The organism is Polaribacter sp. Asnod6-C07, assembly GCF_045063625.1.
In the GTDB taxonomy this organism is placed as follows: domain Bacteria; phylum Bacteroidota; class Bacteroidia; order Flavobacteriales; family Flavobacteriaceae; genus Polaribacter; species Polaribacter vadi_A.
On sequence record NZ_JBEFOF010000005.1, the window covers coordinates 2,479,475 to 2,537,145 of the forward strand.

Sequence of the window (57,671 nt, forward strand, 5' to 3'; positions counted from 1 at the left end):
TGCTTATGATATTTGGGGAGATACTGTAAATGTTGCTAGTAGAATGGAAAGTTCTGGAGCTATAAATAAGGTAAATATTAGTGAGTCTACTTACAATTTACTAAAAGATAACAAAGCTTTTTCGTTTGAATTTAGAGGAGCAATTGAGGCTAAAGGAAAAGGAAAAGTAAATATGTATTTTGTAGAAAAACTTAGTTAAAAGCATTTTTTCTGATAATTTCTAATTCATTAAAACTAAAAATATTATTGCTGTATAAATTGTAAAATTCTTCAGAAAGTGGTGTGTTAAATAAGATTAAATCATCTGTATTTACTGTTATTTTTATACCTTTTTCAAATAGTTTTTTAATAGGATGATTTTTTAAACTAGCAACAGCACCTAGAGCAATATTACTTTGCGGACAAATATTTAATCTGATGTTTCTTTCTAAAATTAAATCCATTGTTTTTTCAGAATTTGCAGCAGTAATTCCATGTTGTATTTCATTAGGATTTAAAAGATTAATAGTTTCTTCTATAGATTTGTAATCAGAAAATTCACCAATATGAGTTTTGGTTTTTAGCTTATTTTTACTGGCAATTTCAAACAGTTCTTTAAAAGAATTTAAATTTTGATTTGCTTCTTGTCCGTAAATATCAATACCATTAAAAACCCCACTTTCTATACAACGATTTCCATAAGAATACACCTTTTTTAAATCTAAGTCTTTGTTGATACCTATATCTGGTTTAAAATCAATTAAAGTTTTGTATTTCTCTTTAATCCTTTTTACTTCTATAATTAATTCATCAATAGAATCATTAAAAAAACGAGCTAAACCAACATCTACACTTGCTTCTAAAAGAGTAATATTGTCTGCAATGCTACTTTCTATAGAAATTTCCATAAAATTAATAACATCCTTTTTGGTAAGCATTATTTGGTTTAAATTTCCGTAGATAAATTTTATCATCCCAGAAAGTCCATCATAATTATTAGGGAAAATAATCTTACTATTTGGGTATTTTTCTTTTATTATACTTTGTAAGCCACCTAAATGAAAATGAGTGTGAACATCTGCTTTAGGTGTTTTTAAAAAGTCTTTTTTAGAAAGATTCATGAGTGTAAATATGGAAAATAAGTTAAAAGTATATCAGACTTTTTATTTTAGTATTATCCAAAAAAACAACCATGTTCATCTTTTTTAATTATTTGGATGCATTCTCCTACATGTGTAGATTCAGGAAAAGGTTGATATGTATGCCATTTTCCATTGCCTCTCATCCAATATAAAAACCATTTCTTTTTAGATTTATAATACCTGATTTTAGCAAATTAAATTTGTTCTTTCTTCTGTGGATTATCCCATTCAGGTCTTATTTCAAAAAGAAAGACAACTTTACCATCATAAGAATATCCAACATCTACTTGAGCACGAATTTCAGGGTTTTCTGGACGTAAAGATTCTACATAATTTTTAATGGTAGCCTCATTTATATCAATGGTTTTATTTGTCATTTTGTTTTAAAAATATAGATTATTTAAAGAAAAAATTACATCTGAGCAATTGCAGCTTCTGCACATCGTTCACCATCCATAGCTGCAGAAACAATACCTCCTGCATAACCACCACCTTCTCCACAAGGAAATAAACCTTCTATTTCTGTATGCTCCAAATTCTCTTTTCTGGGGATGTTTACTGGAGATGAAGTTCTAGATTCTACACCAATAATATTTGCTTCGTTTGTGTGATAACCATGCATTTTTTGCCCAAAAGCAGCAAATCCTTTTCTTAATCTACCACCAATAATTTTTGGTAATAAAGAATGTAAAGGAGCCGATTTTAACCCTGGTTGATAAGAACAATCATTTAAATCTGTAGATAGTTTTCCATCAACAAAATCGCCCAATCTTTGTGCAGGTGCAGTTTGAGATCTTCCACCAGCAAAAAAGGCAATTTTTTCTAAATCTTTTTGAAACTCCAATCCTTTTAAAGCGCCAAATTTTTCATATTTTTTAAAATCTCTATCAATGTCTAGTTCAACAACAATTCCAGAATTTGCAAATTTGTTATTTCTTTTGCTTGGAGACATTCCGTTTACAACAACTTCTCCATTTGCAGTAGCAGCTGGAACTATAAATCCTCCTGGGCACATGCAAAAAGAATACACACCTCTGTTATTAACTTGGTGCACTAAACTGTAAGCTGCAGCAGGTAACAATTCATCTCTAGATCCTGTGCAACTATATTGAATTTGATCTATAATTTCTTGTGGATGTTCTACACGAACTCCCATTGCAAAAGATTTTGCTTTTAAGGCAATTTCTTTTTTATGTAATAATTCATAAATATCTCTGGCAGAATGACCTGTTGCTAAAATAACAGAATTTACTGCCATTTCATTTCCGTTTTGTAATTGAATGGCTTGTAGTTTATTGTTTTTTACAACAAAATCTGTAACTCTAGTTTCAAAATGAACTTCTCCACCAAATTTTATAATATTCTCACGAATATTTTGGATGATTTTAGGTAGTTTATTAGTGCCAATATGTGGGTGTGCATCAACCAAGATTTGATCTGTTGCTCCGTGAAAAACTAAGTTTTCAAAAATACGTCTTACATCACCACGTTTTAAACTTCTTGTATATAGTTTTCCATCAGAATAAGTACCTGCACCACCTTCACCAAAACAATAGTTAGAGTCTTCATTTACAAAATGTTCTTGATTAATGGCTCTTAAATCTCGCCTTCTATCTTGTACGTTTTTACCACGTTCTAAAACAATTGGTTTGTAGCCTAATTCTATACAACGTAAAGCAGCGTACATACCTGCAGGACCAAAACCTACAATATGTATTTCTTTTGCATTAGAAACATCTTTATATTCAAATAAATAATCAGATTTTTCAGGTGTATTTTCGTTAATGTAAACTGCAATTTTATAATTAAAAATGATGTCTTTTTTACGAGCATCAATAGATTTACGTAGAACTTTAATAGCAGTTATTTCAGATTTATCAATAGAAAGTTGTTTAGATGCTTTGTATTTAAGAATGTTATCTTTTCGTTCTTCTATTAAATTTACACGTAACTGTATTTCTTTTATCATTTAAAAACTAAAATTATAGTACTTCTAATTTATCTAATATTAATTTATATTCTACCAAACTTTCTTTACAAACAGGTATAATATTATTTAATTTTTCTTTTATAACTTCTGGACTTTCTTGATCTTTAGCTAGTAATTCTAAGTTAGCAACTTCTTCTAAGCAGCTTATGCCCATTAAACCAAAAGAGGACTTTAGGAAATGGCAAATGCTTCTTACATCTTCATAATTTACATCTAAAAGACTTGCTTCTAAAGTTTCTATTCTTGGTGTTGTGTCTGATAAATAAACACCAATTAATTGTATGAGCATGTCTTTATCGTTCGCAAAAAAGCTTTTAATAGAAGATAAGTCAACCACATTACTAGTTAAAATCTTTTCAATTTCCATAATTATTCTTATTTTAGGGGATTAGTGTAAGATTTTGTAAAGATAAATAAAATTGATAAGAATTGTTTTATTTGTTTTTGTTAGATTTGTTAAGCAAGAATTAATAGTATTAATTTTTTAAACATCCCCCATGTTATGACCAAAAAAAAGAAAATTGTTTTAGCTGAAGATAATTCTGTTTTATCTCTCCTTTTAAAATTCCGTTTAGAAAAAGACGGCCATCACCTTTTGATTGCCAAAAACGGTAAAGAAGCTATTGAGTTAATTGAAAATGATGATCCTGATATTATTTTAACAGATGTTATGATGGATTATTTTAGTGGCTTAGAAATAATAAGTCATGTAAGAAATCAATTAAAAAGTAAAGTACCAATTTTAGTATTTTCTTCTTCTGGGCAAGAAGAAATGGTTTTAAAAGCTTTTAATTTAGGGGCTAATGATTTTATGAGTAAACCACTAAGCCCTAATGAATTGTCTATTAGAGTAAGAAGAATGTTACTTTAATTAATAACTAGTAATTTAAAAATATTATGGTAATCCCACTTATTGAAAGTGTAATTTGGGCTATAGTTGTAATGCTGGTTGTTATAATTGTAATTCTTATTGTTTATCTTAAAATATTTAGAAAAAATATTAGAATTATAGATAAAAAAGAAAAGAATTATAGAGTAACTGTAGAAGAAAATTTAATACAATTTTTATACTCAGAACAAGACAGTATTTTTTTAAGTGACACTCAGAAAAAAATTATAAAAAAATTTAAAAAAGGAGCTAACAGCAGAAGAAAAAGAAAAATTATTGGAGATACTTTCTTTATTTTAAGTCAAGAAATTTCTGGTAATATGATTTTAACCATGCACAAATTGTATGAAGAAATAGGTTTATTAAAATATACAATAAAAAAATTAAGAAGCGAAAAGTGGAATATAATTGCTATTGGTATAAGAGATTCTAGACGTTTTAAAATTGAGAAATTTAAAGATATTATTATTGATTTTATCAACCATCCTAAAGAAGAAGTTAGAAGGGAAGCACATTTATATTTCTTAGAATTGTTTGGTTATGATGGTTTAACTTTTTTAGATGATTTAAAAGTACCACTTTCTGAATGGGATCAAATTCAATTATTAGGAGAAATCCAAAAAATCGAAAATCATTTAATTATTGATGTTTCAAAATGGTTAATTTCTGATAATGATTTTGTTATCATATTTATATTAAATGTTGTAAAAATGTTTAATAGATTAGAAACTAAAGAAATTTTGCTAAGTCTATTACATCATGGTAATATAGAAGTGCGTTTAAAAGCAATAGAAACTTTAATTCATTTTGAAGTTGCAGAGTCTAAATATATTTTAAAAAGTAAGTTTAAAGAATTAACCTTATCAGAAAAAAAGGCAACGTTTAAACTGTTAAATAAAGTTGCAACTACAGAAGATGTTCCTTTTATATTGAGTAATGTTAAAAATGAAAATTTTGAAATAAAGCACGCAGCATTATTAATCTTAAAAAGGATAGATGTGGTTGCTTACAATAAATTAGAAAAAGTATCTGAAGAAGATGAAGATTACACTAAAATTGTTAATTTTTTAGATGTTAGCTATGGATTTTGATCAAATTTTAAGGTCTATTTTACTTACGTTTCACTATTTCTTTTTAGTGTTTACAATTCTTATTGTTGGTGGTTATATTATTTTGGCTGTTTTTTCATCAAAAGAAACTGTAGATTATTTAAAGAAAAATAGTTTTATACACTACAAAGATTTAATAAAATCGCCATTAGCACCTACAATATCTATTATAGCACCAGCTTACAATGAGAGTTTAAATATTGTAGAAAATGTAAGGTCTTTATTATCTACACACTATGTAAATTACGATGTTATTATTGTAAATGATGGTAGTAAAGACGATAGTCTAGAGAAACTAATAAAAGCATACGACTTAGAAAAGGTGGAGTATTTAATCAATAAAAAAGTGCCTACCCAAGATTTAAGAGAAGGTGTTTTTAAATCTAAAAACCCTGCATTCGATAAGTTAATTGTTGTTGATAAACAAAATGGAGGAAAAGCAGATGCATTAAATTGCGGAATTAACATTAGCGAAAGTAAATATTTAGCTTGTATAGATGTAGATTGTTTATTGTTAGAAGATTCTTTACAAAGAATGGTTAAGCCTTTTCTAGAACATACAGATAGAAAAGTAATTGCTTCTGGTGGTGTTATTAGAATTGCAAATTCTTGTAAAATTGAAGACGGAAAATTAGTAGATATTAATTTTCCTGATAAATGGATAGAAAGAGTACAAATTCTAGAGTATTTAAGAGCTTTTTTATTAGGAAGAATGGCTTGGGCAAGACTAAATGGTTTACTTGTTATTTCTGGTGCTTTTGGTTTGTTTGATCGAGAAATTGCAATTGAAGTTGGGGGGTATGATACCAAAACTGTTGGTGAAGACATGGAGATTATTGTAAGAATGAGAGCTTACATGGAAGAGCGTAAATTAAAATATAAAGTAGCTTATATCCCAGATCCTCTGTGTTGGACAGAAGCACCTGATGATAGAAAAATTTTAATATCGCAAAGAAATAGATGGACAAGAGGTACCATAGAAACTCTAAAAATGCATAAATATTTAGCCTTAAATTATAAATACAAATTACTTGGGTTATTAAGTGTACCTTATTGGTTTGTATTCGAAAGAATGGCACCTATTGTAGAAGTTACAGGTATACTTTACTTTTTGTTTTTAGTATGCTATCAACCTTTAAGATGGAGTTTTGTTGTTGGCCTTTTTTTATTAGCTTATTTGTTTTCGTTACTTTTTTCTTTTGTAGCAATTTTTACAGAAGAATTTACATATCATCAATACAAAAAGAAAGGTGTTGGTTTAAAATTAGTACTTACCATTATTCTAGAGCCATTTATATTGCATCCATTAGTTCTTTATGCTGCAATGAGAGGTAACTATGATTATTATTTTAATAAGAAAAAGAAATGGGGAGTTATGGTACGAAAAGGACTATCTAAATCTTAATTAACATTTTAATCTCCCCCATAAAAAATGATAACAAAAAAACTAAATAAAAAAAACAGAAAGTACATAATAACTTGTTTCTCATTGTTGCTAACCTTTTGGTTAATAAGTTTATTTGAGTATACATCTATATTTTTTAGTGGTAAAGAAACTCCAGGGATTTTTAACTTTTTAGTTTTTAAGTTCTTTAATCATTTTTATACAGTAATTTTTATTTACTTAATATTTTTACCATTTTACTATCTTTTTTCTAGAAAAAAAACAAGAAAAGGGCTACTTATTATACGAATTTTATTTGTGTTAATTATTTTTATAGAACTAGCTTTAACAAAATATAGTCTTACAACACTTTTAAATTTAGGTGCAGATTTATTGGGTTATTCTTTAGATGATATTTATTTAACAGTAAGCTCTTCAGGGAGTTCTTCTATTTTATTTTTTATAACTTTTTTAATTTTTCCTGCAGTTTTTCTATCGAGTTGTTTCTTTTTAAGAAAAGCAGAATTTTTTAAATATTGCAGTAGAATTTTTTTAACAGCAGCCTTAATTGTTTTAATATTAAAGTTTGTTTTACCAGGTTTCTCTAACTCAATTTATCAGAATAAAATATACTTTTTTGTTGTTGATGTTTTAAAATATCAAAAAGGAAAAATAGATGTAAAATCTATTAAATTAGAAGGTAATAAAGAGTACCCTTTTTTAAAACCATCAGAAAAAATAGCAGATGTATTAAGTCCTTTTTTTAATGTTTCTGCAGAAAAACCAAATATAGTAATAATTCAAGTAGAAGGTTTAGGGGCAGAGTTTGTAGGTGATAGTTATTACAGTGGTTTTACTCCTTATTTAAATAGCTTAATTTCAGAATCGCTTTATTGGCCTAACTTTTTAAGTAACGCTGGTAGAACTTTTGGTGCTTTGCCATCTTTAATGGCATCTTTACCTTTTGGTGAAAAAGGTTTTTTAGAAATTGAAGAAATACCTACACATTTATCATTGTTTAGTGTTTTAAAACAAAATGATTATTCAACTTCATTTTTTGCAGGAGATCAATCTAGTTTTGATAAAAAGATTAATTTTTTAGAACATAATGGAGTAGAAAATATAATAGATGAAAATAAGTATGATGAAACTTACCCTAAATCTGTAAATTCTAGTAATGGTTTTTCTTGGGGATATTCAGATTATGAAATATTTAAAAAAACGTTGTCTGTTTTAGATGATATACCAAGCCCAAGGTTAGATTTAATAGCAACACAATCCATTCACGATCCATTTACTTTTCCTGTAAAACAGAAATATTTATTAAAAATTGATAGTATTCTTAAAACAAACAAATCTCTTAAAGCAACAAAAAAACAAATACGAAGTAATAAAGATATTTTTGCAAGCATATTATACTCAGATGCAAGTGTAAAAATGTTTATAGAATCTTATAAAAAAAGACCAGATTTTAAGAATACCATTTTTATAATTACAGGTGATCACAGATTAATACCAATTGCTCAAAAAGATAAATTATGCAGATTTAATGTCCCTTTTTTTATCTACAGTCCTTTATTAAAAAAACCGACAACAATGAAAGCAGTAAACTCTCATTACGATTTAGCACCAAGTTTACTTTCTTTTTTATCTAATAGTTACGATTTAGATTTGCCAAAAGAAACAGCTTGGCTTGGTGATGGTATAGATACTTCAAAAACATTTAGAAACATTCATAAAATACCTTTAATGCGTTATAAAGGTAGTTTAAGTGATTATGTTTATAAAGATTATCTCTTATCAGATGGTAAGTTATATAAAATAAAAGAAGATTTCAACATTTATCAAATAGATGATAAAACTGTTTTAAATGATGCAACAAAATCATTTAATGAGTTTAAAAATTTAAATGCTTATGTAACTAAAAATAATAAAATATATCCAGAAAATGAGAATACTAAAATAAAAGGTATTTATATTTTTACACCAGAAGAACTAACAAAAATAGAAGAATTAACAAATGGTTTAACTGTAGATGAAATGTTTATGGCTGCAAGACAAAAGGCTTTTAATAATGAAAGAGAAACAGCGAGACTAATTTGTAATTATATCTTAAAAAAAGTACCAAATTATGTAGATGTTAGAATTTTAAAAGGTAGAACTCTAGCTTGGGATGGCCAATATGAAGCTTCTGAAAAAGAATTATTAAATGCTTTAAAAAGATCTCCTTATTATGATGATATTTATTTGGCACTTTTAGATATGTATTGGTGGTCTTCTCAAAACGAAAAATCTATAGTAATTGTAGATAAAGCCATTAAAAATAAAATTAAAAATGATGATGTGGCTTTTAAAATGGCAAGAGCTTATGCAACTATGAAAAATACTGATAAAGCAACAACAATTATAGACAGTATTCTAAAAAAGCAGCCAAAAAATAAAGTTTATTTAAAATTAAAAAAATCATTATAATGATAAAAAAAGAGAAAATTAAAATTTTATTCTTAATGATAATGTTGTTTTGTGCGAATCAATTATCTGCACAAAAAAAAATATTTAGTGGTAACCCAGACACTGCTTTTAAAGTAGCTAGAGATTTAGCTTTTAATGGTAAACGTGCTCAAGCACAAGATTCTTTGCGATTTATTTTAACCAAACATCCTAATTATTTAGATGTTAGATCTTTATTGGCAAGTACCTATTCTTGGGATGGTAAATACGCAAAAGCAAAAAAAGAGTTTGAGTATATTTTAAACAAAGATAAAGAACGAAAAAATGATTGGATAGCTTATATTAAAAATGAACAGTATTCAGAAAAGTATTTTAGTTCTTTAAAAATAATAGAAAATGCTCTTAAACTTTTTCCTGATGATGCAGATTTAATGCAGTTAAAAGCAAGATCAGAGTTTAATAGAAATAATAAAGAGGAAGCCTATAGAATTATAGAAAGTGCTGTAGAAATTCATCCAAATAATGCTGAATTATTAGAGTATAAAAAATCTTTAGAAGCAGAATTAAGGTTTAATACAATTAGTGTTAGCTTGTCTACAGATTTTTACGATGCTAATAAAGACAATGGAAGAGCTAATATGTATTATTCTTCTTTGTCATATTCAAGACAAACAAAATACGGAAGTGTTATAGCTCGTTTTAATTATGCAAACCGTTTTGAAACCGATAATTATCAATTTGAGGTTGATATGTATCCAAGAATTATAAATGGTTTGTATGCTTATGTTAATGCAGGTTATTCTAGCAGTCCTTTAAATCCTGCACAACGTTATGGGTTTGAATTATATAAATCTTTACCTAAAAGTTTAGAAGCTTCTTTAGGTTTTAGATGGTTAAAATTCTCTACAGAAACTACGATTTATACAGGTTCTTTAGGTTGGTATACAGGAAATAGTTATTTAGGTTTAAGAGGTTATGTAACTCCTGGAGATCCAGGTACAAGTACTTCTGGAAGAATAATTTATAGAAAATTTAGAAAAGACGCAGATAATTATTTTAATCTAGAAATTGGTTTTGGAGCTTCACCAGCTTTAGATCGTTTTGCGCCAGGTTTTACTGGAGATGAAATTTTTAATTTAGATTCGCAAGCCTTAGTTTTGGGTTATTTCTTTTCTACTAAAAACAAGAAAAATCTATTAGGCTTTACTGCAAGTATGTTTAGAGAAGAAAAACCTTTTGCTAAAGGAGAATTCTTTGTGTATCCTTCTTTTGGGGCATCATATTCAATAAGATTTAAGTAAAGTATATAAACGCAAATTTCGCTAACTTCAAATAAATTAATACAGAAATTAGCGAAATTTGAAACTGTTTATTATTTAATCAAAATAAGAAAAAGTATCTCCGTCTTTAATGTTTAAAAGCGATTCGTAAATCATTTTAATTACATTTTCAACATCATCTCTGTGTACCATTTCTACTGTGGTGTGCATGTATCTTAAAGGTAAAGAAATTAAAGCAGAAGCAACACCACCATTGCTGTATGCAAATGCATCTGTATCTGTACCAGTTGCTCTAGATAATGCAGAACGTTGAAAAGGAATATCTTTAGCTTCTGCAGTATCAATAATTAAATCGCGTAATTTTTGTTGTACAGCTGGTGCATAAGCTATGACTGGTCCTTTACCCAATTCCATTAAACCTGCTTTTTTAGGCTCAATCATTGGTGTAGTAGTATCATGAGTAACATCAGTAACAATAGCAACATTTGGTTTAATAGTTTGTGTAATCATTTCTGCTCCACGTAAACCAATTTCTTCTTGTACAGAATTGGTTACATATAAACCAAAAGGTAATTCTTTACCATTTTCTTTTAATAAACGAGCTACTTCAGCAATCATAAAACCACCCATTCTATTATCTAAAGCTCTACAAACAAACTTATCTCCATTTAAAATATGGAATTCATCTGGGTAAGTAATTACACAACCTACGTGAATACCTAAAGCTAAAACTTCTTCTTTGGTAGCACAACCAGTATCAATAGTAATATTATCTGGTTTTGGAGCTTGTTCATTGCTTTTATCTCTAGTATGTATGGCTGGCCAACCAAAAACACCTTTTACAATTCCGTTTTTTGTATGAATATTTACAATTTTACTTGGCGCAATTTGATGATCTGAACCTCCATTTCTAATCACATAAATTAATCCATTATCAGAAATGTAATTTACATACCAAGAAATTTCATCTGCATGCCCTTCTATAACAACTTTGTATTTTGCATCAGGATTTATAACACCAACTGCAGATCCATAAGTGTCTGTAATAAAAGTATCTACATAAGGTTTTAAATAATCCATCCAAATTTTCTGGCCTTCCCACTCATAACCAGTTGGAGCTGCATTATTTAAGTATTTTTCTAAAAACTCTAATGATTTTTCGTTTAAAATTGATTTTTCTGACATAATATCTTTTCTGTTTTGTGTAAAAATAAAACGAATTTTTATGAATATCATTTAAAAAAGGATAAAAAAACGGATCAAAAGTCCTTATTTTTACATTTGTCACAAATCAGAAAACATAATAAAACCAACAAAAATGAAGCTAGTAATTGAAAATTTAACCAAAACCTATAAAAACGGAGTAAAGGCAATTGATAATTTAAGTATAGAAATTGGTACAGGAATGTTTGGTTTGTTAGGTCCAAATGGTGCTGGTAAATCTTCTTTAATGAGAACAATTGCAACTTTACAGAGTCCAGATTCTGGTTCTATAACTTTTGGTGATATTAATGTTTTAGATGATAATATGTCTTTGAGAAAAGTATTGGGATATTTGCCTCAATCTTTTGGAGTTTATCCTAAAATGTCTGCACAAGAATTGTTAGAATATTTTGCAACCTTAAAAGGGATTTCTAAAAAATCAGATCAACAAAAACTGATTAAAGAAGTTTTAGAAATTACTAATTTATATGAAGTAAGACATAAATATGTGGCAGGTTATTCTGGAGGAATGAAACAGCGTTTTGGAATTGCACAATTGCTTTTAAATAACCCTAAATTAATTATTGTTGATGAACCAACTGCTGGATTAGATCCTGCAGAAAGACATCGTTTTTTAAATGTTTTAAGAGAAGTGGGGACAAATTGTACGGTTATTTTTTCGACTCATATTGTAGAAGATGTTAAGGAATTGTGCAATGAAATGGCCATTTTAAATGGAGGAAAAATCTTAAAGCACACAACTCCACAAGAAGCTACTAAAGAAATTGAAGGTAAAATCTGGAAAAAAATAATCAACAGAGATGATTTAGAAGAAAATGAAAAAATGTTCAATATTTTATCATCTAATTACAATCAAGATAATACCTTAAACATAAGAGTATTTTCTCCAGAAAAACCTAGTGAAGATTTTGTAGAGGTTACACCGCAATTAGATGATGTGTATTTTATTGCTTTAAAACAAGATGAACCAGTTTTAATTTAAATAATGATTGTTGGATTGTTGGATCTATAGATATTTAGAATCCAAAAATCCAATCCTCTAACTTTCTAAAAATCTTACTGTCAAATCATCTAACAATCTAAAATTATGTTTTCTACAATATTCAAACAAGAATTAAATTATTGGTTTAAAAGACCTGTGTTTTATATATATCTAACAATTTTTGTAATGATTGCTTTTTTAATTTCTGCAAGTTCTGCAGGAATTTGGGATAATATTACAGGTACAGTTGGCTCATCAAGAATTGTAAATTCGCCCATAAACATTATTGGTAATTTTAGTCTTTTTACCACTTTTATGTACTTTTTATTCCCTTCTATAATTGGGGTTTCTATTTACAGAGATTTTAAAAGTGAAATGCATACCATTTTGTTTTCATACCCTTTTACAAAGGCAAATTATTTATTTGCAAAATTTTTAAGTGGTATTGTAGTAGTTTCAATTATTCTTTTTGCAATAGCTTTAGGTATGATGATTGGTTTTCGTTTTCCTGGAACCAATTCAGATATTGTTGACGATTTAAATTTAACAAGTTATTTAAACGCTTATTTGGTGTATATTTTACCTAATATGTTGTTTTTTGGAGCAGTAGTTTTTGCTGTGGTTACTTTTTCTAGAAGTGTGGGTGCAGGTTTTATTACTGTAATTATTTTAATGTTTTTTCAAGGTGCAATGGGTGCAATTTTTTCTGAACCAGAGCAAGAAGAACTTTTAGCTTTATTAGATCCTTTTGGGTTTTCCGCTTTAAATAAATACACAAAATATTGGACAATGTCCGAGCAAAATGAACTGCAAGTCCCTTTCGAAAAGTTTATAATTTACAACAGATTGTTATGGTTATTCATTTCTTCTTTAGTTTTTGGCTTGGTATTTAAGTATTTTAAATTTAGTCAAAATGCAATTACAATATCATTTAGAAAAGTAAAAGCTGAACGCGTTATAAAAAGAAATTTTAGCGGAATTACAAGAATAAATTTGCCTAAAGTAACTTACAATTATTCCTTTTTGCAGAATTTAAAAACAATGTGGAGGTTGTCTAATATCGACTTTAAATACATTTTTAAAAGTTTGCCTTTTATATGTATTTTAATAGTTGGTGTTATTATTTTAGTAGCTACATTATTTGTTTCTAGCGAAATTTTTGGAACAGATACATTGCCTGTAACTTGGCAAATGTTGGCAGGTGGTAACATCTTTACCTTTTTTGTACTAAATGTATGTACCTTTTTATATGCAGGTATGTTAGTGCAAAGAGCAAACACTGCAAAAATAAATCATTTGGTAGATAGTACACCTGTGCCAAATTGGACATTGCTTTTTTCTAAGTTAATTGCGCTTTTAAAAATGCAACTTGTGTTGTTGGCAGTAATTATGGTTGCTGGTATATTATTTCAGGTTTATAGAGGTTATTATAATTTTGAAATCGGGTTGTATCTGCAAGAATTATTTGGTTTAAAATTCTTGAATTATTTAGTTTGGGCTTTGTTATCTATTTTTATTCAGACATTGGTTAAAAATCAATATTTAGGCTTTTTTATTGTGTTGATTATTGCTGTAGGAACTCCGCTTTTATCATTTATAGGTATTGAATTAGATGTTTTTAAATACAACCAAGGTCCAGGTTTTAGTTATTCTGATATGAATGGTTATGGCTCAAGTTTATCAAGATATTTATGGTATAAATTTTATTGGATTTTAGGAGGATCTGTGCTTGTTATTTTAAGTATTGTAATGTGGGTAAGAGGAATACCAAGTTCGTTTTCAGAAAGAATTTACTTTGCAAAAGAACGCTTTAAGTTGCCATTAAAAATTGCGTTAGGTGTAATTTTAATATCCTTTTTTACTTTAGGATTTTCTATTTTTCAAGAAACAAAATCAGACAACGAAAATTCATCAACCAAACAAGCAGAATTAGATGCTGTTGAATGGGAAAAAATGTATAAAAAATACGAAGATTATAAACAGCCTAGAATTGTTGCTGTTAAAGCAGATGTAGATATTTATCCGAAGAAAAGAACGTATAAAGCCAAAGCTGTTTTTACAATGGTAAACAAAACAGATAAATCTATTGATAGTATTTTATTGAATCATAATTCTTTAGAAAACACTTTTGAGTTTAATAAGCCAAACAATTTAGTTTTAGAAGACACTGTTTTTAATTTTGATATTTATCAGTTGGATAAAAAATTAAACCCTGGTGATTCTTTACAATTAACAGTCAATGTAAAAAGTGCAGAAAACACAATGTTTCAGCGTAATTCGCCTATAAGAGAAAACGGAACATTTATAAATAATAAATCAATTTTTCCTTCCTTAGGATATTCTTCACAAGGAGAATTAAGAGACAATAAAACACGTAAAAAGTACGATTTACCACCAAATAATTTACAAGTACATCCTTTAGATTCAAGTGCTTTAGGAGATACTTATATTTCAAAAGATTCTGATTGGATCGATTTTGAAGCCACAGTTTCTACTTCTAAAGATCAAATTGCGATTGCTCCTGGATATTTGCAAAGAGAATGGCTAGAAGATGATCGTAAATATTATCATTATAAAATGGATAGTAAAATCTTGAACTTTTATGCTTTTAATTCAGCTAGATATGAAGTGAAAAAGGAAATGTATAAAGGCATTAGTTTAGAAATTTATTATCACAAACCACACACATATAATCTAGTTAGAATGATGAAAGGTTTAAAAGCATCTATAGATTATAATGAAAAATATTTTAGTCCTTATCAACATAAACAAGCCAGAATTGTCGAATTTCCTAGAACAGCAGGTACTTTTGCGCAATCTTTTGCAAATACAATCCCGTTTTCTGAAGGCTTTGGATTTATTGCTGATGTAGATGATGAAAACGAAAATGGTGTAGATTATCCTTTTGCAGTAACTGTTCACGAAGTTGCACATCAATGGTGGGCACATCAAGTAATTGGTGCAGATGTTTTGGGTGCTACAATGTTATCAGAAAGTCTGTCTGAATATGTTTCTTTAAAAGTTTTAGAACACGAAAATGGAAAAACCAAAATGCGTACTTTTTTAAAGGAAGCTTTAGATGGTTATTTAATGCAAAGAACTTTCGAAACCAAAAGAGAAAAACCTTTAATGTATAATGATGGACAAGGTTATATCCATTACCAAAAAGGATCAATGGTTTTTTATGCTTTAAGCGATTATATAGGTGAGTCAACATTGAATGGAGCTTTAAAAAAATACGTTGAAAAAGTTCAATTTCAAGAGCCTCCTTATACAACATCTATAGAAATGTTAGATTATATTAAAGAGGCTACTCCAGATTCTTTACAATATGTAATTAAAGATATGTTCGAAACAATTACGTTATATAAAAATCGAATTTTAGAGGTTACATCTACAGAATTAGAAAACGGTAAATATCAAGTAGATATTGAGTTTGAAGTTGTAAAATATAGAAATGATGAAAAAGGGAAAAAGTTCTATGGAGAAAATGTAGGAGATACCTTAACTTTTACTCCAAAAGATAAAAAGAAGCCAATTTTATCAGTAAAACTAGAAGATTATATTGATATTGGAATTTTTGGCGAAAAAGAAATTGATGGTGTAAATAAAGAAGTAGAACTATATTTACAGAAACATAAAATAACGCAAATCAATAATAAAATTTCAATTATTGTTGATAAAAAACCAGTTGAAATAGGTGTAGATCCTTACAATAAATTAATTGATACACAGTCTACAGACAACAGACAGAAGTTGTAGTTTTTAAGTTTTAAAGATTAAATTTGATTAAGATAAATTCTGAAATTGAAATATATATTTAAAATAGTATTTAGATTTATCCTTTTTTGCTTTTTAACAGCAATTACTCAAATAGGAGGAATTGTTTATTTATTAAGCTTATTTTTTTCTAAAAAATGGAACAGAGATTTTAAGTTTAAAACTCTAATTGTATTTGTCGTTTTTTACTTTTTTAGCACTTTTTTAATTGTTCCGTTTTTGGCTCCATTTTTTGGTCGTGAAAAGGTAAAGCATTCAGAAAGTATTAAGCCAACAAGTTATTTTACTGATTTATTAAACCGAAATTATGTAAATCCTAAATTGAATCAGCTTTTAAAAAACACAGAAAACGAGTTAAAAGGTACAAATATTAAGATTCATTATTTAGATGCAAATTTTCCTTTTATAAATAAATTCCCTTTGTTGCCACATTTAAGTCATAATGATGGGAATAAAATAGATTTAAGTCTTATTTACGAAACAAAAGAAGGGTTAATTTCAAGTAAACAAAAATCTATGAGTGGTTATGGAGTTTTTGAAAATCCAAAATCAAGCGAGTACAATCAAGTTGATAAATGTCTTTCAATTGGTTATTTTCAATATGATTTTCCAAAATATTTAACATTGGGTACAGTCAATGAAGATCTAGTTTTCTCTAAAAATGGGACAAAAAAACTTATTGAAAAACTTTTAAAAAATCGAAGTTTAGAAAAAATGTTTATTGAACCTCATTTAAAAGACAGAATGAATTTAAAGGATAAAAAAATTAGATATCATGGATGTAGAGCTGTCAGACACGATGATCACATTCATATTCAAATTAAATAATTATAAATCATAAAAGTAAATATTCTTCTTTTGTAATAACTTACTTTAATATTTTGATTTTTATAAAATTGTTTTAATTCTTTTAAGATTATTTATTTAAAATATTCAAATTCTTAAATAAAAAATAGAAATGATAAGTTTGTTGCTTTTTTTATCAAAAGAAAATAAATAGTATTTTTACAAAAGCTTAATCCCATATTCATATTATAAATTGAAAAAATCTTTTATTCAAAAACGGTTCAATAAATTATTGAAAGAAAAAGAAGAAAATAGAGTGGTCTGTAATGAAGAGGTTTATACAGTTGGTGTAATTGCTTCTGATGAGGTTACAAAATGGTTGAAAATTCAAGATGATATAGAACGAATTTTAGATTTAGGTAATGTAAGAACTTATAATTTTAGACCCTTCACTAGAAAAAATGTTCCTTCATTTAAATTTTTTACAGAAAAAGATTTTAATTGGAAAGGAGAAGTAAAAAACAAAACTTTTAAATCTTTTATAGAAGAACCACACGATTTGTTAATTGGGTATTTTAATAAAAATAATCTGTATTTAGAAAATGCAGTTTTACGTTCTAATGCAAAATTTAAAGTTGGTTTTGCAAACGTAAATCCGAGTTTATATGATATGGAAATTGCAGAAATACCAACTAAAGTAGACAGTTTTTTATCAGAATTAAAAAAATATTTAATAGTGTTAAATAAGCTCAAAAATTAAACTACAAATTAAAACTTGTGTTATCTTTATTAGAAACACTTTTTTTCATTACAAATTCAATTTGAAAATTGTAATTTTACCGCTTTAAAAATTAAAGAATGCAAAAATTTATTGGTACAGGTGTTGCTTTAGTCACGCCATTTAATAATGACTTATCTGTAGATGTAGAAGCACTAATAAACTTAGTGAATTTTAATATCGAAAACGGCACTAATTATTTAGTAATTAATGGTACAACAGCAGAAAGTGCAACAATTACCAAAGAAGAAAAACAACTTATAATAGATGTTATAATAAAAGCAAATAATAAGCGTGTGCCTTTAGTTTTAGGTGTAGGTGGTAACAATACTTTAGAGGTTGTTAAAGAGTTGAAAACTAGAGATTTTACTGGTATAGATGGTATTTTATCAGTAGCACCTTACTATAGTAAACCAACTCAAGAAGGTTTTTATCAGCATTATAAAGCGCTTTCAGAAGCTACAGAATTACCAATAATTTTATACAATGTACCAGGTAGAACAGCTAAAAACATGGAGCCAGCAACAACTTTACGTTTGGCAAAAGACTTTAGTAATATTGTAGCTGTAAAAGAAGCAGGTAACAACCAACAACAATACAATGCATTATTAAAAGATAAACCAGAAGATTTTTTAATTATTTCTGGTGATGATGATTTGGCTTTAGGTGTAACTTTAGCTGGTGGATCTGGTGTAATTTCTGTAATTGGACAAGCTTATCCAGCAGAATTTTCTAAAATGATACAATTAGGTTTAGAAGGTAAAAATAAAGAAGCTTATAAAATCCATTTTAAAATGATGGATGTTGTAGATTATATTTTTGAAGAAAACAACCCTGCAGGTATAAAAACGGTTTTACAAGAATTAAATATTTGTAAAAATGATGTGCGTTTGCCATTAGTAAAAGCTAGTGAACAGTTACATACTAAAATATTAAACTACGTAAAAGCCTTTTAAGTAAACACTTAATCTTAACAAACTTTTAGTATCAATTTATTAATATTTTAAGTCTTTTTTGCTGATAATTGCAAGACACAATTTAGTGCATCAAAAATTGTTTTAATTAAAATTATTTTTTTTAAGATTTTGATGAATCTTACTTGCATTTAATTGTTAAGCTGAACTGCTAATACTGAGACTTGTTTTAGTATTTCAGGAGCAAGAAGGAAAGAATTATTTCATAAAAAATAAATTCTTTTATTATCCATAATTAATTAGTAATTTTGCCGGATGCAAAAATTTAAAAATTTAGCGTATTTAGTAGTGTTTAGTGTAATGTTATTCTCTTGTGGAGAGTATCAAAAAGTACTAAATAAAGGGAGTGTAGAAGATCAGTATCAGATGGCTGTAAAAATGTACGAAACCAAAAAATATGCAAAATCTTTGCGTTTATTTGAAAAAATAACGCCAGCATATAGAGGTAAACCTCAAATGGAACGTGTACAATATATGGTAGCTCAGTCTAATTTTAACGAAAAAAATTATAGTCTTGCTGGTTATTATTTTGATCGTTTTACAAAAAACTACCCAAAAAGTTCTAAAAATGAAGAAGCTTCTTTTCTATCCGCTTTAAGTTACAAATTAGCTTCGCCAGTTTTTAGCAAAGACCCTACAGATACCAATAAAGCATTAGAAGCTTTTCAAAGTTTTATAAATGCATATCCTAATTCTGATAAGATTGATGAGGCAAATCAACATTATAAAGATTTAAGATATAAGTTACAGAAAAAATATTTTGAAATTGCTAAAACGTATTATACAACAGCAGAATACGATTCTAGAAATTATAAAGCAGCAATACAGGCTTTCGATAATCTTTTATCAGATTATTTAGGTTCTGAATTTAAAGAAGAAGCTTTATATTATAGATTAAAATGTGCACACGATTATGTACTTAAAAGTACAGACAGAAGAAAAGAAAGCAGAATTAAAGATGCTATAGATGCTTACGAAAAGTTAGAAAGAAACTTTCCAGAATCTCAATTTATGGAAGAATCTAATAAAATGTTAGCAACACTTAAAAAAGAAGAAAAAAGAATCGATGGCATTATTGCTCAGATTAAAGATTTACAAAAAGAGAATACCAAAGAGAAATAATATATATTATGGATTATAAAGATACAGAAGCTGCATTAAGTACTATTACTTATAACAAAGATATAATCGAAGCTCCTACTGAAAATATTTACGAAGCAATTTCAATTATTGCTAAAAGAGCAAATCAAATTAATGCTGATTTAAAGAAAGAATTAGTAGATAAATTAGATGAGTTTGCTACTTATAATGATAGTTTAGAAGAAGTTTTTGAAAATAAAGAACAAATTGAAGTTTCTAAATTTTACGAGCGTTTACCAAAACCAACTGCTATTGCTGTTGATGAATGGTTAAAAGGTAAAGTATATCACAGAACTCCAGAAACAGAATAAAAATGTCTGTTTTAAGTGGTAAGAAAATTCTTTTAGGCATTACTGCTGGAATTGCTGCTTATAAAACGGCTTCTTTAGTTCGTTTATTTATAAAATTAGGCGCAGATGTTAAAGTTATAATGACACCTGCGTCTAAAGATTTTATAACACCTCTCACACTTTCTACACTTTCTAAAAATCCTGTTCATTCTACTTTTTATAATAAAGAAGAAGAAAATGAATTATGGAACAATCACGTAGATTTAGGTTTGTGGGCAGACTATTTTTTAATAGCACCTGCAACTGCAAATACAATGTCTAAAATGGCAAATGGTACTTGCAATAATTTATTGTTAGCTACATATTTATCAGCAAAATGCCCAGTATATTTTGCACCTGCAATGGATTTGGATATGTACATTCATCCATCCACCAAAAAAAGTTTAGACAAATTAAAAAGTTTTGGTAATATTATAATTCCTGCAACTTCTGGAGAACTAGCAAGTGGTTTAGTTGGTGAAGGAAGAATGGCAGAACCACAAGATATTGTTACTTTTATTGAGAATGATATTTTAGACAAACTGCCTTTAAAAGGTAAAAAAATAGTAATTACAGCAGGCCCAACTTATGAGGCTATAGATCCTGTTCGTTTTATTGGGAATCATTCATCAGGTAAAATGGGATTTGCTATTGCAAAATCGGCCGCAAATTTAGGTGCAGAAGTGTTTTTAATTTCTGGGCCAAGTCATCAAAAAGTGAAACATTCATCAATAAAAAGAATAGATGTAGTTTCTGCAGAAGATATGTATAAGGCAGCACATCAATATTTTAATGATGTAGATGTTGCTATTTTATCTGCTGCTGTTGCAGATTATAAACCAAAAAATGTTGCTAATCAGAAAATAAAAAAGAAGGAATCTTCGTTAACAATTGAGTTAGCACCCACAAAAGATATTTTAGCTTCTTTAGGCGAAATTAAAAAACATCAGCTTTTGGTTGGTTTTGCCCTTGAAACAAATAATGAAATTGAGAATGCAAAAGGCAAACTAAAACGTAAGAATTTAGATTTAATTGTTTTAAATTCTTTGCAAGATAAAGGAGCAGGTTTTGCCACTAACACAAATAAAATTACTATTATTGATAAAAATTTGAATGAAAAACCATTTGAATTAAAGTCGAAAATAGAAGTAGCTGAAGATATAATGAACGAAATTGTCTTAAGAATTAAAACTCTAAATTAAAGATATCTCTTGTTTTTATATAAATAATCTAAAAAAGAACTATTGTATATGATGCGTAAAATTATTTTTCTTTTTGCTTTGTTCTTAATAACATCAAACATGAATTCTCAAGAGTTAAATTGTTTGGTAAACATAAACTACGATCAAATTTCTGGCTCTAACAGACAAGTATTTGAAACTTTACAAAAATCTTTAACAGAGTTTGTGAATCAAACAAAGTGGACAAACAGAGTTGTACAAACTGAAGAAAAAGTAGATTGTGCAATGAATATTATAGTTACAGAAAGAAATAACAATAATTACACAGCTACTCTACAAATACAATCTTCAAGACCAGTTTACGGTTCAAGCTATGCAAGCCCTTTATTAAATTTAAAAGACAACGATTTTACGTTTAGGTACAATGAATACGATCCTTTAATTTACAATAGAAATTCTTTTGATAGTAATTTAGTATCTACTATTGTATTTTATGTATACACAATTTTAGGGGTTGATGCAGATTCATTTTCTAAATACGGAGGTCAAACTGAATTAGAAGAGGCACAAAATGTTATGTTGCAAGCACAACAAAGTGGTTTATCTGCTTGGCAAAATGTGGTAGGTAAACAAAATCGTTTTTTGTTGATTGATAATTTATTAGCACCAAAATTAAAAGCCTATAGAGATGTAATGTACGATTACCACATTAAAGGTTTAGACAATTTTGGAACAAACAAAGAATACGCAAAACAGACCATAGAAGATAGTGCTTTTAAAATGGAAAATCTGTATAACAAAACTGTTGGTAATTATTTAATTCGAGTATTTTTTGATGCCAAAGCAGACGAGTTAGTAAACATTTATTCTGATGGTCCTAGAACTAGAAATGCCATTAAATTATCGACAACCTTAAAAAGAATTTCTCCTAACAATAATTCTAAGTGGAGAAATATTGAATAACTATATTTCTTTAATTCTGGGTATTAGAATTTTCTAATAAATAGTAAACTTTAAGGTATTTTATCAAAATTTTATAAAAATAGAAAATGCATGCAAGCACACATGGAGCAATAGGTATTGCTATTATAACAGCAACTTATATAATTACTAAAAGCGAAAAGAAAACTTTTATTATTGGTGGAATTCTTGCTTTTGCTTCTCATTATGTTTTAGACTTCATAGGTGAATTTCCCTATAGAACTATCCAGGAAATGCTATTCATAGAATTTGCTGTTTATCTTTGGTCTCTAGTATTAATGTATTTCTTAGGGATAAAATATCTAAAATTTTCAGTTTTTGGTTTTTTTATGGCCAACCTCATGGATTATATTGATAAGAAAATGTATTTATCTATTTTTCTACCCAAAGAATACCCTTTTACGTATTACTTCCATTCTAAAAATCAAGTGCTAATTCCAATAAGTTATCAAAAAACGATTATAGCTGCAATCGTTTCTGTAATACTAATAGGTATTTGTTTTCTAATATTAAGAAATAATAAGATGAGGCTTAAGTCTTAATTTTTGTTTAGTTTATCTCTACAAGAGAGAGATTATTTATCAACTTCCCTTTTTGTTTAACTCTTCAAAATCAAAAAAGTCTTTTACATCCACTTCTAAAATAGTTGCTATTTTTAACAACGTATCTATTTTAATATTGCTTTTTCCGTTTTCTAAATTATGATAAGCAATTTGACTTGTACTTAATCTGCAGCCCATATAATATTGAGAGTATTCTTTTTTTAAGCGAGCAAATTTTATTTTCTTTCTAATAGCAATTAATTTTTCTTCCATTTTTGTTTCTAATTTAATAAGATAAACCGAATTGTGCAATCTCTATAGAAGGTAAATTCTTTTTCTCCCCATATATGGGGAGAAACCTCCCTATAAATGGGGATTTGATAAACTTATAATTTATAATTTTTTTGATATTGACAAAATAGTTTTTCTGTTTTAAATTTACAGTATCATTGCTATGTTAGACCTTCTTAAATGTTCTGATTAAAACTTTGATTTTCTAAAATATATTATATTTTGAATTGATTTTATAATTATTTTAAGGAGTGAATTTTATTTCACTCTTTTTTTGTTTATCAATAAATAAGTACATATTTACAAATATTGATTATTTAGAAACGCATTGGTCAGAAAAATAAGTAATTAATTTTATAACTAAAGTTTCTGATATCACCACAATTTTAAAATTAAGCTCAGAAACTTTTAAAAAATGGGAAAAAGATAAAACTATTCATAAGGTAGAAATTCTAAAACAAATTACTTTATACTACCAAATAGCTACAAAGAAGGTAGAATTATTACTTTTTTTTTAATAACCTACAAGCCCCAAATAAACTAACCAAATTTTTACAATGATTATTAGAAAAAACTAGTTTAGTATTCTTTAAAATTTCACTAATTTTATTGTTTAAAATTAAGAGAACTTGCTCACACAACTTTCCATAAATAACTACGCTTTAATCAGTCAATTAGCTATTAATTTTTCTTCTGGTTTATCTATAATTACTGGAGAAACTGGTGCAGGAAAATCCATTTTGTTGGGTGCTTTAGGTTTGGTTTTGGGTAATAGAGCTGATTTACACTCTTTAAAAGACACTTCTAAAAAATGTGTTGTAGAAGCCAGGTTAGATATTGCGAATTATAATTTAAACGATTTTTTTAATGAAGTAGATTTAGATTACGAATCTGAAACTATTATTAGAAGAGAAATTTTGCCTTCAGGTAAATCTCGTGCTTTTGTAAATGATACACCTGTTCGTTTATCCGTTTTAAACGAATTAAGAACAAAGTTAATAGATGTGCATTCGCAACATCAAACTTTGCAATTATCAGACAACAGTTTTCAGTTTTCTATTTTAGATGCTTTAGCAAAAAACAAAGAGAAAATTGCTTCTTACAAAAGAGGTTATGCAAAACTTAATCAGCTAAAAAAAGAACTACAAGAATTAGAAGCTGTTCAAAAAGAAGCAAATCAGCAATACGAATACAATTTGCATTTGTTTAATGAATTAGAAGAAGCCAATTTAAAAGTTGATGAACAAGAAGAATTAGAAGAAAAATTAGAGAAGTTAAATAATATTGAAGATATAAAATTAAATTTATCAGAAGCTTTAGAAATTTCTGTAAATGAAGAAATTGGTATTCAAAACTTATTAAATACGCTAGAAAATCGCTTGTTAAAAATCGCTTCTTTTTCTAAAGATTATCAAGAATTATCAGAAAGAGTAACATCAGTAAAAATAGAAATTGATGATGTTGTTGCAGAATTAGAAAATGCCAATGAAAACGTCGATTTTAATCCGAATGAAATAGAAGAATTAAACGATCGTTTACAATTGATTTACAATTTGCAGAAAAAGCATACAGTTTCTACAAATAAAGAATTAATTAAAGTTTTAGAAGATTTATCAGAAAAAGTAAGTCAAGTAGAAAATGCTGAAGAAACCATCAATAACAAACAAAAAGAGATTGATGACGTTGCTGTTAAATTAGATAAATTAGCGGGTTTAATTACAAAAAGTAGAGTTGCTTCAATACCTAAATTAACCAAAGAATTGCAATTTTTACTATCGGAATTAGGTATGGAAAACGCAAGATTTTCTATTAAGATTAACCCAACTAAAAACTATTTTTCTAACGGAAAAGACGAATTAGAATTTTTATTTTCTGCTAATAAAGGAGGTAGTTTTGGCGAACTTAAAAAAGTAGCTTCTGGTGGAGAGTTATCAAGAATAATGTTATCTGTAAAGAAAGTTTTATCAGAAAACACACAATTACCAACCATTATTTTCGATGAAATAGATACAGGAGTTTCAGGTGAAGTCTCAAACAAAATTGCAGCTATTATGCAGCAAATGGGCAAACACATGCAAGTAATTGCAATAACACATTTACCACAAATAGCATCGCAAGGAAAAAACCATTATAAGGTATTTAAAAAAGAAGTAAAAGGTGTTACAACTACCAATTTAAAGCAATTAACTACTGAAGAAAGAATTAAAGAAATTGCAGAAATGTTAAGTGGTAAAGATATTTCTGATTCTGCCTTAACACACGCAAAAGAACTTTTAAGTTTATAAAAATTCTTAACGAATTTTTTGAACAACTTATGTTTTAATAAAAGCAAGTAATAGATATATTTGCACAATTAAATTAACAAATCTAAATCGCTTCTTCTTATTACAATTTAAAAATTATTAAAAAACGAAGAAGCCTATAACTAGTATTATGTACAACTTATTAAAAGGAAAAAAAGGAATTATATTTGGCGCTTTAAATGAGCAATCTATTGCTTGGAAAGTTGCAGAAAGAGCTCATGAAGAAGGTGCAGAATTTGTATTAACAAACGCACCAATTGCTTTAAGAATGGGGCAATTAAATGCGCTTGCAGAAAAAACAGGTTCTCAAGTAATTGCTGCAGACGCAACTTCTTTAGAAGATATAACAGCTTTAGTAGAACAATCTATGGAAATTTTAGGAGGTAAAATCGACTTTGTTTTACACTCAATAGGTATGTCTGTAAACGTTAGAAAAAAAATACATTATACAGATTCAAATTACGATTTTACAGCAAAAGGTTGGGACATTTCTGCACTTTCTTTTCATAAAGTAATGAATGTTTTATACAACAAAAATACAATGTCTGAGTGGGGATCTATTGTAGCATTAACCTATATGGCTGCACAAAGAGTTTTTCCAGATTATAATGATATGGCAGACAACAAAGCTTATTTAGAGAGTATTGCACGTAGTTTTGGTTACTTTTTTGGTAGAGATCATAAAGTACGTGTAAACACAATTTCTCAATCGCCAACACCAACTACAGCTGGTAGTGGAGTAAAAGGTTTTGATGGTTTTATAGAATACGCAGAAAAAATGAGTCCTTTAGGTAATGCATCTGCTTTAGAATGTGCAGATTATACAATTTCTATGTTCTCAGATTTAACTAAAAAAGTAACAATGCAGAACTTATTTCACGATGGTGGATTCTCTAATATGGGAGTAAGTGATCCTGTTATGGAAAAGTTTGAGTAATATTTTTAGAAGCTATTTCCAGCTTTACGTTATATCTTTTTTTGAAAAAACAAAAAAAGGATGCCACTTCAATCTGGGCTAAGCTTGTTTGCCAACTTTTAGAAAAACATAAAATGCAAATCTATTTAGGTTTGCATTTTATGTTTTTTTACATTTACAATATCGTTGTAAAATATTTTAATTTTGCGACACTGAAACCTAAAAAATTTGCATTTTTTTTTCTCTATAATCGTACCCGTTTATAACCGTCCAAAAGAAATAGACGAGTTATTAGAAAGTTTAACACAACAAACGTATTCAGAAGCTTTTGAGGTTTTAATAATAGAAGATGGTTCATCAGAAAAAAGTGATCAAATTGTAGAGAAGTACAAATCAAAAATAAATTTAAAATACTTTTTTAAAGAAAACAGTGGAGCAGGAGCAAGCCGAAATTTCGGAATGCAAAAAGCTTCAGGTAATTATTTTATCATCTTAGATTCAGATGTTATTGTACCAAAACAATATTTATCAGAAGTAGCAAAAAAGCTACAAACCAATTATACAGATGCTTTTGGAGGTCCAGATGCAGCACATAAAAATTTTACAGTTTTACAAAAAGCCATTAATTATTCCATGACTGCTGTTTTAACTACTGGAGGAATTCGTGGTAAGAAAAAAGCTGTAGGTAAATTTCAGCCAAGGAGTTTTAATTTTGGTTTATCAAAAAAGGCATTTGAAAAAACGCAAGGTTTTTCTAAAATGAAAAACGGAGAAGATATAGATTTAACCTTCAAACTATGGAAAAATAATTTAGAAACTCAATTGATTGCAACCGCTTTTGTATATCACAAACGCAGAAGTACAATACCACAATTTTTTAAACAAACTTTTGGTTTCGGAACTGCAAGACCAATTTTAAATCAGAAATATCCATCAACAGCAAAAATAACCTATTGGTTTCCTAGCATATTTATTATTGGTTTTACTCTAAGTATTTTATTGGCATTTTTTGGTTATTTAACTTTATTCAGTTGTTATTATCTCTATTTTTTAGCATTATTTTTCGATTCACTTTTTAAAAATGGATTATCAGTTGCTGTGTTAAGTATCATAACTTCTCTTACTCAGTTTTTAGGATATGGTTTTGGTTTTTTGCAAAGTCAGTTTATGCGTAAATAAATTAAAAATATTCTATTAATTTATATTATAAAAACTGTGTTTTTCTTTTACAATAAAGGAATGAATAATATCTTTGGTTATTAAATTGAATATGAACAAAATATATAATAATGATGAAGTGGACTAATTTTATAACTTCGATTGTTCATAATCATAATGCTTCTTGTAACAAATAAAATTCATATAATAGTAGATTAGATTTTTCCCAACAAAAAAAATATGACAAAAGAATTCAATGAGCCTGATGATTATTTATTTATAGAAAAGGCTGATAATATAGATATTAGAGATGAAATTAAAAAGTATTTAATTCATTGGAGCTGGTTCTTAATTGGTCTTTGTTTGGCTTTCCTTTTGGGCTTTTTATATTTAAAATATACCCCAAAGCAATATAGTGCATCAGCTTATATCATGATCAAGGACAATCTAAAAAGTGGTATTTCTGAAGAGTTTAAAGCGGTTTCTGACTTAGGAATTGTTGGGAATAGTTCTACAAATAACCCAGAAAATGAGATTTTTATTATTAAATCGAGAAAGATTGTCGGTAAAATGGTAGACTCATTAAACTTAAATATTAGTTATTTTAAAAATGCAGATATAAGTAATGGTGAATCTTATAAAAATAGTGCCATAAAGCTAGAATTTGTAAATAAAAATAAAGGAGCTTTACATTATTCGAAAGACACATCTTTTACAGTAAGTGTATTACCAAATAATGAGTTAGTATTAAAAAACATAGATGGAGATACTTTAAAGCATTCTAGATTCAAAGAGATTATACGAAGTAAAGAATTAGGAAATTTTAAAATTATAAAAAATGAAAATTCAATTTTAACTAATAATGTTTTAGTTGTTATTAAATCTCGTAAAAGTGTAATTAGCTCATATGCCTCAAAAATTATGATTACTCCTATGAGTGACTTTTCTAGTATTCTACATTTACAAGTTGTGGATCATAATAAATTTAAAGCAGAAAACATATTAGATGAATTAATAAAGCAATATAATCATGATGCAATAATTGACAAAAATATTATTTCAAGAAAAACGTTAGCCTTCCTTGAAGCAAGATTAGAAAAGCTAGGTGGCAGATTGGCTTTAATTCAAGATAGTTTAAAAACTTATAAGATTGAAAATGGTATTTCTGGTAACCCAATAGAAAATCAAATTGTATTAGAAACTATCACAGAAAATATAGGGACTAAAGATAAATTAATTACACAGTTAAGTATAATTAATTGGGCTGAGGATCAACTTAACAATTTATTGGTTAAAAATGAAATTCTTCCTGTTAATCTTGGTTTTGATGATCAAAATATTTCTAATAGTATAGGTGAAATTAATAAGTTGCTTCTACAAAGAAAAAAAATATTAAGGTTTTCTGGAGAAAAAAATCCGATTATCCTTGAATTAAACAATCGAATAAAAGGATTAAAACAAAACTTAAGGTCTAATTTGAAAAATTTAAAAAAATCAGTGGAAATTAGATTAAACAATACAAATATTCAAAACAGAAAAAATCAATCTAAAGTTGCTAGTATTCCTGAAATAGAGAGAGGGATAGTAGATACACATAGGCAAAAGCTAATCTATTCGGAATTATATTCTTATCTTCTAAAGAAAAAAGAAGAAACAGCCATATCTTTAGCAATTACAGTTCCAAATGCTAAAATTATTGACGTAGCATTTAGTTCAGGAACTCCAGTATCACCTAATAATAAAAATATATATTTATTATCATTGGGAGCAGGACTACTTATACCATTTATCTTAATTTATATAAGAAGTAGTCTAGATAACAAAATACACAATAGAAAAGATATAGAGGCTAATTTAAATATTCCATATTTAGGAGATATTCCCCACACAGAAGTTATTGAAAAGATAATTGTTAAAAATGAAACAAGAACCAGTTCAGCTGAAGCTTTTAGAATATTAAGGACAAATTTAAATTTTATTTTACCAAAATCTAATACTGACACTATGGGTAAAGTTATATTTGTAACTTCAACTATTAGTGGAGAAGGGAAATCATTTGTTTCATTAAACTTAGCGGCATCTTTAGCCTTAACAAATAAGAAAGTTTTATTAATCGGTTTAGATTTAAGAGCTCCTAAAATCACAGAATATCTTGATGTTAAAGACCATAAAGGAGTAACTAATTATATTTTAGATGAAAAAATTAATCTAGATGATATTAAGTTTAATGTTCCGCAGATTAAAAATGTAGATTTTATAGCATCTGGGGTAATCCCTCCAAATCCTTCTGAATTATTATTAAATCCACGAGTGGAAGAAATTCTTAGTACTGTTAAAAATGATTATGACTATATAATTGCAGACACGGCTCCAGTAAGCTTGGTTACTGACACCATGTTAATTGCTGAAATGGCGGATGTTGTTTTATATGTTGCTAGGGCAAATTATATTGATAGGAAAATGTTAATAGTTCCACAAACATTATATAAAGAAAAAAAACTACCTAATATGGCAATTGTTTTAAATGATACTGATACAAATAAAGGTTATGGCTATGGGTATGGTTATGTTGAGCAAGATAAAAAAACTTGGTATAAGAGATTTTTAGGATTATAAAATTAAAAAAGCTCCCAATTTCTAGAGAGCTTTTTATTTAAAAAATATTTGACTGTTATTTTTCTGGATTTAATATTCCTAAAATATAACCATTTGTTAAATATTTTTTTGCTACAATTTTAATATCTTCTTTAGTTAATGCGTTTACTCTTTCTTCAAAAGTAGTGGCTTCTGAAATATCATTTTTCATATAATCGATGTTTTTAATTAAGTTTAACCAATATCTATTTCTCTTTATATTTTCTTTATGATCTAAAATTTGCGCTTTTTTGGTTTTCATTAGATCTTCTTCAGAAGGACCATTTTTAGCCATGTCTGCAACTTGCGCAATAGCAATACTTTTTAGTTTATCTACATTTTCTGGAGCACAAGGAAAAGATATCGAAAAATTATATTTACCATATGGTAATTTTGAAATACTACCACTAGTTCTAGAAGAATATACACCACCTTCTTCTTCACGTAATTTTTCTGTTAGCTTTATACCAACAATTTCACCTAAACTTTTAAAAGCTAAAGCTTCTTTTGGATTATAGGTTGTTTCTCCTTGATAAGTTATTCTTACATTACTTTTGGGGTCTTTTCCTTTTTCTACGATTTTGGTATGAGAACCTTTTAGAGGTCTAAAATCATTTACTTTATAAGTCTCTTTAGAATCTTTACCAGGTAAACTTGCAATATATTTCATTGCATATTCTGCTAATTTGCGTTCATCGATATTACCAACAAAATAGAAATTAAAATCTCCTGCATCAGCAAAACGCTCTTTGTATTTTGCATAAGCTAAATCGTAATCTGCTGCATCGTATTTTTCTTCAGAAGGAAAACCAGTATATCTAGTATTGCCTTTGTTCATAAAATCTGACATTTCTTTTTGGAAAAAGAAATTTGGACTCGCTAATAAATTACCTAAAAAACTCTTGTTTTTGTTAATAGAAGATTTAAATGCTTTATCATCTTTATTTAAAGAAGTAAAATATAAGTGAACTAATTGAAAAAGTTCTTCCAAATTTTTAGGTGAAGCAGAACCATTAAATCCTTCGCTTAAACCACTAATATAAGGCCTAGCATTAGCAATTTTACCAGACATCATTTTTCTTAAATCAGACTTTGAATAACCATTTACACCAGCATCAGTTAACGCAGCATTTGCAAAAGATGTTGCTTTTAATTCCTCATCAGTGTATAAAGAAGTACCCCCATAACTATAGGCTGTAAATAAAATTTCATCATTTTTAAAATCTGTTTTTTTGTAAGTTACCTTTGCTCCATTTTCTAAAATAAATGTTTTAGTACCTATTTTATCGTCTTTAGTAGCGCCTACAATTTTACCCATTGTTGGTGCATCAGTAATTAAAGAAGCTGCAACTTCTTTATCTTCATAAGGTTTTAACTCTTTAGTTTTTACATTATTTAAAGCGTCTAAAACTTGTTGCTCAGTTACAATTTGTTTAGGACCAGTAATAATGATTACTCTATTATCATCGTGAATAAAATTTTTGATAACTTCATTTACTTCATTAAGCTGTATTGTAGGTAATAATTTTTTGTTCATATCAAAAGTCCAAGCAATACCTGGAATAGGGCTTTTATCTAAAAAGTGATTTACATAAGCACCTACAATTCTTCCTGATTCATTTTTATCTCGATCATTATATGATTTCTCTAAACGAGATAAAACATTTTTTTTGGCTCTTTCTAATTCTCCTTTTGTAAAACCAAAACGTTTTGCACGCTCACTTTCTTCTAATAAAGCTTCAAGACCTTTTAATTGACCTTCTGAACTTGTGTTTGCAACAGATTGATATGCTTCTCTGTTTCTTGCATAAGTACCTCCATGATAACTGAAACCAAAAATAAAAGGAGGGTTTTCTCCATTTCTTAACTCATCTAAGCGATTATTTAACATTTGAGAAAATAAAGATTCTACTATCGATTTTCTAAAAGCTACAATAGTTTCTGTTGGTTTAGTATCCTCATAATCCTTATACATTAATTGTACTCTAGAAAAGGGAGATTCTTTATCAGATTCTATAGATATAAATGTTTCTTCGTGATTTTTTACAGAGAAAGATTCTCTTTTTCTTGGGTTTTCTGAAATTTGAATATCACTAAAATATTTTTGAATTTTATTTTCTAGTTGAGCAACATCTACATCACCAACAGCAATAACTGCCATTAAATCTGGTCTGTACCAGTCTTTTTGAAAACGTCTGATACTTTCGTAAGAAAAGTTTTTAATGCTTTCTTCAGTTCCAATTGGTAACCTGTCTGCATATTTAGAGCCGTACATTAATTTTGGTAAATATTTTTCCATCATTCTACTATCTGCACCACGTCTAGATCTATACTCTTCTAGAACTACACCACGTTCATCATCAATATCTTTATCTTCTAATAGTGCGCTTCCAGCCCAATCTCTTATAATTTGAAACCCTTTGTCTAGTTTGGCTTCATCATCACTAGGTATAGGTAAAATGTATACAGTTTGGTCAAAACCTGTGTATGCATTTAAATCTGCTCCAAATTTTACTCCAATAGATTGTAAATAATCTATTAATTCATTCTTTTTAAAGTTTTTTGTTCCATTAAAATTCATGTGCTCCATAAAATGGGCTACACCTAATTGATCTTTATCTTCTAAAATAGAACCAGCATTAATTGCTAAACGAAGTTCTACTTTATTAGCTGGTTTGCCATTGTTTTTAATGTAATAAGTTAATCCGTTAGAAAGTTTACCAATTTTAACACTTTCATCAATAGGTATTTTTTTTTCTAATTTTTGTGTGTATAAAAATGTTGTAAAAACAGATAATAATAAAGTAAATAGTACTCTTTTCATAGAAGTTTATGGGTTTTAAATTTGTTATTGAAGCTAATATAAAGACTTAAAATTAATTAAACTAAGTTTTTAGTTCAATTTTAAGAGAATTAATTTTTATTTATCTTTATCTTAACTTTTGGTTAGGTTTTAAACTAAAATTGATTAGAAATTAAATAATGGAAAGAAGAAAGTTTATAAAAAAAGCATCAGTAACTGGTTTAAGTTTGGTTACAATGTCATCATCATTAATCAGTAAAGCAAATTCTAATAAAGTAAAGAAAGGTATTTTACCTAATAAAATATCAACTAAACCTTTGGTAATTGCAACTTGGAGAACTCCTTTGGCTGTAAATACTGCAGCTACACTTTTAGAAAAAGGAAGTTCTGCTATAGATGCTGTTGAGCAAGGTTGTAGAATTGAAGAAGCAGATGTAAAAAATCAGTCTGTAGGTAAAGGAGGTTTGCCAGATAGAGATGGTAATGTAACTTTAGATGCTTGTATTATGGATGATAAAGGAAATTACGGAGCAGTTTTAGGTGTTAAAAATATAACTCATGTAATTTCTGTAGCAAGAAAAGTAATGGAAGATACACCACATGTAATGTTAGTTGGTGAAGGTGCAGAACAATTTGCAGTTAATAAAGGTTTTAAAAGAGAAAATTTACTAACAGAATCTAGCAAAAAAGCTTGGGAAGAATGGAAAGTGAAATCTGAATACAAACCGATTATCAATATAGAAAATCACGATACAATTGGTATGTTAGCTATTGATAAAAAAGGAAATATTTCTGGTGCTTGTACCACAAGTGGATTGGCTTATAAAATGGCAGGTAGAGTAGGAGATTCTCCTATTATTGGAGGTGGACTTTTTGTTGATAATGAAATTGGAGGTGCAGCTGCAACAGGTTTAGGAGAAGAAGTTTTAAAAACCGTGGGTAGTTTTTTAATTGTAGAATTAATGCGTCAAGGAAAATCGCCACAAGAAGCTTGTGAAGAAGCTATTGCTAGAATTGTTAGTAAACCCAATAGTAATTATAAAAATTTTCAGGTGGGTTATATTGCTGTAAATAAACAAGGAAAAACTGGTGCGTATTCAATTCACGAATGGTTTAGCTATAACCTTTATCAAAAAAATGAGAATAAAAATATTAAATCTGATTTTTATAATAAAGATTAATTTTTGGTAGTACTTTAATATTTTGTCATTTAGATTGTAATACCTTTTTTAATATTTGATGCTTATTTAGGGAATTGAAACTAATATTAAATTTTATATAAAAAAAGAAACCCAAAACTGATTTAGTTTTGGGTTTTAAAAATTATCTAAAGGCTTTACCTTTTATTTTTTTTGTTTTGCTTGTTGCTCTTGAGCTTGTTTCATAGCATCATCAATACGTTGTCTGAATTTACTTTTCTTCTTTTCAGGACGTTTTTTATTTTCTTCAATTTGTGCGTGAATTTTATCTTCATCTATCACATAATTCTTAATTACTAACATAATTGTAATTGTTAATAAGTTAGAAATAAAGTAATATAAACTTAATGAACTTGCATAATTGTTAAAGAAAAATAACATCATAATAGGAGAGAAGTAAATCATATACTTCATCATCTTACTCATATCTGGCATACCTTCTTGTGTAGGTGCTTGCATATTTGCTTGTTGACTTTGGTTCATTTTCATATAAAAGAAAATAGCTACTGAAGCCAAAATTGGGAATAAACTTACATGATCTCCATAAAAAGGAACAGAAAACGGAAGTTTAAAAATAATATCATAAGAAGATAAATCTGGTGCCCACAAAAAGCTTTCTTGTCTTAAAGCTAAGTTTGTAGGAAAAAATTTAAATAAAGCAAAGAATACTGGCATTTGTAATAATGCAGGAATACAACCAGAAAGCATACTAACACCTGCTTTACGTTGTATTGCCATTGTTTCTTGCTGACGCTTCATAGCATTTTCTTTCCCTGGATATTTTTCGTTCAATGCAGTTAATTCAGGTCTAATTACCTTCATTTTTGCACTTGATAAATATGATTTATAAACTAAAGGAGACATTATAATTCTTACAACAATCGTCATTAAAATGATAATTAATCCGTAGTTTGATAAAAAGCCTTGTAAGAAATTAAATACAGGATAGAAAACGGTTCTATTTAAGAAACCAAAAATTCCCCAACCTAAATCTGCAGTTTCATCCAAATCAGTTCCTTCATAAGATTTTAATAAATTATAATCACTTGGTCCGTAAAACCATTTCATATTATAATTTAACTCTCCACCAGCTAAAGCTAATGGTGTTTTTAATGCAAAACTTTTAGTAAAAACAGTATCAATTTCTTCATTTTCTACTAAGTCTTTAGATGTTACAGTTGCATTTTCAAAAGGTGTATCTGTTAATAAATTAGATGTAAAAAAGTGCTGTTTATAAGCAACCCAATCTACATCATTAATAACTTCAGTATTACCAGCACTTACATTATCTACATCTTCTTCAGATTTATAATATAAATTAGAATACATAGTATTCTCTGTTTTTATACTTTTTTCGTGTCTATACCCTTTTAAAGACCAATCTAAATTAATAGGATTAGAAGAGTTAATTACCGAACTTAAACCTTGAGAACGAATAGAAAAATCAACCATATATTTTTTAGGTTTTATTTCATATCTATATTCTAAAAACTGAGAATCAGAAACTTTAAGTTTCATCGATAAAACTGAGTTTTCTCCGTTTTTAGTTAAAGTCGGTTCAAAAAATAAATCTTTAGTATTTAAAATTCTGTTGTCTGTTGTTCCAAAATTGATGTTAAATGACGAGTTATTATCATTAATCATATATAAAGGAAGAGAATCGTGCGTTTTATAATTCTTAATTAAGGCTTTTACAATCTGTCCACCTTTATTATCAATAGTTAATTTTACAAGACTATTTTCAATTTCTGTTGTACCTTCTGTACCATTAATTGCACTTTGAGCAAAAGCACCTAATTTATTCGTTAAGGCAACTTGTTTTAAAGAATCGTTAGCAAAACTTGGTGATGCAGTTTTGGTTGTTGTTGGTGTATTAACTGTAGTTTCTTCTACATCTGGTGTAGATTTTTGCTCAATATCTTCTGGTTTGTTGGTGTTTAAATACCAAAGCATTATTGCACCAAGAAGAATCATTCCTATAAAAGAATTATAATCGAATTTTTTTTGTTCCATATGTAAATTAATGTCAATTTGTCATTAACTCAAGAAAAACTCTTGAGAAAATCGCGACAAATGTAGTTAAAAAGCAGATTTTAGGTTGATTTTTATGCTTTAAATTATATACTTATTAGTAGTTCAATTAGTATTCCGAAATTATGATTTAGATTGTTTTAAAGCAGCTTTAATAAAATCTACAAATAAAGGATGAGGTTTTAGAACCGTACTTTTATATTCTGGATGATATTGAACCCCAACAAACCAAGGATGATTGGTAACTTCAACAACTTCTACTAAGCCCGTTTTTGGGTTAATACCAGTTGCTTTCATTCCTTTTAATTCAATTTGATCTTTATAGTCGTTATTAAATTCATAACGATGTCTATGACGTTCACTAATTTTTTCTGTTTGATATGCATTGTAAGCCTTAGATCCTTCTAAAAGATTACAGTCCCAAGCACCTAAACGCATTGTACCACCTTTTTCAGTTACATCTTCTTGGCTTTCCATTAAATTAATAACAGGGTTTTTACAATTCTTTTTCATTTCTGTAGAAAAAGCATCAACTAAACCTAAAACATTTTTAGAAAACTCAATCACTGCCATTTGCATTCCTAAACAAATTCCGAAAAAAGGAATATTATTTTCTCTTGCATATTGTACAGCTTTAATTTTACCATCAATTCCACGATCTCCAAAACCAGGAGCAACTAAAACTCCGTTTACTCCTTTTAATAATTCTTCGTAATTTTCTATGGTTAAGCTTTCTGAATGTATCCAACGAACTTTTACTTTTGTTTCGTTAGATGAACCTGCATGAATAAATGCTTCTGTAATTGATTTATAAGAATCTTGTAACTCAATATATTTACCAATTAAAGCAATTTCTACTTCAGAAGTTGGGTTTTTGTGCTTTTGTAAAAAGTTGTTCCAAGTTTCTAATTTAGGTTCTTTTTTAGATTCTAAATGTAATTTCTTTAAAACTACAGTATCTAAACCTTCTTCTAACATTAAGTTAGGAACATCGTAAATAGTTTCTGCATCTATAGATTGTATAACATCTTCTTTTTTAACATTACAAAATAATGCTAGTTTTCTTTTGATGTCATCAGAAATATCGTGCTCAGTTCTACACACTAAAATATCTGGGCTAACCCCACTTTGCATTAACATTTTAACAGAGTGTTGTGTAGGTTTTGTTTTTAACTCACCTGCAGCTGCAAGATAAGGCACTAAAGTTAAGTGAATAACTATGGCGTTTTCTTCTCCCTTTTCCCATAACATTTGTCTAACAGACTCAACATAAGGTAAAGATTCTATATCACCTACAGTTCCACCAATTTCTGTAATTACAATATCGTAATCGCCAGTTTCTCCTAAAAGTTGGATTCTGTGTTTAATTTCATCAGTAATATGAGGAATAACTTGTACTGTTTTTCCTAAAAAGTCTCCTTTTCTTTCTTTGTTGATGACAGATTGATAGATTCTACCAGTAGTTACGTTATTAGCCTGACTTGTAGGTATATTTAAATATCGCTCATAATGACCTAGATCTAAATCGGTTTCAGCTCCATCATCAGTTACATAACATTCTCCATGTTCGTACGGATTTAATGTTCCTGGGTCTATATTAATATAAGGGTCTAATTTTTGGATAGTTACAGAAAAGCCTCTTTCTTGCAATAATTTAGCTAATGAAGCTGCAATAATTCCTTTTCCTAGTGAAGATGTTACGCCTCCTGTTACAAAAACGTATTTAGTATTGTGCATGGTTACTTTAGGTTTGTACAAAAGTAGTAACTCTAAATATTATCAACAATAAAAAAGATAAAAACATTCTAAAAATGCCTATTTTTGTAGTTCTGAAAAATATTTTAATTTTTTTTCAAATACTATTTGTCAAAAATAAAAACAGTTGTATATTTGCACACGCTTTTAGCAAGATAAAAATTGATAAGCAAAAAAAATAATAAAGAAGACTTTTAAAAATACATATAATGCCGAAAAGAACGTATCAACCATCAAAGAGAAAGAGAAGAAACAAACATGGTTTCATGGAGAGAATGGCTTCTGCTAATGGTAGAAAGGTATTAGCTCGTAGAAGAGCAAAAGGAAGAAAGAAAATTTCTGTTTCATCTGAAACTAGACATAAAAAATAAATGATTAACAATTGTTAATATATAAGGTGTTACTTTTTTAAGTAACACCTTTTTTTATACCCAAGCACTACTTATTTTTGTAAAACTAATAAACACAATTACTTACAATGCCAAAAAGAGAAGACCTTAAATCCATTTTAATTATTGGTTCAGGCCCAATTGTTATTGGTCAGGCCTGTGAATTCGATTATTCAGGATCACAATCTTTACGTTCATTAAGAGAAGATGGTATAGAAACTATCTTAATTAACTCAAACCCAGCAACAATTATGACAGACCCTTCTATGGCTGATCATGTATATTTGTTGCCACTTACAACAAAATCAATTATTCAAATTTTAAAAGAGCATCCGCAAATTGATGCAGTTTTACCAACAATGGGTGGTCAAACAGCATTAAATTTATGTATTGAGGCAGATGATAAAGGAATTTGGGAAGATTTTAATGTAAAATTAATAGGGGTTGATATTGATGCAATTAATGTTACTGAAGATAGAGAGCAGTTTCGAGAATTAATGATAAAAATTGGTGTGCCAATGGCACCTCAAGAAACTGCAACATCATTCTTAAAAGGTAAAGAAATAGCACAAGAGTTTGGTTTTCCGTTAGTAATTCGTTCTTCTTATACTTTAGGAGGTGCAGGTGCATCTATTGTTTATGACTCTAAAGATTTCGACGAATTATTAAGTAGAGGTTTAGAAGCATCACCAATTCATGAGGTGATGATTGATAAAGCAATGATGGGTTGGAAAGAGTACGAATTAGAATTATTGAGAGATAAAAATGATAACGTAGTTATTATTTGTTCTATAGAAAATATGGATCCTATGGGTATTCATACAGGAGATTCTATTACAGTGGCTCCTGCAATGACACTTTCTGATAAAACTTATCAAAAAATGCGTGATATGGCTATACATATGATGCGTTCTATTGGAGATTTTGAAGGTGGTTGTAATGTGCAATTTGCAGTTTCTCCTGATGAAAAAGAAGATATTATTGCTATTGAAATTAATCCACGTGTATCTCGTTCATCAGCTTTAGCTAGTAAAGCAACAGGTTATCCAATTGCAAAAGTAGCTACAAAATTAGCTATTGGTTATTCTCTAGATGAATTAGAAAACGGAATTACAAAATCTACATCTGCTTTATTTGAGCCTACTTTAGATTATGTAATTGTAAAAATACCTCGTTGGAATTTTGATAAATTTGAAGGTTCAGACAGAACTTTAGGTTTACAAATGAAAGCTGTTGGAGAAGTAATGGGTATTGGTCGTTCTTTTCAAGAGGCACTACACAAAGCAACTCAATCTTTAGAAATTAAAAGAAACGGATTAGGTGCAGATGGTAAAGGTTATACAGATTACAATCAAATTATAGATAAATTAACCAATGCAAGTTGGGACCGTGTTTTTGCAATCTATGATGCAATTGCAATGGGAATTCCATTATCAAAAATATATGCTATCACAAAAATTGATATGTGGTATCTAAAGCAATATGAAGAGTTGTTTCAATTACAGAAAGAAATCTCTAAATATTCTATAGATACTATTAATAGAGATTTATTATTAGAAGCTAAACAAAAAGGTTATGGAGATAGACAAATAGCACATATGCTAGATTGTTTGGAGAGCGAAGTTTATAACAAAAGAGACGAATTAAAAGTACAGCGTGTTTTTAAATTAGTAGATACTTGTGCTGCTGAATTTAAAGCAAAAACTCCTTACTATTATTCAACTTTTGAAAATGAGATTGAAACTCCTAATGGAGAAATTACTATTGCTAACGAAAGTATAGTTACAGATAAAAAGAAAATTATAGTTTTAGGTTCTGGACCAAACAGAATTGGGCAAGGAATTGAATTTGATTATTGTTGTGTTCACGGAGTTTTAGCTGCTGCAGAATGTGGTTATGAAACAATTATGATTAACTGTAATCCTGAAACAGTTTCTACGGATTTTGATACGGCTGATAAATTATATTTCGAGCCAGTTTTTTGGGAACATATTTATGACATTATTCGTCATGAAAAACCAGAAGGAGTTATTGTTCAGTTAGGAGGACAAACTGCTTTAAAATTAGCTGAAAAGTTAACTAAATATGGAATTAAAATTATAGGAACTTCTTTTGAAGCTTTAGATATTGCTGAAGATAGAGGAAGATTCTCTTCTATGTTAAAAGACAATAAAATTCCTTATCCAGAATTCGGAATTGCAGAAACTGCAGACGAAGCTTTAACTTTAGCTGATGAATTAAATTTCCCTATTTTGGTAAGACCTTCTTATGTATTAGGTGGTCAAGGAATGAAAATTGTAATCAATAAAGAAGAGTTAGTAGAACATGTAGTTGATTTACTGGGTAGAATGCCAAATAATAAATTGTTGTTAGATCATTATTTAGATGGCGCAATAGAAGCAGAAGCAGATGCAATTTGTGATGCAGATGGTAATGTGTACATTATTGGTATTATGGAGCATATAGAACCTTGTGGAATTCATTCAGGAGATTCTAATGCAACTTTACCAGCCTTTAATTTAGGAGATTTGGTAATGCAACAAATTATAGATCATACCAATACAATTGCAACTGAATTAAAAACTGTAGGTTTAATTAATATTCAGTTTGCTATTAAAGATGATATTGTTTACATTATTGAAGCAAACCCAAGAGCTTCTAGAACTGTGCCTTTTATTGCAAAAGCCTACAAAGAGCCTTATGTAAATTACGCTACAAAAGTAATGTTAGGTCATAATAAAGTTACAGACTTTAGTTTTAACCCTCAATTAGAAGGTTATGCTATTAAGCAACCAGTTTTTTCTTTCAATAAGTTTCCGAATGTAAATAAGAAACTAGGTCCAGAAATGAAATCGACTGGAGAAAGTATTTTATTTATTGATAGTTTAAAAGATGATGACTTTTACGATTTATATTCAAGACGTAAAATGTATTTGAATAAATAGAGTTTTCTATTTTGATATTTAAAAAAGCATCCAAATTTAATTTGGATGCTTTTTTATTTGGATAAATACTAAGTTTTATTTAGCTAATAAATAAAAAATTAACTTACAATTAATTAAAATTGAACTCATTTTTTTGAGACTAATAAAAATAAAACTAATTTGCAATCATAAAATAAAATAATGAAAAAGTTTGATGTTGTTATAGTTGGTGCTGGTACTGCAGGTATCCTTTTAGCAAGAGAATTAGGTAAACTAAAAAAGAAAACTTTAGTCTTAGATCGTAAAAAAAATCTTTTAGAATTCTCTTTTAACACACTTGGTAGTTTTATCAATTTAGAAAAATTTGAACTTTCTAAAGATGTTGTTGCTCAAGATGTTAAGACTATTTGCTTTCATTCTAAAAACGTTACCAGAAAACTTAAAACAGATTTATACGTCTTAGATAAGAAAAAAGTACACAAAGAAATAATAAGTAGTGTAGATGAAAATTACGTAACCTTTTTAACAGGAGTAAATATTAAGAACATTAATAAAGATGATAATTGTAATTTTTTGTCTGTAGTTGATAAAAATAAAAATGAGTATTTAGGAACTATTTTTGTTGATGCTTCTGGTACAAATGGAATTATTAGTAAAAAAGTTGGGTTAATAGCTAAAAAAACTGAGCTAGCTACAGGTGTTGAATATAATGTTGCGTATAAAGGCAACAAAACTGATTTGCATTTATTAATGGGTAAAGAGTATCAAGGAGGTTATGGTTGGATTTTCCCTTTAAAAAATAAAAGAGCAATTATTGGTTTTGGCTCTTTTGATGATGAGATTGTGAAAGATTTAAAAAACCGTTTACATAAAATTTTAGAATTCCCAAAAATTAAAAAATTAGTAGAAAAAGATAATGATTTGGTTGAAGGTGGTAGCATACCAATAACACCAGTTTTAGATAAATTTGTTATTAATAATTTGGTATGTGTTGGAGATTGTGTTTCACAAGTAAACCCAATTGTAGGCGAAGGTTATAAGTTTATTTTCGAAGCTGCAATTATGGCTAGTAAAGCCATAAATAAAGCTTTAGAAGAAGATAATATTACGTGTTTAACTGAATATGAAAAAGATTGGAAAAATAGATTTCTGTTAAATTACCAACGTTCTAAAAGAGCACAAAATCGTTTTGTTAAATATTCTCAAAACAATTTGTTAATGGATTATACTTTATTTATTTCTAAATTTATTAGAGATGAAAGATGTGTTAGATCTTTATCTGGCGAGTATGGTTTAGAAAATGAAGTGTAGATTTTAAGAAAAATACTTTTTACTTTCATTCCAATATACATCCATTTCAGTTAAAGACATATCAGAAAGATTTTTGCCTTCTTTTTTAGCTGCTTTTTCTAGGTATTGAAAACGATTAATAAACTTTTTATTTGTTTTTTCTAAAGCATTTTCAGGGTTTACATCAATAAAACGAGCGTAATTAATCATAGAAAATAAAACATCTCCAAATTCTTTTTCTATATTTTCTTTGTGCCCAGCTTTAATCTCGTCATTAAGTTCCGTAAGTTCTTCTTGCACTTTTTCCCAAACTTGCTCAGGTTTTTCCCAATCAAAACCAACTCCTGCAACTTTATCTTGAATTCTATTGGCTTTTACAACTGCAGGTAAACTTTTGGGTACACCTTCTAAAACAGAATTATTTCCTTCTTTTAATTTTAGTTGCTCCCAATTTCGTTTAACATCTTCTTCATTGTCAACTTTTACATCCCCATAAATATGAGGATGTCTGTCTATTAATTTATCAGAAATTGCATTGGCAACGTCAGCAATATCAAAAGCTTTTTTTTCGCTACCAATTTTGGCGTAAAAAACAATGTGTAATAAAACATCACCTAATTCTTTTTTTATTTCAGGCAAGTCATTATCAAGAATAGCATCTGCTAATTCGTAAGTTTCTTCTATGGTTAAATGACGTAAACTTTCTAAAGTTTGTTTTTTATCCCAAGGACATTTTTCACGAAGCTCGTCCATAATATCTAACAGACGATTAAATGCAGCAAGTTGTTCTTTTCTAGAATTCATAGTTTTATAAAGTTGCCAATTTGCAAAGCATTAGCAGTAAAAATACTAAAGCGAATCTATTTTAATATTAAAATAGATTTATTCTTCTTCGTTAGAAGCTGTTTCTTCTGTTTTAGAAAAATCAAAACCAGCGTCTATTAATAAATTAAACCACTGAATTACTTTTTTAATGTTAGAAGTGTATACTCTTTCATCATCGTAATTTGGTAAAACTTCAGCAAAAAATGCTGCTAATTTGTTGCCACTTTCTTTGTGAGATATTGCTTTTTTACCTTCTGTTTTTTCTGATATCGCTTTAAAAACATCTAACAATGGCATATCTTCTTCGTAAGTGTAAATTGCAATATTTTCTAACAAACTTACGTTTTGTGTAGCGTTTATTGCCAAACGTTTATTATCTGTTAAGTTTTCTGCAATAATTGCATTTTTAGATTGAGATATTACTTGAAATAATCCTGGTTTACCAGTAACTGATATAATTTTACTAAACTCCATTTGTATATTTTTTGTCTTTGTTTTAAGACTATTTACCTTTTTTTAAATTCGGGAAACGCATTCTGTAATCTGCATTTATTTTCCCTTTAGAAATATTTTCTAATTTCTTTTTTATCAATCTTTTTTTAAGTGATGATAACTTGTCTGTGAATAAAACACCTTCTATATGATCGTATTCGTGCTGAAAAACTCTAGCAGCTAATCCATCTAAAACTTCAGTATGTGTGTTAAAATCTTCATCTTGATATTCTATAGTAACTTTAGGTTGTCTATAAACATCTTGACGAACATCTGGTATACTTAAACAACCTTCATTAAAAGCCCATTCATCACCTTCTTCTTCTAAAATTTGAGCGTTTATAAATACCTTATTAAAGGTTTTTAAAACAGCTCTATCTTCATCACTTAAATCTTCGTCTTCAGCAAAAGGAGAAGCATCAATAATAAATAAACGAATGGCTTTGCCAATTTGGGGTGCAGCTAAACCAACACCAGAAGCATTATACATTGTCTCTTTCATATTGCTAATTAATTCCTTTAAATTAGGATAATCAGCAGTTATTTCTGTGCATTCTTTACGAAGAACTGGGTCTCCATAAGCTACAATTGGTAAAATCATTTTGTGTTTTTTATAGTTTGCAAAAGTACAATTTAGAAATTCGTAATCCCAAATTTTACATTCATAAATTCATCTTAATATTATTGATTGTATAAGTACGATTGTAATATAATTGTTGCGCTTATTTCATCAACCAAAGCTTTGTTTTTACGTTGCTTTTTCTTTAAACCACCATCAATCATTGTTTGAAAAGCCATTTTAGAAGTAAAACGTTCATCAACTCTTTTTACAGGAATTTTAGGGATTTCCTTAGATAATTTCTCTAAAAAAGGAAGTATTAAAACTTCACTTTCGCTATCAGAATTATTCATTTGTTTGGGTTTGCCTACTAAAAAAAGATCTACTTTTTCTTTTGATATATAGTCTTTTAAAAAAGTAAAAACCTCAGATGTATTTACAGTAGTTAAACCAGATGCAATGATTTGTAATTGATCTGTAACTGCAATTCCTGTTCTTACTTTTCCATAATCAATGGCTAAAATTCTTCCCAAATTATATACTTTTTTTGCAAAAATAAAGTTTAAACTTTTAATAATATAGATTAATGCAAATAAAATCAATAAGTTAAAATAAAGTGAGTTTTGTATTTTAAACAAACCAATTATATCTGTTTAAAAAACGTATATTCGCTTAGTTTTTTAGCAATCAAATTATATTTGCTAAAATTAATTTATTAAGATGGAAAATATTAGAAAAATTATAGAAACAGCTTGGGAAAACCGTGATTTATTAAAAGAAGAAAACACGATTAATACAATAAGAAAAGTTGTTGATTTATTAGATAAAGGAGAATTAAGAGTTGCTGAACCAATAGAAGGTGGATGGCAAGTAAATGAATGGGTGAAAAAAGCAGTAGTTTTATATTTCCCTATTCAAAAAATGGAAACTTTAGAAGCTGGTATTTTCGAATATCATGATAAAATTCCATTAAAGAAAAACTTTGCAGAAAGAGGAATTAGAGTAGTACCAAATGCAGTTGCAAGACATGGAGCTTACATTTCTCCAGGTACAATCTTAATGCCTAGTTATGTAAATATTGGTGCGCATGTAGATGAAGGTACAATGGTTGATACTTGGGCTACAGTAGGTTCTTGTGCACAAATTGGTAAAAACGTACATTTATCTGGTGGTGTTGGTATTGGTGGTGTTTTAGAGCCATTACAAGCTGCACCTGTAATTATAGAAGATGGCGCTTTTATTGGTTCTAGATGCATTGTTGTAGAAGGAGTTAGAGTAGAAAAAGAAGCTGTTTTAGGTGCTAATGTTGTATTAACAATGAGTACTAAAATTATAGATGTTACTGGTGATGAACCAGTTGAAACAAAAGGTGTTGTACCTGCAAGATCTGTTGTAATTCCTGGTAGTTATACCAAAAAATTTGCTGCAGGAGAATATAATGTACCTTGTGCATTAATAATTGGAAAAAGAAAAGAAAGTACCAATAAAAAAACTTCTTTAAATGATGCTCTACGTGAGTATGATGTTGCTGTTTAAAGATTAAAATTCTATGACTAAGATTACTGCTATTATTCCTACTTTAAATGAAGAAATTCATATAGAAGCAGCTATAAAATCTGTACATTTTGCTGATGAAATTATTGTAATTGATTCATATAGCTCAGATAAAACAGTAGTTTTAGCTGAAAAACATAATGTAAAAATCATCAAACGAAAGTTTGATGATTTTTCTTCTCAAAAAAACTTTGCTATTGACCAAGCAAAGCATCTTTGGATTTATATTTTAGATGCTGATGAAAGAGTTACTCCAGAAGTAGAAAAAGAAATTTTAAAAGCTGTAAAAGAACCCAAAGACAAAGTTGGATTTTATGCAAGAAGATGTTTTTATTTTGCTGGTAAAAAAATTAAATATTCTGGTTGGCAAAGAGATAAAGTAGTTCGTTTGTTTTTAAAAGAGCATTGCAGGTATCATGGTGTTGTACATGAAACTATAAAAGCTAAAGGTGAATTAGGTTTTTTTAAAAACAAAATAGATCATTTTGGTTATAAAAATTACAATCATTTTATATCTAAAATCCATCAATATGGAGAGTTAAAGGCTAAAGAATTACACGAAAAAGGTAAAACTGTAAATGCTTTTCATTTATTGATAAAACCACCTTTTAGAGTTTTTTCTCACTTTATATTAAAAAAAGGATTTTTAGATGGTTATTTTGGTTTAGTGCTTTCTATAACTCAAGGTTATGCTGTTTTAACCAGATATATTAAGCTTTGGTTGCTTAACAGAAGCGAAAAATAAATTTTATTTATTAGACTTGTAAAAAAAGTAATTTCTCACACATCTATTTAGTTTATAGGTTAAAAGTGTAGAGATTTGCCAAAAAGGCCTTGCAATTTCACGAATTACTTTTTTCCAAGCAATCATATTATTTTGCTGAATAGTACTACCTCCCATTTTTTTATCAACACTAATTACATATTGTTTATTTGTAGAAAATAATGGCACTTTATGTTTGTAAACATCTTGTTTCATTACATCAATAGGAGCGTAATAATCACTTAAATTATTAGAAAGTTTTTTAGCAGCATTTTTACCAATTATTTGCCCTATCATTAAAACTGGTGGCATTAAAAATTTGGTTAATAAATGGTCTTTCTCTAAAGGATAAAATCCTTTTTTACCAGAAATATCTAAAAAATCATTGATGGTTATTTTTGATATAAGTTGTTCTAAGTCATTAAAAAAATCATTTTGAATTAGAGCATCATCTTCTAAAACAATAGAAAAATCTTCAGGTTGATGAGACAGAAATTCCCACAATTTAAAATGCGTTAAGCAAATACCAATTTCACCATCATTTGGATAAGGAAAATGAGCTAAAATATTATGTTTCTTTTTTTCTTTTTTTAGAACTTCTAGATCTAAATCTTTACCATAAGTGGCAGAAATTCTTGTAATAGGAATCTTCAATTTTGCAAACTGATTTTCCATAAAATTACGTCTTTCAGTACTTTTATCTAAGTTGATATAATATACTTTATAAGACATCATAATTTTATCCATTTTTTACAAGCCACTTCATTTTCTTTGTCATTAAACCATTTTTTTGGAGAAATAACTGTTTTATTTTCATTCTGGTTCAACCAAGCTCCCCACCAAGAAAAACTACTATTTGCAGTAATATTATTTTTACAAAGACTCATCAAATATAAATCTTCATGAGGTATTGTTTTATGATTTATGTAAGTTGAATTTTCAATATTCAGATTTTCTTTTGTCCAAGCAATATCATCAGAAAAAACAAAAAAATGAGCGTTTTTATGTTTTTCTTTGATGATGTCAATTGCTTTATGATAATAATCTAAATCGCAAGTTCCGTGAATATTATTGGCTTTTTTATCAGAAATATAATCTCCTCTTCTAATATGAACAGCACATGAATTAGAAAATTTAAATATTTCATTTGCGTAAACTAAAGTGCTTTCTGATAGTTTTTGTTGAATTACAAACTGATTGATTAGAATTGACCTTATATCTTTAAAATATTTTTCTGTTTGATAATATCCCTTAACATATTCATTTCCATTTAAACTAAAAAGATTTTCATCAAACAAAAGACTTTTCTCTCTTACATTTTTTTTGATTTTTATTTTGCCTAGAAAAGTAGTAAAAGTATCTGCAATTTCTAAATCAATATTGTATTTATCAAGTTGATAACCACCATGTAATTTATAAGTCTTAAATTTAGAAATATCAATCTGTACATCAAAACCCTTCTGCTGAAGCGATTTTGCGTATGCATATTGAAACATTTGATTTCCTAACCCACCAACAATTCTAACAATAATCATTTAATATTAATTTCGTAAATCTTAAGAAAACAAAAGTACAAATGTTATCACGATATTCTTTTATCAATTTACGGTTTAAAAGGATAGAAAATTATAAATTTGCCTCACTTTTAGAAATATGAAGTATACAGAAGCAATTTCATCAGAAATATTTAGTGTAATCTCTAAAGCATCCAAAGAATTAAGCGTAGATTCTTATGTGATTGGAGGTTTTGTACGCGATTTTTTTCTGAAAAGAGGAACAGCAAAAGACATAGATGTAGTTGCTGTAGGTAGTGGAATAGATTTGGCATTACAAGTGTCTAAATTATTACCCAACAAACCAAAAGTACAGGTTTTTAAAACCTATGGTACAGCAATGCTGCGTTTTAAAGATGTAGAAATTGAATTTGTTGGTGCAAGAAAAGAATCTTATTCTGAAGAAAGTAGAAATCCAGAAGTTACAGCAGGTACTTTAAAAGACGACCAAAATAGACGAGATTTTACCATAAATGCACTAGCTTTAAGTTTAAATGAGGATAATTTTGGAGAACTTTTAGATCCTTTTAATGGAATTCTAGATTTAGAAAATAAAATAATTCGTACACCTTTAGATCCAGATATTACCTATTCTGATGATCCTTTAAGAATGATGCGTGCTATTCGTTTTGCAACGCAGTTAAATTTTGAAATAGAAGAAGAATCGCTTTCTGCTATTGGTAAAAACTCAGATAGACTAAAGATTATTACAAGAGAAAGAATTGTTGATGAAATGAATAAAATTTTATCATCGCCAAAACCTTCTATTGGATTTTTATTATTAGAAAAAACAAAACTTTTACCACAAATTCTACCTGAAATTGTTGCATTAAAAGGTGTAGAAGAGGTTGAAGGGCAAATGCATAAAGATAATTTTTATCACACTTTCGAAGTTGTAGATAATATTGCAAAACATACAGATGATGTTTGGTTAAGATGGGCTGCATTATTACACGATATTGGAAAAGCACCCACAAAAAGATTTTCTAAAAAAGTAGGTTGGACATTTCATTCGCATGAATTTGTAGGTTCAAAAATGGTCTATAAAATCTTTAAAAGATTAAAAATGCCATTAAATAACAAAATGAAATTTGTGCAGAAAATGGTGTTATTAAGTTCTAGACCCATTGTTTTAGCTTCGGATGTAAATGATTCTGCTGTAAGACGTTTGGTTTTTGATGCTGGTGATGATATTAATGCATTAATGACACTTTGTGAAGCAGATATTACCACTAAAAACCCAAGAAAATTTAAACGTTATCATAAAAACTTTGAATTGGTGAGAACCAAAATTAAAGAAGTAGAAGAACGTGATAGAGTCCGTAATTTTCAACCACCAGTTACTGGTGAAGAAATTATGGAAGCATTTAATTTAAAACCTTGTAGAGAAATTGGGCAAATAAAAGAAGCTATTAAAGAAGCAATTTTAGATGGTAAAATACCTAATGAACATAAAGCCTCTTACGATTTTATGATAGAAAAGGGAGTATCTTTAGGGTTGGAAAAGGCTTCTAATTAATTTTTAAAAATGAAAAAGGTTACAAACTTTATAAAAACTGCTTTATTAGAAATAAAGTTAAAATCTTTTAAAAATCAACAAGAATTAGTTTTAGTTACAGGATCTAGTAGTTCACATTTTAAAAGTTTATATCAACTTTTAAAAAGCATCCAAAAATTCGAAAAAAACACCAAGACTATTGTTTATGACTTAGGTTTAAAACAATTAGAAAATGAAAATCTTTTAAAAGAATTTCCAAATATAGATTTAAGAAAGTTTGATTTCTCAAAATATCCAGAATACTTTAATATCAACATAAATGATGGAGTTTATGCATGGAAACCAGTAATTTTTGATGAAGTTTTTAATGAGTTTAAATGTTCCGTTTGTTGGATAGATGCTGGTAATGTAATTACTCAAAAACTAATACTTTTAAGAAAAGTAATTAAATATTATGGATTTTATTCCCCTTTTTCTAAAGGAAAAATTGATGATTGGACACATCCAGAATCATTAAAAACTTTAGGCGTTTACAATGATTTAGATTTAAGAAAGCAAATTAATTTAAATGGTGCATGTATTTCTGCTGATTATAATCATAAAGAAGTAAACAATGTTATTACTAAATGGAAAGAGGGTGCTTTAACAAAGAATTGTATTGCCCCAAAAGGAAGTAGTAGAGCAAACCATAGATTTGATCAAGCTGTTTTGTCTGTTTTGGTTTATAAACATATTCCTGAAATAGGTAAAAAAATGACTTTTAAACGCTTTGGTTTTAAAATCCATCAAGATATTGATGAGTAATTTGGTTTAATTCTTAGTGTTTATTTATTAAATTATCATTAAATATGTTAATTTAATTTTATTTCCTTAATCTTCTATTGTATCTTTAGAAACGATATTATACAATCAACCTAAAGATGAAAATAGAAAAAGTACTAGTTGCCAATAGAGGGGAAATTGCAATCAGAATATTTAGAGCCTGTACAGAAATTAATGTAAAAACAGTCGGAATTTATACTTATGAAGATCGATATTCTTTACACAGGTACAAATCTGATGAATCTTATCAAATTGGTGAAGACAATCAGCCTTTAAAGCCTTATTTAGATATTGACGCTATTATAAAAATAGCAAAAGATAATAATGTAGATGCGATTCATCCTGGTTATGGTTTTTTATCAGAAAATGCCAATTTTGCTCAAAAATGTGAAGAAAATAATATCATTTTTGTTGGACCTAAAGTATCTGTTTTAAAATCTTTAGGAGATAAAATTACAGCTAAGAAAGTAGCAATAGATAATAATATACCTATTATTTTAAGTAACAAAAACCCTTTAGATAACATAGAAATTGCTTTAGAAGAGGCAGAAAAAATAGGTTATCCAATAATGTTAAAAGCAGCTTCTGGAGGAGGAGGACGTGGAATGCGTGTTATCAGAAAAGAAGAAGAACTTAAAAAAGCATATGGCGAAAGTAAGAGAGAAGCATTAAATGCTTTTGGAGATGATACTGTTTTCTTAGAAAAGTTTGTCGAAAACCCAAAACATATAGAAATTCAAATTGTTGCAGATAGTTTTGGTAATACAGTTCATTTATTTGAAAGAGATTGTTCTGTGCAAAGACGTTATCAAAAAGTAATAGAATTTGCACCTTCTTACGGATTAAAACAAGAAACAAAAGATGCACTTTACAAATATGCAATAGACATTTGTAAAGCAGTAAATTATAATAATATTGGTACTGTAGAGTTTTTAGTAGATGATGATGATTCTATTTACTTTATAGAAGTAAACCCAAGAATACAAGTAGAACATACAGTTACAGAGGTAATTACTAATATAGATTTAGTAAAAACACAATTATATATTGCTGCAGGTTATCAATTAAAAGACGAAGAAATTAAAATTCCGAATCAAGAATCTGTTTCTATAAATGGCTATGCTTTACAATGTAGAATTACTACAGAAGATCCTCAGAATGATTTTAAACCCGATTTTGGAACTATTTCTACTTACAGAAGTGCATCTGGTTTTGGTATTCGTTTAGATGCAGGTAGTGTTTATCAAGGTGTTAAAATATCTCCTTTTTTCGACTCCATGTTGGTAAAAGTAACAGCTCATAACAGAACTTTAGAAGGGGCAGCCAAAAAAGTAAGAAGAGCATTAAGTGAGTTTCGAATAAGAGGAGTAAAAACAAATATGTCTTTTTTAGATAATATTTTACAACACGAAACTTTTAGAAGAGGTGCAATTACTGTAAACTTTATAAAATCTACTCCAGATTTATTTGTGTTTAAAGCACCAAGAAACAGAGCTAATAAATTAATTACTTATTTAGGTGATGTTACTATAAATGGTAATACAGATGTTAAGAAATTTGATGCTACTAAAACTTTTGTAAAACCTAAAATTCCTGCTTTTGATGTAAATGCAACTTACCCAAAAGGAACCAAAGATTTATTAACAGAATTAGGTCCAGAAGGTTTTTCTGAATGGTTAAAAAATGAGAAAAAAATTCATTTTACAGATACCACAATGCGAGATGCGCATCAAAGTTTATTAGCAACCAGAATGAGAACTTTTGATATGTTAAAAGTTGCAGAAGGCTATGCTAAAAATCATCCAGATATTTTTAGTATGGAAGTTTGGGGAGGTGCTACTTTTGATGTTTGCTTACGTTTTTTACAAGAAAACCCATGGGAAAGATTACGATTATTAAGACAAAAAATGCCAAATGTTTTATTGCAAATGTTATTAAGAGGTTCTAATGGTGTTGGTTATAAAGCATATTCAGATAACTTAGTTGGTAAATTTGTTGAAGAATCTTGGGAAAATGGAGTTGATTTATTTAGAATTTTTGATTCTCTAAACTGGATGAAATCTATAGCACCTTGTATAGAACATGTAAGAACAAAAACCAAAGGTTTGGCAGAAGGTTCTATTTGTTATACTTCTGATATTTTAGATGTAAAAAACACAAAATACAATTTAAAATATTACATCAATTTAGCCAAAGAAATCGAAAATGCAGGTGCACATATTTTGGCAATTAAAGATATGGCTGGTTTGTTAAAACCTTATGCAGCATCAGAATTGGTTACTGCTTTAAAATCAGAATTAAATATTCCTATTCATTTACATACGCATGATACATCATCTATTCAATCTGCAACTTATTTAAAAGCAATTGAGGCAGGTGTAGATGTAGTTGATGTTGCTTTAAGTGGTTTATCTGGTTTAACATCACAACCAAATTTTAACTCTATTGTAGAAATGATGAAATTTCACGAAAGAGAAAATCCTATAAATGCTACTTCATTAAATGAGTATTCTAATTATTGGGAAACCGTAAGAGAATATTATTATCCTTTTGAATCTGGATTAAAAGCGGGCTCAGGGGAAGTGTTTAAACACGAAATTCCTGGTGGTCAATATTCAAATTTAAAGCCTCAAGCACAAGCTTTAGGTTTAGAAAGTCGTTTTCATGAAATTACAAAAATGTATGGAGAAGTAAACACACTTTTTGGTAATATCGTAAAAGTTACACCAAGTTCTAAAGTTGTAGGTGATATGGCTCAGTATTTAGTAAGTAATAACTTAACTATAAATGATGTTTTAGAAAGAGGTGATGCTATTTCCTTTCCTCAATCTGTGGTAAGTTTCTTTAAAGGTGATTTAGGTCAGCCAGTTGGTGGTTTTCCAGAAAAATTACAAAAACTTATTTTAAAAGATCAAAAACCTTTTACTGATAGACCAAATGCTCACATACCTCCTGTAGATTTTGATGTTGAATATGCAGTTTTTAAAAATATTTTTGAAAATGATTTGGGTAGAAAGATTGATTTTACAGATTTTTTATCCTATAAATTATATCCAAAGGTATTTACAGATGCTTTTAATAAGCATTTAAAATATGATAATTTAACCAATTTACCTACCAAAAACTTTTTCTACGGAATGGAAATTGGCGAGGAAATTACTGTGGATTTAGATAAAGGTAAAACACTCTTAATTACTTTAGATTCTATAAGCAAGCCCAATAATGAGGGGTTAGTTACCATTTATTTTAAAGTAAATGGACAAGGTAGAACTGTACAGATTAAAGACGAATCTATTAAGGTAAATTCAGTTGAAAATATTAAAGCTGATAAATCTGAAGTAAATCAAATTGGTGCTCCATTACAAGGATTGTTATCTACTATTTTAGTTAAAAAAGGAGATAAGATCACAAAAAATCAACCTTTGTTTATTATTGAGGCTATGAAAATGGAAACTACAATTACAGCAAATGAAGCAGCAACAGTTAGTGCTATTATTTTAAAAGAAGGTACAATCGTAAATGCTGATGATTTAATTTTAAAACTGAGTTAAAACAATTAATTAAAAATTGAAAAGTAAAAGTGAGTTTTGATGAATATAATAGATTCAATAAAACTCACTTTGCTTTAATTTGTAGCACTTTTTTTTGATTTTGTATTTTGGATAAAAAATAAACTTTTTCTATCTATTTTAATATTTCAGTTAAATATACTAATCCAAAAATCCAGCCAGAATAGAGTATTGTATAAGTTAGTGAGTAAAAAGCTGAAATGGCAATATCTCCTTTAGTTTCTTTAGATTTATTAAAAACTAATTTTAAAGCTCTAAAAAAAATCCAATACAACATCGTTAATATTATAAAAAACGAAAACCAAAAAATAGCTTCTAAAACGATAAATAATATAACTATTAGAATTGTCATTCCAATCCACAATAGAATTGATAAAATCAAACCTCCAATTCCATCTCCAACTTCAATTATAGGTGATTCAAAAGGTGGTGAAGCATTTTCTAATATAGTTCCTCTCTTAAAACTCCTGAATTTTGGAAAATTATCAATCAACCCAATTCCTTTATAAAGTCCAAAAGTCATAAATAAAAAGAGTGAAATTGCTATAATTCCTATTGATAAATATAGATTCGAAGTTAGACTACGATTATAATTAATACCAGTAAGATAAACAGTTAAAATTGAAATTACTATTACAAATAAAGAAACTATAAAAACGGATTTTCCTTTTAAGTAATTCTGTTTAATTTTCAATTTAAAGAATTTTTAAATAATCTTGATATTAACTTTACGCTAAACTCTGCATAGAAACCAACTTAAAATACTCACCTTTTTTAGTTAATAAATCGTCGTGTTTACCTTGCTCTACAATTTTACCTTTTTTCATTACCACAATTGTATCTGCTTTTTGAATGGTAGATAATCTGTGAGCAATAACCAAAGAAGTTCTGTTTTGCATCATTTTTTCTAAAGCAACTTGTACTAATTGCTCAGATTCTGTGTCTAGTGCAGAAGTAGCCTCGTCTAAAATCATTATTGGTGGATTTTTTAACACAGCTCTTGCAATAGATAAACGTTGTTTTTGTCCTCCAGAAAGTGTACCACCACTGTCACCAATATTTGTTTCAAATTTCTTTGGTAAATTCTGAATGAACTCATTAGCATTAGCAATTTCAGATGCTTCTAAAATTTCTTTTTCTGAAGCATTTTCAGTACCTAATTTTATGTTGTTTTCTACTGTGTCATTAAATAAAATAGATTCTTGAGTTACAATTCCCATTAAATCTCTCAGAGACTTTTTTGTGATGTCTTTTATGTTTTTTCCATCAATTAAAATATCACCTTTATTTACATCATAAAAACGTGTAATTAAATTGGCAAGGGTAGATTTTCCACTTCCTGATTGGCCTACTAAAGCAACAGTTTCTCCTTTTTTAATGGTTAAAGAAAAATCTTTTAAAACATAATCATCTTTGTATTTAAAAGAGATGTTTTTAAACTCAATATCAGTATCAAAAGTTTCTTTAACAGTTGCATTAGGTTTGTCTTTAATACTGTTTTCAGTATTTAAGACTTGCATTATTCTTTCTGCAGATGCTTCTCCTTTTTTTATGTTATAAAATGTTGTTGTTATTAATTTTATAGGATTTAAAACAGTATAAAATAACACAATATACCCCATAAATTTACCAGCTTCTAGCGGACTTGTTTTTTCTAAAACATCTGTACCTCCATACCAAAGAATGGTAATTATAGTTGCAGATCCTAAAAATTCACTCATTGGTGAAGCCATAGTTTGTCTATGAAAAACGCTAGTCATTAATTTTCTAAAAGTAGAGGTAGAGTTGTTGAATTTTTTTTCAATAATTTTTTCTGAATTAAAACCTTTTATCACTCTTAATCCAGTTAATGTTTCTTCTATAAAAGATAAAAATGTACCTGTCTCTTTTTGAGCTTTAATCGATTGTGATTTTAATTTTTTACTAATTGATGATATGATAAAACCAGATACTGGTAATAGGATAAAGACAAAAAGTGTTAATTTTAGACTAATAAACAGCATAATTCCTATTGAAATTGTTACTGTTAAAGGTTCTCTAACCAAGGTTTCAATTGATGTTAAAATAGAGTTTTCTACTTCTTGTACATCAGATGTCATTCTTGCAATAATGTCACCTTTTCTTTTTTCTGTGAAATAAGAAATGGGTAGTTCTACAATTTTACGATATAAATTATCTCTTAAATCTTTTACGATTCCTGTACGTAAAAAAGTAATTACGTAAGATGCTAAATACCTAAATAGGTTTTTGAAAAAAAATAAAGATAATGATAAGAGGCAAATAAATAACAGAACACTAATTTCACCATCTTCTATTATTTTGTTAGATATAAAATAGTTAAAATTGCCTTCTAAATAAGATCCTAAATTTGATAGACCTTGATAATCAGGTTTTTTATAAATAGCTTTATCTACACCAAATAATATATTTAAAACAGGTATAAATGCTAAAACTGATAAAACATTAAATATTGCGTAAAAAATATTAAAGAGAATATTTAAAAGCGTAAACTTTCTATATTCTCTTTCATATTTAAGAATGTCCTTAAAGTGACTCATTAATTTAATTTCATCTCTTTTATAATTCGTTGAATTTTTGCATCTAATTCAGCTTCAACTTTATCTGCATTTTCAGTTGTGTCTAATTCGCTATTTACACTAAAGTAAAATTTAATTTTTGGCTCTGTACCACTTGGTCTTGCAGCAATTCTTGTACCAGATGCTGTTTGATAAATTAATACATTAGATTTTGGTAAATCAATATTAGTAACTTCTCCAGTAATTAAATTCTTTTTTGTTGAAGCATCATAATCAGAAAGCGATTCTATTTTTTCTCCATCAATTTCAGTTAATGGGTTGTTACGCATATCACTTAAAATTTGTTGAATTTCTGCAGCACCATCCATACCTTTTTTAACGATAGAAATTAAATGCTCTTTATAGTATTTGTTTTCAACATAAATGTTTAGTAATTCTTCGTAAAAAGAACTTCCATTTTGTTTTGCATAAGCAGCAGCTTCACAAGCTAAAAGTGTTGCTGTTACAGCATCCTTATCGCGTACAAAATCACCAACCATATAACCAAAACTTTCTTCTCCACCACCAATAAAATCTAATTCTGGGAAATCTTTTACCATTTTGGCAATCCATTTAAAACCAGTTAAACCTACTTTGGTATCAACCCCTTTTTTAGCAGCTACATCATTTACTAATTCTGTAGAAACAATAGTAGAACCTACAAATTGTTTGCCATTTAATTTACCTTCTTCTTTCCATTTACGTAGTAAAAATTCTGTCATAACAACCATAGTTTGGTTACCATTCATTAACTTCATTTTACCATCTAAATCTCTAACAGCAACACCTAATCTATCACAATCAGGATCTGTACCAATTACAATATCAGCTCCTATTTTATCAGCT

At 28.2% G+C, this 57,671-nt stretch carries 48 protein-coding genes (2 of these 48 running past the window's edge); 29 read left to right on the forward strand and 19 right to left on the reverse strand.

Features of this window, described 5'->3' with window-relative positions; genetic code table 11:
• Positions 1-199, forward strand: the end of a protein-coding gene (locus ACJJVK_RS10615; protein ID WP_405565870.1) for an adenylate/guanylate cyclase domain-containing protein. 1,652 nt of this gene lie to the left of the window's left edge; the window shows 199 of its 1,851 coding nt (coding positions 1,653-1,851); the start codon falls outside the window, past its left edge; it ends in the stop codon at positions 197-199.
• Here ACJJVK_RS10615 and ACJJVK_RS10620 read toward each other — a convergent pair.
• The 5 genes from ACJJVK_RS10620 to ACJJVK_RS10640 are packed head-to-tail and all read right to left on the reverse strand — an operon-like array spanning position 192 to position 3,478.
• The gene (locus ACJJVK_RS10620) at positions 192-1,100 is read right to left on the reverse strand and encodes a hypothetical protein (RefSeq protein WP_405565871.1); all 909 of its coding nucleotides are present in this window, start codon (positions 1,098-1,100) and stop codon (positions 192-194) included. The genes ACJJVK_RS10615 and ACJJVK_RS10620 overlap by 8 nt on opposite strands.
• A gap of 53 nt (positions 1,101-1,153) precedes the next feature.
• Entirely contained in the window at positions 1,154-1,306 is a 153-nt protein-coding gene (locus ACJJVK_RS10625; RefSeq protein ID WP_405568352.1) for a DUF3024 domain-containing protein, read from the reverse strand.
• Positions 1,307-1,315: 9 nt separating this feature from the next.
• The gene (locus ACJJVK_RS10630; RefSeq protein WP_405565873.1) at positions 1,316-1,498 is read right to left on the reverse strand and encodes a hypothetical protein; all 183 of its coding nucleotides are present in this window, start codon (positions 1,496-1,498) and stop codon (positions 1,316-1,318) included.
• Positions 1,499-1,533: 35 nt separating this feature from the next.
• Positions 1,534-3,090 (reverse strand): NAD(P)/FAD-dependent oxidoreductase, encoded by a 1,557-nt coding sequence (locus ACJJVK_RS10635; RefSeq protein WP_405565874.1) that lies wholly within the window; start codon positions 3,088-3,090, stop codon positions 1,534-1,536.
• A 13-nt stretch (positions 3,091-3,103) separates the two neighbouring features.
• Positions 3,104-3,478, reverse strand: a complete 375-nt coding sequence (locus tag ACJJVK_RS10640) for a hypothetical protein (RefSeq protein WP_405565876.1) — start codon at positions 3,476-3,478, stop codon at positions 3,104-3,106.
• Positions 3,479-3,613: 135 nt separating this feature from the next.
• Here ACJJVK_RS10640 and ACJJVK_RS10645 point away from each other — a divergent pair, with 135 nt between their 5' ends.
• The 5 genes from ACJJVK_RS10645 to ACJJVK_RS10665 are packed head-to-tail and all read left to right on the forward strand — an operon-like array spanning position 3,614 to position 10,245.
• Positions 3,614-3,982 carry a PleD family two-component system response regulator gene (locus ACJJVK_RS10645; RefSeq protein WP_215993120.1) on the forward strand — a complete coding sequence of 123 codons (369 nt, stop codon included), beginning with the start codon at positions 3,614-3,616 and terminating at the stop codon, positions 3,980-3,982.
• A 26-nt stretch (positions 3,983-4,008) separates the two neighbouring features.
• Positions 4,009-5,091, forward strand: coding sequence for a HEAT repeat domain-containing protein (locus ACJJVK_RS10650; protein WP_215993119.1), 1,083 nt, complete (start codon positions 4,009-4,011; stop codon positions 5,089-5,091).
• Entirely contained in the window at positions 5,081-6,514 is a 1,434-nt protein-coding gene (locus ACJJVK_RS10655; protein WP_405565878.1) for a glycosyltransferase, read from the forward strand. The genes ACJJVK_RS10650 and ACJJVK_RS10655 overlap by 11 nt, the downstream gene beginning before the upstream one ends.
• A 27-nt stretch (positions 6,515-6,541) precedes the next feature.
• A complete protein-coding gene (locus ACJJVK_RS10660) occupies positions 6,542-8,965 on the forward strand; it encodes a sulfatase-like hydrolase/transferase (RefSeq protein ID WP_405565880.1) in 2,424 nt (807 codons plus the stop codon).
• Positions 8,965-10,245, forward strand: coding sequence for a YaiO family outer membrane beta-barrel protein (locus ACJJVK_RS10665; protein ID WP_405565882.1), 1,281 nt, complete (start codon positions 8,965-8,967; stop codon positions 10,243-10,245). Before ACJJVK_RS10660 ends, ACJJVK_RS10665 begins: the two co-directional genes overlap by 1 nt.
• 75 nt (positions 10,246-10,320) lie before the next feature.
• On the opposite strand, the gene ACJJVK_RS10670 is transcribed toward ACJJVK_RS10665, so the two are convergent.
• On the reverse strand, positions 10,321-11,409 hold the full coding sequence (locus ACJJVK_RS10670) for a M42 family metallopeptidase (RefSeq protein WP_215993220.1): 1,089 nt from the start codon (positions 11,407-11,409) through the stop codon (positions 10,321-10,323).
• Between the two features lie 133 nt (positions 11,410-11,542).
• Between ACJJVK_RS10670 and ACJJVK_RS10675 the strand changes: the two genes are divergently transcribed.
• From ACJJVK_RS10675 to ACJJVK_RS10720, 10 genes are all read left to right on the forward strand, one after another.
• On the forward strand, positions 11,543-12,430 hold the full coding sequence (locus ACJJVK_RS10675; RefSeq protein ID WP_405565883.1) for an ATP-binding cassette domain-containing protein: 888 nt from the start codon (positions 11,543-11,545) through the stop codon (positions 12,428-12,430).
• A 105-nt stretch (positions 12,431-12,535) separates the two neighbouring features.
• Entirely contained in the window at positions 12,536-16,192 is a 3,657-nt protein-coding gene (locus ACJJVK_RS10680) for an ABC transporter permease/M1 family aminopeptidase (protein ID WP_405565885.1), read from the forward strand.
• A 45-nt stretch (positions 16,193-16,237) separates the two neighbouring features.
• Complete coding sequence (locus ACJJVK_RS10685) at positions 16,238-17,038, forward strand: hypothetical protein (RefSeq protein WP_405565886.1); 801 nt, start codon at positions 16,238-16,240, stop codon at positions 17,036-17,038.
• Positions 17,039-17,249: 211 nt separating this feature from the next.
• The gene (locus tag ACJJVK_RS10690; RefSeq protein WP_405565887.1) at positions 17,250-17,756 is read left to right on the forward strand and encodes a DUF6913 domain-containing protein; all 507 of its coding nucleotides are present in this window, start codon (positions 17,250-17,252) and stop codon (positions 17,754-17,756) included.
• 98 nt (positions 17,757-17,854) lie between these two features.
• Positions 17,855-18,730, forward strand: a complete 876-nt coding sequence (gene dapA, locus ACJJVK_RS10695; RefSeq protein WP_405565888.1) for a 4-hydroxy-tetrahydrodipicolinate synthase — start codon at positions 17,855-17,857, stop codon at positions 18,728-18,730.
• A 273-nt stretch (positions 18,731-19,003) separates the two neighbouring features.
• Positions 19,004-19,870: an outer membrane protein assembly factor BamD gene (locus tag ACJJVK_RS10700; protein WP_405565890.1), complete on the forward strand. Its 867-nt coding sequence runs from the start codon at positions 19,004-19,006 to the stop codon at positions 19,868-19,870.
• An 8-nt stretch (positions 19,871-19,878) separates the two neighbouring features.
• Complete coding sequence (locus ACJJVK_RS10705; protein ID WP_068365019.1) at positions 19,879-20,199, forward strand: DNA-directed RNA polymerase subunit omega; 321 nt, start codon at positions 19,879-19,881, stop codon at positions 20,197-20,199.
• Positions 20,200-20,201: 2 nt separating this feature from the next.
• Entirely contained in the window at positions 20,202-21,419 is a 1,218-nt protein-coding gene (gene coaBC / locus ACJJVK_RS10710; protein WP_405565892.1) for a bifunctional phosphopantothenoylcysteine decarboxylase/phosphopantothenate--cysteine ligase CoaBC, read from the forward strand.
• 48 nt (positions 21,420-21,467) lie between these two features.
• Complete coding sequence (locus tag ACJJVK_RS10715; protein WP_405565894.1) at positions 21,468-22,361, forward strand: DUF4835 family protein; 894 nt, start codon at positions 21,468-21,470, stop codon at positions 22,359-22,361.
• An 86-nt stretch (positions 22,362-22,447) separates the two neighbouring features.
• Positions 22,448-22,921 (forward strand): hypothetical protein, encoded by a 474-nt coding sequence (locus tag ACJJVK_RS10720; protein ID WP_405565896.1) that lies wholly within the window; start codon positions 22,448-22,450, stop codon positions 22,919-22,921.
• A 39-nt stretch (positions 22,922-22,960) separates the two neighbouring features.
• Here the strand turns inward: ACJJVK_RS10720 and ACJJVK_RS10725 are convergent, their stop codons facing one another.
• Positions 22,961-23,194, reverse strand: a complete 234-nt coding sequence (locus tag ACJJVK_RS10725) for a helix-turn-helix domain-containing protein (protein WP_405565898.1) — start codon at positions 23,192-23,194, stop codon at positions 22,961-22,963.
• Between the two features lie 647 nt (positions 23,195-23,841).
• On the opposite strand from ACJJVK_RS10725, the gene recN reads away from it, so the two are divergent.
• The 4 genes from recN to ACJJVK_RS10745 all read left to right on the forward strand — a co-directional run bounded on the left by recN (position 23,842) and on the right by ACJJVK_RS10745 (position 30,205).
• A complete protein-coding gene (gene recN / locus ACJJVK_RS10730; RefSeq protein WP_405565899.1) occupies positions 23,842-25,497 on the forward strand; it encodes a DNA repair protein RecN in 1,656 nt (551 codons plus the stop codon).
• 148 nt (positions 25,498-25,645) lie between these two features.
• A complete protein-coding gene (locus tag ACJJVK_RS10735) occupies positions 25,646-26,452 on the forward strand; it encodes an enoyl-ACP reductase (protein ID WP_405565901.1) in 807 nt (268 codons plus the stop codon).
• A 207-nt stretch (positions 26,453-26,659) separates the two neighbouring features.
• Positions 26,660-27,610, forward strand: a complete 951-nt coding sequence (locus tag ACJJVK_RS10740; RefSeq protein ID WP_405565903.1) for a glycosyltransferase — start codon at positions 26,660-26,662, stop codon at positions 27,608-27,610.
• Positions 27,611-27,829: 219 nt separating this feature from the next.
• Positions 27,830-30,205 carry a GumC family protein gene (locus ACJJVK_RS10745; RefSeq protein ID WP_405565905.1) on the forward strand — a complete coding sequence of 792 codons (2,376 nt, stop codon included), beginning with the start codon at positions 27,830-27,832 and terminating at the stop codon, positions 30,203-30,205.
• Positions 30,206-30,260: 55 nt separating this feature from the next.
• Here the strand turns inward: ACJJVK_RS10745 and ACJJVK_RS10750 are convergent, their stop codons facing one another.
• Positions 30,261-33,047, reverse strand: a complete 2,787-nt coding sequence (locus ACJJVK_RS10750; RefSeq protein WP_405565907.1) for a M16 family metallopeptidase — start codon at positions 33,045-33,047, stop codon at positions 30,261-30,263.
• Positions 33,048-33,205: 158 nt separating this feature from the next.
• On the opposite strand from ACJJVK_RS10750, the gene ACJJVK_RS10755 reads away from it, so the two are divergent.
• The gene (locus ACJJVK_RS10755; protein ID WP_405565908.1) at positions 33,206-34,207 is read left to right on the forward strand and encodes a N(4)-(beta-N-acetylglucosaminyl)-L-asparaginase; all 1,002 of its coding nucleotides are present in this window, start codon (positions 33,206-33,208) and stop codon (positions 34,205-34,207) included.
• A 162-nt stretch (positions 34,208-34,369) separates the two neighbouring features.
• Here the strand turns inward: ACJJVK_RS10755 and yidC are convergent, their stop codons facing one another.
• The gene (yidC, locus tag ACJJVK_RS10760) at positions 34,370-36,238 is read right to left on the reverse strand and encodes a membrane protein insertase YidC (protein WP_405565910.1); all 1,869 of its coding nucleotides are present in this window, start codon (positions 36,236-36,238) and stop codon (positions 34,370-34,372) included.
• A 141-nt stretch (positions 36,239-36,379) separates the two neighbouring features.
• Positions 36,380-37,993, reverse strand: a complete 1,614-nt coding sequence (locus ACJJVK_RS10765) for a CTP synthase (protein ID WP_215993099.1) — start codon at positions 37,991-37,993, stop codon at positions 36,380-36,382.
• A gap of 227 nt (positions 37,994-38,220) precedes the next feature.
• Here ACJJVK_RS10765 and rpmH point away from each other — a divergent pair, with 227 nt between their 5' ends.
• The 3 genes from rpmH (at position 38,221) to ACJJVK_RS10780 (ending at position 42,635) form a co-directional block, all read left to right on the forward strand.
• Positions 38,221-38,382 carry a 50S ribosomal protein L34 gene (rpmH, locus tag ACJJVK_RS10770; protein WP_026775082.1) on the forward strand — a complete coding sequence of 54 codons (162 nt, stop codon included), beginning with the start codon at positions 38,221-38,223 and terminating at the stop codon, positions 38,380-38,382.
• A 107-nt stretch (positions 38,383-38,489) separates the two neighbouring features.
• Positions 38,490-41,345, forward strand: coding sequence for a carbamoyl-phosphate synthase large subunit (gene carB, locus ACJJVK_RS10775; RefSeq protein WP_405565912.1), 2,856 nt, complete (start codon positions 38,490-38,492; stop codon positions 41,343-41,345).
• Between the two features lie 180 nt (positions 41,346-41,525).
• Complete coding sequence (locus ACJJVK_RS10780) at positions 41,526-42,635, forward strand: lycopene cyclase family protein (RefSeq protein WP_405565914.1); 1,110 nt, start codon at positions 41,526-41,528, stop codon at positions 42,633-42,635.
• 3 nt (positions 42,636-42,638) lie between these two features.
• Here the strand turns inward: ACJJVK_RS10780 and mazG are convergent, their stop codons facing one another.
• The 4 genes from mazG to ruvX form a co-directional block, all read right to left on the reverse strand.
• Positions 42,639-43,418, reverse strand: a complete 780-nt coding sequence (mazG, locus tag ACJJVK_RS10785; protein WP_405565916.1) for a nucleoside triphosphate pyrophosphohydrolase — start codon at positions 43,416-43,418, stop codon at positions 42,639-42,641.
• Between the two features lie 78 nt (positions 43,419-43,496).
• The gene (locus tag ACJJVK_RS10790) at positions 43,497-43,913 is read right to left on the reverse strand and encodes a DUF5606 domain-containing protein (RefSeq protein WP_405565918.1); all 417 of its coding nucleotides are present in this window, start codon (positions 43,911-43,913) and stop codon (positions 43,497-43,499) included.
• Between the two features lie 28 nt (positions 43,914-43,941).
• A complete protein-coding gene (def, locus tag ACJJVK_RS10795) occupies positions 43,942-44,532 on the reverse strand; it encodes a peptide deformylase (protein WP_405565920.1) in 591 nt (196 codons plus the stop codon).
• 80 nt (positions 44,533-44,612) lie between these two features.
• On the reverse strand, positions 44,613-45,023 hold the full coding sequence (gene ruvX / locus ACJJVK_RS10800; RefSeq protein ID WP_405565921.1) for a Holliday junction resolvase RuvX: 411 nt from the start codon (positions 45,021-45,023) through the stop codon (positions 44,613-44,615).
• Positions 45,024-45,210: 187 nt separating this feature from the next.
• Between ruvX and ACJJVK_RS10805 the strand changes: the two genes are divergently transcribed.
• Positions 45,211-46,026, forward strand: coding sequence for a 2,3,4,5-tetrahydropyridine-2,6-dicarboxylate N-succinyltransferase (locus tag ACJJVK_RS10805; RefSeq protein ID WP_405565923.1), 816 nt, complete (start codon positions 45,211-45,213; stop codon positions 46,024-46,026).
• A 13-nt stretch (positions 46,027-46,039) separates the two neighbouring features.
• Positions 46,040-46,789 (forward strand): glycosyltransferase family 2 protein, encoded by a 750-nt coding sequence (locus tag ACJJVK_RS10810; RefSeq protein WP_405565925.1) that lies wholly within the window; start codon positions 46,040-46,042, stop codon positions 46,787-46,789.
• A gap of 3 nt (positions 46,790-46,792) precedes the next feature.
• Here the strand turns inward: ACJJVK_RS10810 and ACJJVK_RS10815 are convergent, their stop codons facing one another.
• Together ACJJVK_RS10815 and ACJJVK_RS10820 are read right to left on the reverse strand one after the other, a co-directional pair.
• Positions 46,793-47,554, reverse strand: a complete 762-nt coding sequence (locus ACJJVK_RS10815) for a glycosyltransferase family 25 protein (protein WP_405565926.1) — start codon at positions 47,552-47,554, stop codon at positions 46,793-46,795.
• The gene (locus tag ACJJVK_RS10820; RefSeq protein ID WP_405565927.1) at positions 47,539-48,342 is read right to left on the reverse strand and encodes an alpha-1,2-fucosyltransferase; all 804 of its coding nucleotides are present in this window, start codon (positions 48,340-48,342) and stop codon (positions 47,539-47,541) included. The genes ACJJVK_RS10815 and ACJJVK_RS10820 overlap by 16 nt, the downstream gene beginning before the upstream one ends.
• 118 nt (positions 48,343-48,460) lie before the next feature.
• Here ACJJVK_RS10820 and ACJJVK_RS10825 point away from each other — a divergent pair, with 118 nt between their 5' ends.
• The 3 genes from ACJJVK_RS10825 (at position 48,461) to ACJJVK_RS10835 (ending at position 54,231) form a co-directional block, all read left to right on the forward strand.
• Positions 48,461-49,879: a CCA tRNA nucleotidyltransferase gene (locus ACJJVK_RS10825; RefSeq protein ID WP_405565929.1), complete on the forward strand. Its 1,419-nt coding sequence runs from the start codon at positions 48,461-48,463 to the stop codon at positions 49,877-49,879.
• A gap of 9 nt (positions 49,880-49,888) precedes the next feature.
• Positions 49,889-50,662, forward strand: a complete 774-nt coding sequence (locus ACJJVK_RS10830; RefSeq protein ID WP_405565931.1) for a DUF1647 domain-containing protein — start codon at positions 49,889-49,891, stop codon at positions 50,660-50,662.
• A 116-nt stretch (positions 50,663-50,778) separates the two neighbouring features.
• The gene (locus ACJJVK_RS10835) at positions 50,779-54,231 is read left to right on the forward strand and encodes a pyruvate carboxylase (RefSeq protein WP_405565932.1); all 3,453 of its coding nucleotides are present in this window, start codon (positions 50,779-50,781) and stop codon (positions 54,229-54,231) included.
• A 133-nt stretch (positions 54,232-54,364) separates the two neighbouring features.
• On the opposite strand, the gene ACJJVK_RS10840 is transcribed toward ACJJVK_RS10835, so the two are convergent.
• The 3 genes in view from ACJJVK_RS10840 to ACJJVK_RS10850 are tightly spaced (at most 34 nt apart) and all read right to left on the reverse strand, a layout consistent with a single transcriptional unit that may run on beyond the window.
• Positions 54,365-54,943 (reverse strand): hypothetical protein, encoded by a 579-nt coding sequence (locus ACJJVK_RS10840; RefSeq protein WP_405565934.1) that lies wholly within the window; start codon positions 54,941-54,943, stop codon positions 54,365-54,367.
• A gap of 34 nt (positions 54,944-54,977) precedes the next feature.
• Entirely contained in the window at positions 54,978-56,807 is a 1,830-nt protein-coding gene (locus tag ACJJVK_RS10845) for an ABC transporter ATP-binding protein (RefSeq protein WP_405565936.1), read from the reverse strand.
• On the reverse strand, positions 56,807-57,671 hold the 3' portion of the coding sequence (locus ACJJVK_RS10850; RefSeq protein WP_405565937.1) for a phospho-sugar mutase. Its footprint extends 851 nt past the window's final position; 865 of the gene's 1,716 nt are visible here — the last part of the coding sequence; its start codon lies beyond the right edge, outside the window; it ends in the stop codon at positions 56,807-56,809. Before ACJJVK_RS10850 ends, ACJJVK_RS10845 begins: the two co-directional genes overlap by 1 nt.

Excerpts from the sequence above, each read along its gene's own strand:
- ACJJVK_RS10620 (WP_405565871.1), bottom strand. The coding sequence starts at position 1,100 with ATGAATCTTTCTAAAAAAGACTTTTTAAAAACACCTAAAGCAGATGTT.
- ACJJVK_RS10630 (WP_405565873.1), bottom strand. The coding sequence starts at position 1,498 with ATGACAAATAAAACCATTGATATAAATGAGGCTACCATTAAAAATTAT.
- ACJJVK_RS10635 (WP_405565874.1), bottom strand. The coding sequence starts at position 3,090 with ATGATAAAAGAAATACAGTTACGTGTAAATTTAATAGAAGAACGAAAA.
- ACJJVK_RS10640 (WP_405565876.1), bottom strand. The coding sequence starts at position 3,478 with ATGGAAATTGAAAAGATTTTAACTAGTAATGTGGTTGACTTATCTTCT.
- ACJJVK_RS10645 (WP_215993120.1), top strand. The coding sequence starts at position 3,614 with ATGACCAAAAAAAAGAAAATTGTTTTAGCTGAAGATAATTCTGTTTTA.
- ACJJVK_RS10650 (WP_215993119.1), top strand. The coding sequence starts at position 4,009 with ATGGTAATCCCACTTATTGAAAGTGTAATTTGGGCTATAGTTGTAATG.
- ACJJVK_RS10655 (WP_405565878.1), top strand. The coding sequence starts at position 5,081 with ATGGATTTTGATCAAATTTTAAGGTCTATTTTACTTACGTTTCACTAT.
- ACJJVK_RS10660 (WP_405565880.1), top strand. The coding sequence starts at position 6,542 with ATGATAACAAAAAAACTAAATAAAAAAAACAGAAAGTACATAATAACT.
- ACJJVK_RS10665 (WP_405565882.1), top strand. The coding sequence starts at position 8,965 with ATGATAAAAAAAGAGAAAATTAAAATTTTATTCTTAATGATAATGTTG.
- ACJJVK_RS10670 (WP_215993220.1), bottom strand. The coding sequence starts at position 11,409 with ATGTCAGAAAAATCAATTTTAAACGAAAAATCATTAGAGTTTTTAGAA.
- ACJJVK_RS10675 (WP_405565883.1), top strand. The coding sequence starts at position 11,543 with ATGAAGCTAGTAATTGAAAATTTAACCAAAACCTATAAAAACGGAGTA.
- ACJJVK_RS10680 (WP_405565885.1), top strand. The coding sequence starts at position 12,536 with ATGTTTTCTACAATATTCAAACAAGAATTAAATTATTGGTTTAAAAGA.
- dapA (WP_405565888.1), top strand. The coding sequence starts at position 17,855 with ATGCAAAAATTTATTGGTACAGGTGTTGCTTTAGTCACGCCATTTAAT.
- ACJJVK_RS10700 (WP_405565890.1), top strand. The coding sequence starts at position 19,004 with ATGCAAAAATTTAAAAATTTAGCGTATTTAGTAGTGTTTAGTGTAATG.
- ACJJVK_RS10705 (WP_068365019.1), top strand. The coding sequence starts at position 19,879 with ATGGATTATAAAGATACAGAAGCTGCATTAAGTACTATTACTTATAAC.
- coaBC (WP_405565892.1), top strand. The coding sequence starts at position 20,202 with ATGTCTGTTTTAAGTGGTAAGAAAATTCTTTTAGGCATTACTGCTGGA.
- ACJJVK_RS10715 (WP_405565894.1), top strand. The coding sequence starts at position 21,468 with ATGATGCGTAAAATTATTTTTCTTTTTGCTTTGTTCTTAATAACATCA.
- ACJJVK_RS10720 (WP_405565896.1), top strand. The coding sequence starts at position 22,448 with ATGCATGCAAGCACACATGGAGCAATAGGTATTGCTATTATAACAGCA.
- ACJJVK_RS10725 (WP_405565898.1), bottom strand. The coding sequence starts at position 23,194 with ATGGAAGAAAAATTAATTGCTATTAGAAAGAAAATAAAATTTGCTCGC.
- ACJJVK_RS10735 (WP_405565901.1), top strand. The coding sequence starts at position 25,646 with ATGTACAACTTATTAAAAGGAAAAAAAGGAATTATATTTGGCGCTTTA.
- ACJJVK_RS10745 (WP_405565905.1), top strand. The coding sequence starts at position 27,830 with ATGACAAAAGAATTCAATGAGCCTGATGATTATTTATTTATAGAAAAG.
- ACJJVK_RS10750 (WP_405565907.1), bottom strand. The coding sequence starts at position 33,047 with ATGAAAAGAGTACTATTTACTTTATTATTATCTGTTTTTACAACATTT.
- ACJJVK_RS10755 (WP_405565908.1), top strand. The coding sequence starts at position 33,206 with ATGGAAAGAAGAAAGTTTATAAAAAAAGCATCAGTAACTGGTTTAAGT.
- yidC (WP_405565910.1), bottom strand. The coding sequence starts at position 36,238 with ATGGAACAAAAAAAATTCGATTATAATTCTTTTATAGGAATGATTCTT.
- ACJJVK_RS10765 (WP_215993099.1), bottom strand. The coding sequence starts at position 37,993 with ATGCACAATACTAAATACGTTTTTGTAACAGGAGGCGTAACATCTTCA.
- rpmH (WP_026775082.1), top strand. The coding sequence starts at position 38,221 with ATGCCGAAAAGAACGTATCAACCATCAAAGAGAAAGAGAAGAAACAAA.
- carB (WP_405565912.1), top strand. The coding sequence starts at position 38,490 with ATGCCAAAAAGAGAAGACCTTAAATCCATTTTAATTATTGGTTCAGGC.
- ACJJVK_RS10780 (WP_405565914.1), top strand. The coding sequence starts at position 41,526 with ATGAAAAAGTTTGATGTTGTTATAGTTGGTGCTGGTACTGCAGGTATC.
- mazG (WP_405565916.1), bottom strand. The coding sequence starts at position 43,418 with ATGAATTCTAGAAAAGAACAACTTGCTGCATTTAATCGTCTGTTAGAT.
- ACJJVK_RS10790 (WP_405565918.1), bottom strand. The coding sequence starts at position 43,913 with ATGGAGTTTAGTAAAATTATATCAGTTACTGGTAAACCAGGATTATTT.
- def (WP_405565920.1), bottom strand. The coding sequence starts at position 44,532 with ATGATTTTACCAATTGTAGCTTATGGAGACCCAGTTCTTCGTAAAGAA.
- ACJJVK_RS10805 (WP_405565923.1), top strand. The coding sequence starts at position 45,211 with ATGGAAAATATTAGAAAAATTATAGAAACAGCTTGGGAAAACCGTGAT.
- ACJJVK_RS10810 (WP_405565925.1), top strand. The coding sequence starts at position 46,040 with ATGACTAAGATTACTGCTATTATTCCTACTTTAAATGAAGAAATTCAT.
- ACJJVK_RS10815 (WP_405565926.1), bottom strand. The coding sequence starts at position 47,554 with ATGGATAAAATTATGATGTCTTATAAAGTATATTATATCAACTTAGAT.
- ACJJVK_RS10820 (WP_405565927.1), bottom strand. The coding sequence starts at position 48,342 with ATGATTATTGTTAGAATTGTTGGTGGGTTAGGAAATCAAATGTTTCAA.
- ACJJVK_RS10825 (WP_405565929.1), top strand. The coding sequence starts at position 48,461 with ATGAAGTATACAGAAGCAATTTCATCAGAAATATTTAGTGTAATCTCT.
- ACJJVK_RS10830 (WP_405565931.1), top strand. The coding sequence starts at position 49,889 with ATGAAAAAGGTTACAAACTTTATAAAAACTGCTTTATTAGAAATAAAG.
- ACJJVK_RS10835 (WP_405565932.1), top strand. The coding sequence starts at position 50,779 with ATGAAAATAGAAAAAGTACTAGTTGCCAATAGAGGGGAAATTGCAATC.
- ACJJVK_RS10845 (WP_405565936.1), bottom strand. The coding sequence starts at position 56,807 with ATGAGTCACTTTAAGGACATTCTTAAATATGAAAGAGAATATAGAAAG.